The organism is Ruegeria sp. BC6, from assembly GCF_056539185.1.
In genome coordinates this window covers 55,248-99,258 of the sequence record NZ_JBQFUM010000008.1, presented here as the reverse complement: position 1 = coordinate 99,258, position 44,011 = coordinate 55,248, and the positions used below count along the sequence as shown (strand labels likewise).

The following is a 44,011-nucleotide window of genomic DNA, read 5'->3' as shown; positions in this document are numbered from 1 at the left end:
AGCCTTTAATTCAAGTGAGTAACACATGGGTTCAAAAAACGCGCACTCGTCGCTGCTTCACTAGAGTTTGCTAGCAATTTCTTGGCTCTGAGCGCAACGCTCCAAAGGCGCAATTCAATGCACAAAAGCATAAGTTTTTAACTTCCGCATTGTCCGCATACAAGACATCCAGACCTATCAACTCGAACGTCCCTGGCTTTGCGCCCTACAACCAATCCCGCAAAATCGGGATCAATGGAACATCCGCCGCCGGCATCGGATAGTTGCGCAGCTCGTTCGCCCGCACCCATTTCAGCGCCTGACCCTCTTTCGACTGCGGAATGCCCTGCCACTTGCGGCAGGCAAACAGCGGCATCAGTAGATGGAAATCGTCATAGCTGTGGCTGGCAAAGGTCAGCGGTGCAAGGCACGAGGCCCAGGTGTCGATGCCAAGTTCCTCGTGCAATTCGCGGATCAGGGCAGCCTCGGGGGTTTCGCCCGGCTCGATCTTGCCGCCGGGAAATTCCCACAAGCCAGCCATGGCCTTGCCCTCCGGGCGCTGCGCCAGCAGCACCCGCCCATCCACGTCGATCAAGGCGACGGCAGAGACGAGAACCGTTTTCATGGTCGCAATCCCGGACGCAAAATCGGGCTCCACTTCTGCTCGAATAGCTCTGATGTCACGACCGGTAATCCGCGTTGATCTCGATGTATCGGTGGGTCAGATCGCAGGTCCAGACAGTGGCCTTGCCCTCGCCCAGCCCCAGATCGACCGCGATCACCAGTTCCTGGCCCTTCATGTAGGCGGCGGCGTCTTCCTCGCGATAGGTCGGGCTGACCCAGCCTTTTTCGGCCACGAGGATATCGCCGAAGGAAATGCTGAGCGTGTCGCGATCGGCCGCCGCGCCGGATTTGCCGATAGCCATGACGACCCGGCCCCAGTTCGGATCCTCGCCCGCGATGGCGGTCTTGACCAGCGGTGAATTGGCGATGGCTATGCCGTGGACTTTGGCATCGGCGTCCGAGGCGGCGCCGGTCACGCGGATCTCGACGAATTTGGTGGCGCCTTCGCCGTCCTTCACCACCTGATGCGCCAGATCCAGCATCACCGATTCCAGCGCCCGCGCGAAATCGGCATTGCCGGTGGCATCCGCGCCCGACGCGCCGGTCGCGCACAGCAGCAGGCTGTCCGAGGTCGAGGTGTCGCTGTCCACGGTGATGCAGTTGAAGGTCCGGTCGGTCTGCTCGGACAGCATCCGTTGCAACGCCGATTGGTCGATCTTCGCGTCGGTGAAGATATAAACCAGCATCGTCGCCATGTCGGGCGCGATCATGCCCGACCCTTTGGCAATCCCCGCAATAGAGACTGTTTTGCCGTCAATCTCGACCTGCGCACTGGCGCCTTTGGGGAAGGTGTCGGTGGTCATGATCGCCCGCGCGGCCTCTTCCAAGGCGTCGGCGCGCAGGCCGGCGGTCAGTTCGTCCAGCCCGGCCACGATCCGGTCATGCGGCAGCGGCTCGCCGATCACCCCGGTGGACGAGGTGAACACGCGGTTCTGCGCCACACCGGTCGCCTGCGCCACGGCTGCAGTGATCTGCTCGACTGAGGCCTGCCCGTACTGCCCGGTAAAGGCATTGGCGTTGCCCGAGTTCACCAGGATCGCCGCCGGCCCGTCGCTGGGCCCACCGATCTTGTCCTGGCAATCCAGCACCGGCGCCGCACGTGTGGCCGAACGGGTGAACACACCGGCCACCGCGGTGCCCGGATCGAGCACCGCCAGCATCACGTCGGTGCGGCCCTGATACCGCACCCCGGCGGCGACGGTGGCGAACCGCACACCGTCGATGACCGGCAGATCAGGGAAGGCCGCAGGGGCCAGCGGAGACACCTTGGTGATCTTGGCCACTGGGGTTTACTCCTGAACCAGGTCCAGCTTGCGGACCACGTCCGGGGTCAGGCCCTCGACCTCGGGGCGCTCGACGCTGCCGGCCTGGGTCAGCTCGTCGATCTTGGCCTGAATGGCCTCCTGACGGACGGACTGGGCCAGTTCATCCCGCACCGCCGCAAACTCGGGCGCTTCGGATTTGCGTTTGTCGTTCAGGATCACGACATGCCACCCGAACTGGGTCTGTACCGGGTCCGAGACCTGACCTTTTTCCAGCCCGATCACGGCCTGTTCGAATTCGGGCACCATCTGGCCCTTGCCAAACCAGCCCAGCGCACCGCCATTGGGACCGGACGGGCCGGTGGATTTCTCTTTGGCCAGCTCGGCAAAATCGGCGCCGTCATCCAGTTGCGCCTTGATCTCCTTGGCCTCGTCCTCGGTCGCGACAAGGATGTGGCTGGCGTTGAACTCGTCTTCGCCCTGGAAGTCCGCGAACTGTGCGTCATAGGCGGCCTGGATCGCGTCGTCGGTCACCTGGGCATCGGTGATCTGGTTCACCGTCTGCACCGCCTTCAGCGAGCGCTCTTCGTTGGTCAGCATCAGCGCGTTCAGGCGGGTCAGCTCGTCCTGCTCCTGGCTGAGCAATTGTTGCTGGATCAGCTGCTCGACGATGAACTGGTACAGGACCTCGTCTTCCAACTGCTGATATTGCGGCGGCAGGCCAGCCGCAGTGGCAATCACGTGACCCAAAGTGATCTCGTCGCCGTTGACGCGCGCCACAACCGTATCGGCAGAGGGTTCGGTTTCAGCGGCGACAGGCAGGGCCATCATGGCCGCAAGAGCCAGCGATGGCAGAAAAGTGAGACCTTTGGGCATGAATTCATCCTATATTCTGGCCGCGACAGGGCGTGGCGTTGACACTCTGGAACCTGCCGCTTACATCGCTTGCAGCCTTTGACAGGACCATCTTTTCCTCCCAGCTATCTATGGGTTGCGCGCAAGGTGGGCAAGCCTGTCGCAACCAAGACAAGAAAAGATCCGCTGGAGTGAACATGCTGGGACTCGGTACGCTTGCCAAAAAGGTGTTCGGAACACCGAACGACCGCAAGATCAAGGCAACCCGCCCGCTGGTCGAAAAGATCAACGCGCTGGAGCCGGAGTTCGAAAAACTCTCGGATGACGATCTGAAAGCCAAGACCGAAGAGCTGCGCAAGCGGGCCAACGAGGGTGAGAGCCTGGACGACCTGCTGCCCGAGGCATTCGCCAACGTGCGCGAAGGCGCCAAGCGCGCGCTGGGTTTGCGGGCCTTTGACGTGCAGCTCATGGGCGGCATCTTCCTGCATCAGGGCAACATTGCCGAGATGAAGACCGGCGAAGGCAAGACCCTGGTCGCCACCTTCCCCGCCTATCTGAACGCACTGACCGGAAAGGGCGTGCATGTCGTCACAGTCAACGAATATCTGGCAAAGCGTGACGCCGAATGGATGAGCAACGTGTTCGGCGCGTTGGGTATGACCACCGGCGTGATCTGGTCGGGCCAGCCCGATGCCGAGAAAAAAGCGGCCTATGCCTGTGACATCACCTACGCCACCAACAATGAGCTGGGCTTCGACTATCTGCGCGACAACATGAAGGCGGATCTGAACGAGGTCTACCAGAAGCACCACAATTTCGCGATCGTGGACGAGGTCGACTCGATTCTGATCGACGAGGCACGGACCCCGCTGATCATCTCGGGTCCATCTCAGGACCGGTCCGATCTTTACACGGCCATCGACGGCCTGATTCCGTCCCTGCAGGACGATCACTATACGATCGACGAGAAGTCCCGCAGCGTGACCTTCACCGATGAAGGCAACGAGTTCCTTGAAGAGCAGCTGCACGCCAGTGGCCTGCTGCCCGAGGGCCAGTCGCTGTACGACCCCGAAAGCACCACGGTGGTGCACCACGTCAACCAGGGCCTGCGCGCGCACAAGCTGTTCCAGCGGGACAAGGACTACATTGTGCGCGACGGCAACGTGGTTCTGATTGACGAATTCACGGGCCGGATGATGCCGGGCCGCCGTCTGTCCGAAGGTCTGCACCAAGCCATCGAAGCCAAGGAAGGCGCGCCGATCCAGCCCGAAAACGTGACCTTGGCCAGCGTGACTTTCCAGAACTATTTCCGCCTCTATGACAAGCTGGCCGGCATGACCGGTACCGCCCTGACCGAGGCCGAGGAATTCGCCGAAATCTATGGCCTGGGCGTAGTCGAAGTGCCGACCAACAAGCCGATCGCCCGTGCCGACGAGGACGATCAGGTCTATCGCACCGCGGCCGAGAAATACGCGGCCATGATCGAGGAGATCAAGAAGGCCAACGCCAAGGGCCAGCCGGTTCTGGTGGGCACGACCTCGATCGAGAAGTCCGAAATGCTCAGCGAGATGCTGACCAAGGAAGGCATCAAGCACAACGTCCTGAACGCCCGCCAGCACGAGCAGGAGGCCCAGATCGTGGCCGAGGCCGGACGTCTGGGCGCGGTAACCATCGCCACCAACATGGCCGGCCGCGGCACCGACATCCAGCTGGGCGGTAACGTGGAAATGAGCGTCATGCAGGCGCTGGCCGAAAACCCCGACGCCGACCCGGCCGAACTGCGCGCCCGGGAAGAGGCGCGCCATGCGGAAGAAAAGCAAAAGGTGCTGGAGGCCGGCGGTCTGTTCGTTCTGGCCTCGGAGCGCCACGAAAGCCGCCGCATCGACAACCAGCTGCGCGGCCGTTCGGGCCGTCAGGGCGACCCGGGCCGCACCGTGTTTTTCCTCAGCCTGGAAGACGACCTGATGCGCATCTTCGGCTCGGAACGGCTGGACAAAGTTCTGACCACCCTGGGCATGAAAGAAGGCGAAGCGATCGTCCACCCCTGGGTGAACAAATCGCTGGAACGTGCGCAGGCAAAGGTCGAAGGCCGCAACTTCGACATGCGCAAGAACGTTCTCAAGTTCGACGACGTGATGAACGATCAGCGCAAGGTGATCTTCAACCAGCGACGCGAAATCATGTCGACCGACGATCTGTCCGAAATCGTTTCGGACATGCGCGAACAGGTCATCGACGATCTGATCGACCAGTACATGCCGCCCAAAACCTACGCCGACCAGTGGGACACCGACGGGCTGCACGCGGCCCTCAAAGAAAAGCTGAACATCGATGTTCCGGTTCAGGAGTGGGCGGCCGAGGATGGGGTCGATGACGACGTGGTTCGCGAGCGCCTGATCAAGGCGACCGACGAGATGATGGCCCAGAAGGCCGCCGCCTTCGGCCCCGAGAACATGCGCAACATCGAAAAGCAGGTGCTGCTGCAGACCATCGACAGCAAGTGGCGCGAGCACTTGCTGACCCTGGAACATCTGCGCTCGGTCGTGGGCTTCCGCGGTTACGCCCAGCGCGATCCGCTGAACGAATACAAGACCGAAAGCTTCCAGCTGTTCGAGAACATGCTCGACAGCCTGCGTGAAACGGTTACCCAGCAACTGGCCCGCGTCCGCCCGCTGACCGAAGAAGAGCAGCGCGAGATGCTGGCACAGATGCAGGCGCAGCAGGCACAGATCAAGAAAGCCGCCGAACAGGCCGAAGCGGAGGCCGAGGCGCAGGCGTCGGGCGATGCGCGGCCCGGCTTTGTCGAGGACGACCCGTCAACCTGGGGTAATCCGTCGCGCAACGATCCCTGCCCCTGCGGATCCGGCAAGAAATTCAAGCACTGCCATGGTCGGCTTGCCTGATCCGGTCAGATTCCCGACATAATGAGTCCGCGTCGCGGCCACATATTGGCCGCGATTGTTAAGCAGTCTCCGACTCGCTCCTTCAACTGGGGAGGGTGTCTTGTTTGTAATACGGAACTACGTGACCACAGGTGGCACGGTCGCATGCGCATTGGCCATCGGCTACCTGATGCAGAACGGACCGGCCTCGCAGCCGGACGTGCAGGAAACACGTCAAGCGATGATCCAGCCGTCTGGAGAAGGCACCGTGATTGCCGGGTTGGAAGGTATCGTTCTGACTTCGGCGACGCCGAATGCGTCCACGGCCCCCGAACCCTCGGCCAAGGTTCCGCCTCGGGCTGAGCCTGCCGTTCCTCAGGCGCAGGTCGACTGCGATCTCCGGGCCCGCGCAATGGCGGCCCCCAACGCGACAGCACGTTTGACCCTGAAAGCCCCCTGCAACCCCGATGAAACCGTCGAGCTGCACCACAGCGGCATGACGTTCAGCGCCCGAACCGACAAGGACGGCCGTCTGGACCTGTCCATTCCCGCCCTGTCGGAATATGCCATTTTCCTGATCTCGTTCAAAAACCAGCGCGGCACTGTCGCCACTACTCACATTCCTGATTTTTCAGACTATGACCGGGTTGCGCTGCAATGGATGGGGGACACCGAATTGCAACTGCACGCGTTGGAGTTCGGTGCATCCTATGGCGAGGCCGGGCATGTCTGGTCGAACGCCGGCAGCTCCGGTACCGGGCAGGTTGTCCACTTCGGCATGGCCGGCGAGCGCAATGCCGAGATCTATACGATCCCCCGCAACCTGGCCGACGCAAATGGCACCGTCGCCCTGAGCGTCGAGGCCGAAGTGACTCCCCGGAATTGTGGGCAGGACCTGGATCTGCAAGCGCTCGAGTTGCTGGACGATCAGGGGCTGCGGTCGCGAGAGCTGTCGATCACCCTGCCGGCCTGCGACAGCGGACAGGACTTTCTGGTGTTGAATAATCTGTTCCAAGACCTGACAATCGCCGCAAAGTAACGGCAGGCAGGTCTACAGGTCTTTATGAAGTATCTTCACGCGACGATGACGGTGTTGTCGTTGATGGCTGGCGCTTCAGGCGCCCTCGCTCAGGACATCACCCTGACCTCGCATGACGGCAAGGTCGAGATCACCGGGAACCTGTTGGGGTTTGATGGTGAGTTCTACCGTGTGGACACCCAGTTCGGCGAACTGACGGTGGATGGATCCGGCGTCACCTGCGACGGTCCGGCTTGCCCCAACCTGATCGACTTTGTGGCCGAAGTGAACTTCTCTGGCGCATCGGTGATGGCCGAATCCCTACTTCCGGCCTTGATCGAAGGCTTTGCGCAACGAGAAAACCTGAACGTGCTAAGCGAAGGCACGGACCCTGCGCAGCTTGTCTTTGCCCTGACGCAGCCGGATCGGACCGCCCCTTTGGCGCGGTTTTTCCTGCGCGTTTCGGACACCGACCGCGGTTTTGCCGATCTGACCGCCGATCAGGCAGACATCGCTTTGGCGATGCGCGAAATCCGCCCGCAGGAGGCCGCGGCGGCGCAGGAAAACGGTCTGGGCGACCTGTCCCGACCGCGCCGGTCGCGGGTGGTGGCTCTTGGCGCGCTGGTGCCGGTGGTCTCATTGGACAATCCGATCCAGCAGATCTCGGTTTCGGACCTGGCGCGGGTCATAAATGGCGAGGTCGCCAACTGGGCACAGCTCGGTGGCCCGGATGCCCCCATCGCCGTTCATCTGCCGGATGTGACAACCGGTGTTGGTCAGGCCGTGCAAGACCAGGTGATGCAGCCAGCCGGTGTGCAGGCGCATGAGGACGTGATCCGCCACACCCGCAGCGCGGAACTGGCAGCAGCGGTTGCGCGCGATCCGTTCGCACTCGGTATCGTCAGCCACGCTGACCCGCAAAACGTGCGCAGTCTGCCGCTGGCCGGCGGATGCGGTCACGCATTGCGCGCCACGCGCGCCGCCATCAAGACCGAGGACTATCCGCTGACCCTGCCGATGTTCCTGTATCTTCCACAGCGGCGCCTCCCGAAGATCGCCCGCCAGTTTCTGGCCTATGTCCAAAGCCCCGAGGCACAGATGGTCATTCGGCAAGCCGGTTTCGTCGACCAGTCCCACGAACTGGTACGTCTTGGGCTTCAGGGCGACCGGTTGGCCAACGCCATCACCTCGGGTGGGTCCGAGGTGGGTCTGGAAGAACTGCAACGGATGATCGAAACTCTGCGCCCGCTGTCGCGCCTGTCGGTGTCTTTCCGGTTCGAGCCGGGATCGTCGCGGCCAGACGCGCAGTCGCGGTCGAACATCCTGCAAATGGCGCAGGCGCTTGAATCGGGCCAGTATGACGGGCGCAAACTGGTCTTCGTCGGTTTCAGTGACGGGGACGGTGCTGCGGAAACCAATGCCCGCATCGCCTTGCGGCGCGCACAGACCGTGCGCAACGCGATTCTGGCCGCGATCGAGACCGCAGTCCCCGAAACCGTCGAGATCGCCGTCGAAGGTTTCGGTGAAGCCATGCCCATGGCCTGCGACGACACGGAATGGGGCCGCAAGGCCAACCGTCGTGTCGAAGTCTGGGTGCGCTAGCGGTCAGAGATAACCTTCCGAGCGGAAGCTCAGCTCGGTCGATTTGCCGATGATCAGGTGGTCGTGCAAGGTCAGCCCCAGTGCGGCGCAGGCATCGTTGATGCGGTTGGTCATGTCGATATCCGACTGCGACGGGGTTGGATCACCCGACGGATGATTGTGCACCAGGATCAGCGCCGAGGCGTTCAGTTCCAGCGCGCGTTTGGCGACCTCGCGCGGGTAGACGGGTACGTGATCGACGGTGCCCTTGGCCTGCTCCTCATCCGCGATGAGCACGTTCTTGCGGTCCAGGAAGAACACGCGGAACTGCTCGATCTCGCGATGCGCCATGGTGGTGTGGCAATAATCCAGCAACGCGTCCCAGCTGGAAATCACATGCCGCTGCATCACCCGGGCGCGGGCCATGCGATGGGCGCAGGCCTCGAGGATCTTGAGGTCGGTGATGACCGTATCGCCCACGTCCTTGATCTGACGCAGGCGTTCCACAGGGGCGGTCAGCACCCGGTTGAAATCGCCGAATGTATCCAGCAGCAGCCGCGCCAGCGGTTTCACGTCCTGCCGGGGGATCGAGCGGAACAGGACCAGTTCCAGCAACTCGTAATCCGGCATCGCCCCGGCGCCGCCCGACATGAACCGTTCACGCAGGCGCTTGCGGTGGTCCTTGATATACGAGGGCAGCCGACCCGTGGGCAGCGGCGTCACCGGCGCTTCGTCAGTTTCGAACAGCGATGGGGCTTCGGCAAAAGCGTCCTTGGTCATGCGCCCATGATTGCCCCAGAATCGGTTTCCGAATGGTTAACGCGCCTCACCGGCCATGCGGGCCGTGGCGCGGCGCACGGCCAGATGCAGCAGGATCGAGAACACCCCCAGCGTCAGCATCGCAGCGAACATCAGGTCGGTCTTGGCGCGACCATTGGCCAGCAGCATCAGGTATCCCAGCCCCTGCGACGAGCCGACCCATTCGCCGATCACCGCCCCGATCGGGGCATAGACCGCCGCCAGCCGCATCCCCGAAGCCAGCGAGGGTAGCGCCGCCGGGATGCGGATATGCCACAACACGCTGCGCGGGCTGGCCTGCATGGTGCGGGCCAAGTCCAGATAGCCGGACGGCGTGCGCATCAGCCCGTCGAAAAACGACGAGGTGATGGGGAAATAGATGATCAGCACCGCCATCGCGACCTTGGACCACAGCCCATAGCCCAGCCACAGGGTCAGCAACGGTGCCAACGCAAAGACCGGCAGCGCCTGGGTGAACACCAGCATCGGCTGCACCAGCACTCGCGCAGCGCGGGAATTAGCTAGCTGCAGCGCGGTGGCGACGCCCAGCACGGTGCCGCAGGCCAAACCGATCAGCACCTCGATGGCGGTGATCCAGGTGTGTTCGGCGATCAGCCAGCGGTTCTGCCACCAGGTCTCGGCCACCAATGCCGGGCCGGGCAGGATAAATTTCGGCAGGCCGGTCAGGGTGACGATCGCTTGCCAGAAGACCAGCGCAAACAGCGTTGCGGCAAGGACCGAGAGCGTCTTCATGCCACCTCCTCGCGCAGCATTTTCAGCAGCGCGCCCTGCGTCTCCAGCGTTTCCAGATCGTCCACCCGACGCGGCACCGGCGCGTGGGGCGGCTGACACGGGGTCAGGCCGTGGCGCGTCATCACCATGATCGACTGGCCCAGACGCGCGGCCTCCGCAGGGTCATGGGTGACCAGCAGAACGGTCCGGCCCTGCAGGGCCTCGGCGGCCAGGTCCTGCATGTCGGCGCGGGTGCGCGCATCCAGCGCCGAGAACGGCTCGTCCAGCAGGATGACCGGCTTGTCTTCCATCAGGGTCCGGGCCAATGCCACGCGCTGACGCTGCCCGCCGGACAGTTCCGAAGGCTTCTTGGTCATGTGGTCCTGCAGGCGCATCCGTTCGATCAGCCGGGCGCGGCGGTCCTGATCGACCCGTTCGCCGCGCAGCCGGGCGCCCAGCGCCACGTTCTGCGCGACCGTGGCCCAAGGCAGCAGCAGGTCGTCCTGCGCCATGTAGGCCACGCGCTCGGCCACCGGCAGCCCGTCGCTGGCGCGGATCTCGCCGGTGAACTCGGCCCCGGTCGCCAACCCGGCGATCAGGCGCAGAACCGTGGTCTTGCCGACCCCCGATCCGCCCAGCAGGCAGGTCCATTGCCCGGCCTTCAGCGACAGGGTCAGCGGCGCGAACAGAGGCGCGCCGTCGATGCTGGCCTGTCCGCTGATGGTCAGATCGGGAGGCGGGGTCATGGGGTCAGACCCATCTGCCAGAAATTGACCTCGAGCTCGGTCGCGGTGCGGAAGGTCTGGCACAGGCGATCCCAACGCGGTGTGGTACGGAAATCCGCCCCAAGTCGCCGTATCAGAGCCGAATCCAGTAATTCACCCACAGCCTGACAGGCTTCCTGATATTCACTGCTGGAATAGGCGTCGATCCAATCGCGATAGGTGTCCGAGGTGGCCTCGGCCGCCAGCCGGGTGCCGATTTCCCCGTATCCCATCACGCAGGGCGCCAGCGCCGCAAGCAGATCCAGCAGATCACCGCTGTAGCCGGCCTCGAGCACATAGCGGGTATAGGCCAGGTTCTCGGGGCGTTCGGGCGTGGCGAACAGCTCGCCCTGGCTGATGCCCTCGGCCTCGCAAATGCCGATATGCAACTTCATCTCTTCGCTGATCAGCCCATTCACAGTGCGCGACGCGGCCAGCATTTCGGCATGAGTTTCCGATTTCACCACCGCCAGCGCCCAGGCGCGCGAGAAATGGATCAGGAACACGTAATCCTGCCGCAAATAATGCAGAAACGCCGCGCGCGGCAGAGTTCCGTCCTTCAGCCCCTCGACAAAGGCGTGGCGGGTATAGTCCCGCCACGGTCCCTGCGCCGCATCGCGCATCAGTGCGAAGGCTTTGCCATAGTCGGTCATTGCGCGGTCACGTCGATGGTGATGTCGCTGACCGGGTTGATGCTGTCGATCATGCCGGAGTCTTTCAGAAAGGCCTCGAACCGGGCATAGCGGCCGGCATCAAAGCCCGCGGGGCGCAGCGCGAAACGCGGCAGGGTATCGACCCAGGCACGGGCGTTCAGTTCGTCCTGCAGCTCGGGCGAGGTGGCAGCGAAGATCTCCCAGCTATTTTCCGGGTTGTTCACGATATACTGAGTGGCCTTCTCGGTGGCGGCCAGGAAGCGGGCAATCATGTCCTTGTCCATCGTTTCGGGGTTGGCCACATAGATCAGCTCGTCATAGGGCGGCACGCCTTCTTCCTCGATGTAGAAGCAGCGGCCCGGAACGCCTTCGATATCCATCTGGTTCAGCTCGAAATTGCGGAAGGCGCCGATCACGGCATCCACTTGTCCCGTCATCAGCGACGGCGACAGCGAAAAGTTGACGTTGATCATCTCGATATCGTCCAGCGACACGCCATGCGCGTTCAGCATCGCGGTCAGGATGGCCTCTTCGACACCGGCGACCGAAAAGCCGATCTTCTTGCCCTTGAGGTCGGCCAGCGATTTGATCGGGCCATCCTCGAGCACCAGCAGGCAGTTCAGCGGCGTGGCGACCAGCGTCCCGACACGTTTCAGCGGCAGGCCCTCGTGGATCTGCAGGTGCAGCTGCGGCTGGTACGACACGGCCAGATCGGCCTGACCGGCGGCCACAAGGCGCGGCGGGGCCGACGGATCGGCGGGCGGCACGATTTCGACCTCAAGCCCCTGTTCGGCGAAATAGCCGTTCTCCTGCGCCACGATGATCGGCCCGTGGTCGGGGTTCACGAACCAGTCCAGCAGGACGGTCATCTTGTCCTGCGCCCAGGCAGGCGCTGCGGCCAGCAGGGCAATGGCGGTGATCAGCTTCTTCATGGTTTGCGTTTCCTTTTGCTTCACGACGTTGCGGCGGCGACCAGAACGATCCGGCCGCGCCAATGGGGGTGGAGTTCCTCGGCCGCGCGCCAGGCGCGCAGCCCGGTGGCACAGCAGAGAGCCAGCATTTTGTCCTTGTTAGGGTCTGTTTTCAGCGCGTCGACCGTCAGGCGGCGGACGTTAGGGTGGATCGGCTGGGGGGCTTCATCGACGCTGCGCAGATCGACGATCAGGTCGTCCGGGGCCAGCTGCGAAGGAGCGACAAAGGGAAAATGGCCGTCCGGCTCCGGCGCGGTGTCAAAGCGGAATCCGCTGCTGGAGCAGGTACGGCCATCCACCTGCACCATCTGGCCCAGGGGCGAGGGATCGAGGCCCAGGATCACGCCCAGCGCCATCTGCGCCTGCATCGCGCCGATCATCGCCACGATCGGGCCCAGAACGCCCGCGGTGGCGCAACTGGCCCCGCTGTCGGGCGCGTCGGGGAACACCGCGCGCAGGGACGGCGCGCCGCCGCAAAACCCGCCGACATACCCCGACAGGCCCAGGACCGAGGCGCTGATCAGCGGCGTGCCCTGCGCCATGCAGGTATCCGACAGCGTATAGCTGGCCGCGTAGCTGTCCGCGCAATCCAGAACCAGTTCAGCCTCGGCCACCAGATCGGCGGCATTCGCCGGTGTCAGAGGGTGTTTCTGCGGCTCAACAGTGATCTCACTGTTCAGGGCCCGGCAGCGTTCGGCGGCGGCATCGGCCTTGGGGCGGCCGCAATCGGATTCGGTGAACAGCGTCTGGCGGTGTAGGTTGGACAGGTCCACCGTATCGGGATCGACGATGGTCAGATACCCAACCCCGGCCCCGGCCAGCAGCGGCAGTGCGGGCGCGGCCAGCCCCCCGGCGCCCACCACCAGAACCCGCGCGCGGGCAAGGCGGTTCTGCCCTTCGGCCCCGACCTCTGGCAGGATCATCTGGCGGGCATAGCGGCTCATCGCGTGACCTCGATCCACTGCCGCACCCGCGCGTCGGGGTCAGGGTTAAGGGTGATGTCGGTCACGGCCGAGACGATGTCGGCCCCGGCCTGGAACACGCCCGGTGCGCGCTCGACGCTCATACCGCCGATGCCGACCAGGGGGATGTCACCCACGCGCCGTTTCCACTCGGTCACGCGCGGCAGGCCCTGTTGGTGCCATTTCATCTTTTTCAGGATGGTCGGATAGACCGGCCCCAGCGCCACATAGTCCGGGTCCATCGACAGCACGCGTTCAAGCTCGTCATCGTCATGGGTGGACACGCCCAGTTTCAGCCCGGCCTTGCGGATGGCGGGCAGATCGGCGTCGTCCAGATCCTCCTGCCCCAGGTGGATCCAGTCACATCCCGCGTCGATGGCGGCCTGCCAATAGTCGTTCACCACCAGCACCGCACCGTGGTCGCGGCACAGGGCCTGCGCGGCGGCGATTTCCGTGCGCACCACCGCGTCGGGCTGATCCTTGATGCGCAGCTGCACCAGTTTTACGCCCAGGGGCAGCATCCGCCGCAGCCAATCGGTATGATCGAAGATCGGATAGAAGCGTTCGAGCGTCATGACAGAAAGGCCTTTCCGATCACCGGGGTCGAGGGCTCGGCCATGTCGCGCGGCTCGATCGGGTCGGCCTGATGCGCCAGTTGCCCGGCCTGCACCGCAAGCGCCATGGCCCGTGCCATCGCCACCGGATCGCCTGCACGGGCGACGGCGGTGTTCAGCAGAACCGCGTCATAGCCCAGCTCCATCGCGTGGGCGGCGTGGCTGGGCAGGCCGATGCCCGCATCCACCACCAACGGCACATCGGGGAACTCGGCCCGCATCGCGCGCAGGGCGTATTCGTTGTTCAAGCCCCGCCCCGACCCGATCGGCGCGCCCCAGGGCATCAGCACCTGGCACCCGGCGGCCAGCAGGCGTTCGGCCACGATCAGGTCTTCGGTGGTGTAGGGGAACACCTGAAACCCTTCGTCGGTCAGAATGCGCGCGGCCTCGACCAGTTGGAACACGTCGGGCTGCAGGCTGTCGGTGTGGCCGATCAGTTCCAGCTTGATCCACGGCGTGTCGAACACCTCGCGCGCCATGTGGGCGGTGGTGACGGCCTCTTTGACGGTGTGACAGCCGGCAGTATTGGGCAGGATCAGCACGCCCAGATCGCGGATCATCGACCAGAAGGCCTGACCGGCCCCACCGGCGCCCTCGCGCCGCAGCGAGACGGTGGCGACACCCGCGCCGCTGGCTCGGAAGGCCTGTTCCAGGATCGCCGGGCTGGGATATTGCGCGGTGCCCAGCATCAGCGGGTTGGGCAGTTCGGTGCCGTAAAACGTCTTCATCTTCATCCCCCCTGCATCGGTGCGACGACCTCAACACGGTCGCCCTCGGCCAGATTGTGCGCGATGCGCAGGCTGGAGGGCACGAATTCTTCGTTCACCGCGGTGGCGACGCGGCCGGAAAAGCCGCATTCGGCCAGCAATTCGCCAAGGGTTTCGGCGCGCACCTCGCGCGGCTCGCCGTTAAGCACGATCTTCATCGACCATCTCCGAATGTGTGTTGTTCAGCGCCAGATCGGCCACGCCCCGGGCCAGTGCCGGGGCCAGCAGGTAGCCGTGGCGATACAACCCGTTGGCATAGATCGTCCGCCCCAGCCGGCGGATCCGCGGCAGGTTGTCGGGAAAGGCCGGGCGCAGATCGACCCCGATTTCCAGCACCTCGGCCTCGCCGAAGGCCGGGTTCAGCGCATAGGCCGCGCTGAGCAGTTCCAGCATCGAGCGCGCGGTGATCCGGCTGCTGTCCTCGGATTCGATCATCGTGGCGCCCAGCATGTAGATGCCCTCGCCCCGCGGTACGACATAGAGCGGCATCCGGGGATGCAACAGCCGCACGGGCCGGGTCAGCGTCACGTCGGGGCAGCGGATCACCAGCATTTCCCCCTTCACGCCGCGCAGGTCGTGCAGGATGTCGCGTGCGTGCAAGCCCCGGCAATCGATGGCGTTGTCCAGCCGCGACGGGGCCAGCTTGCGGTGGAATTCGACCCCTTTGTCCTGCAGGCCGCGATAGAGGTCCTGCAATGCCCGGCGAGGGTCCAGATGGGCCTCGTCGGCGAAGAACAGGCCTTGGGAAAACCCGTGCAAATCAGGCTCTAATTTGGCGATTTTCGCTTGATCGACCTGCGTGAATCCCTCGGTCCGGCGGGCAAAGCGGCGCAGGTCGGGCAGGTCGCGCGTGTTGGCCACGACCAGCGTTCCCTGCCGCGCGACCGGGGTGCGGGCCGCCCACCAGTCGATCGCCTGCTGGCCCAGCCTCAGCACCGGTTCCTCGGCATTTTCATATTCGCACCACGGCGCCAGCATGCCGCCGGCCCACCAGGAACACCCATGCGGACCGGGCGGCCCGCCCGGATCGAACACCTGTACCTGCGCGCCCCGCGCCACAAGTTCCGAGGCCACGGCCAAGCCGGCGACGCCGGCACCTATGACCGACCAAACCGTCACGCCGGCCATACCCGGTGGAAGTGATGTACCGGCCCGTGGCCCGAGCCGACCTGCAACTCATCCGCGCGGGTGATCGCGCCTTGCAGGTAGTCATGCGCCTGCGCCACCGCATCGACCAGAGGCAGCCCCTTGGCCAGACCGGCCGCGACGGCCGAGGACAGGGTGCATCCGGTGCCGTGGGTGTTGCGCGTGTCCTGACGGGGCGCGGTGAATTCACCGATGATGCCGTTCTGATCAATCAGCAGATCATGGCAGGTATCGCGCTTGCCGTGCCCGCCTTTCATCAGAACGGCCCCAGCCCCCAGGGTGCAAAGATCATGGCCCTGCGCGACCATCTCCTCGGGCGTTTCGGCGACCAGCCGGTCCAGCAGACAGGCGGCCTCGGGCAGGTTGGGGGTCAGGACGGTGGCGCGGGGCAGCAGCACCTCGCGCAACGTCTGCACCGCCTCGCGCGCCAGCAGGGCATCGCCCGATTTGGCGATCATCACCGGGTCCAGCACGATGGGCCCAGCAAAGCCGGACAGGCCGTCGGCGACGGTCTGGATGATCTCGGGCGTGGCCAGCATGCCGATCTTGACCGCGCGCACGTCCAGATCGGACAAAACCGCGTCGATCTGCGCGGCGATCACGTCCAGCGGGATACCGTGCACAGCGGTGACCGCCTGCGTGTTCTGGGCGGTGACCGCGGTGATGACACTGGCACCGAACACACCCAGCGCCGACATCGCCTTGAGATCGGCCTGAATACCGGCACCTCCGCCGCTGTCGGATCCTGCGATGGTCAAAGCGATATGCGCCATGTCGCTCCCTTCTTGCATGTGGGGCAACGCGGGCATGGAAAACGTCTGAGTGTTTTAGACCGTTCCCTCCGCCGGTATTGCCCGGATCAGGTTCGATGGGTTGGCTCGCGCCTCTCAGCCCCGGTTCCGGGGCACCCCAACGGTTGGCGCGGACATTCTCAAGGCTGAGGCCGAGAATCAAGGGCCAATTCCGCGCAGTTTCGGGCCAAACTGGACTTAGAAAACAAAAAAGCCGGCGATGATACGCCGGCCTTTCGGTCTCTGGAACGCTGGGATCAGCTTTGCATTCTCTCCCAGAAGGATTTGACGGATGAGAAAAAGCTTTTCGATTCCGGGTGGTTGTCCTCTCCCATATCGTCGAACTCCTGCAGCAGCTCTTTTTGCCGCGCGGTCAGGTTGACCGGAGTCTCGACCGCAAGCTCGATGAACATGTCACCGATACCGCCGCCCCGCAGCGCAGGCATACCCTTGCCGCGCAGGCGCATCTGCCGGCCCGACTGGCTGCCGGCCGGAATCTGCACCCGGCCGCGGCCACCGTCGATGGTGGGCACCTCGATCGAACCGCCCAGCGCCGCCTTCGCCATGCTGACAGGCACGCGGCAATACAGGTTCGGGCCATCCCGCTCGAACAGTTTGTGCGGCGTCACCTCGACAAAGATGTAAAGATCACCCGGAGGACCGCCGCGCATCCCGGCCTCGCCCTCGCCCGCCAAACGGATACGGGTGCCGGTTTCGACGCCCGCCGGAATGTTGACCGACAGCGCGCGCTCCTTCTCGACCCGGCCCGAGCCGTGGCAGGATTTGCAGGGGTTTTTGATGATTTGCCCCAGACCCGCACAGGTCGGGCAGCTGCGCTCGACAGTGAAAAAGCCCTGTTGTGCGCGCACCTTGCCCATGCCGGAACAGGTCGGGCAGGTGGTTGGTTCAACTCCGCCCTCGGCGCCGGTGCCCTCGCAGGACGAACAGGCCACGGCTGTCGGCACGTTGATGGTTTTCTGCAGCCCGGAATAGGCCTCTTCCAGTGAAACCCTCAGGTTGTAGCGAAGGTCCGAACCGCGAGCAGCCCGGCGTCCGCCGCCGCCACGCTGTCCACCCATGAAATCGCCGAACAGGTCATCGAACACATCGGAAAACGCGCTGGAGAAATCGCCCGATCCAAAGCCGCCACCACGCTGGCCTCCGCCCATGCCATTCTCGAACGCAGCATGGCCGAACCGGTCATAGGCGGCCTTTTTGTCAGCGTCGCGCAGAACGTCATAGGCCTCGTTGGCCTCTTTGAACAGGGCCTCGGCGTCCGGGTTGTCCTTGTTGCGATCGGGGTGCAGCTCTTTCGCCTTCCGGCGAAAAGCTTTCTTGATCTCATCCGCCGAAGCACCCTTGGACACGCCGAGCACTTCGTAATAGTCGCGTTTTGACATCGGTATTTCCTTCTGCCTCAACGTAAACGGGCCGGCCCGGCATCCGGACCGGCCCGAATTGGCCCGGTTACCCGTTAGTTGCGCTTGTCATCGTCCAGGTCTTCGAACTCGGCATCGACGATGTCGTCATCGCCGGGACCCGCATCCGCGGCTGCCGGTTCGTCGCTGGCCTCTTCGGACTGCGCCTTGTAGATCGCCTCGCCCAGTTTCATGGCCGCTTCGGTCACGTTCTGGATGCCGGCCTTGATCTTGTCGGCATTGTCCGACTCGACCTCGTCTTTGAGGGCCGCCAGCGCCAGTTCGATGGCCTCGATGGTCGACGGATCGACCTTGTCGCCATGCTCCTCGATCGATTTCTCGGTCGCGTGGATCAGGCTTTCGGCCTGGTTCTTGGCTTCGACCAGCTCCTTGCGCTTGCGGTCGGCTTCGGCGTTTTCCTCGGCGTCCTTGACCATCTTTTCGATGTCTTCTTCCGACAGTCCGCCCGAGGCCTGGATCGTGATCTTCTGTTCCTTGCCGGTGCCTTTGTCCTTGGCCGAAACCGAAACAATGCCGTTGGCGTCGATGTCGAAGGTCACCTCGATCTGAGGCATGCCGCGCGGGGCCGGCGGGATGTCTTCAAGGTTGAACTGGCCCAGGATCTTGTTGTCCGCAGCCATTTCACGCTCACCCTGGAACACCCGGATGGTCACGGCGTTCTGGTTGTCCTCGGCGGTCGAGAAGACCTGGGACTTCTTGGTCGGGATCGTGGTGTTGCGGTCGATCAGGCGGGTGAACACGCCGCCCAGAGTTTCGATGCCCAGCGACAGCGGGGTCACGTCCAGCAGAACCACGTCCTTGACGTCGCCTTGCAGAACACCGGCCTGGATCGCAGCACCCATGGCCACGACTTCGTCCGGGTTCACACCTTTGTGCGGCTCCTTGCCGAAGAACTTGGTCACCTCTTCGATGACTTTCGGCATCCGGGTCATACCACCGACCAGAACAACCTCATCCACATCGCTGGCCGAGATGCCGGCGTCTTTCAGAGCGGCCTGGCAGGGCTTCAGCGACTTCTTGATCAGGTCGCCGACCAGCGATTCCAGCTTGGCACGGGTCAGCTTCATGACCATGTGCAGCGGCTGACCGTTCGCGCCCATCGAGATGAACGGCTGGTTGATCTCGGTCTGGGTGGTCGAGCTGAGCTCGATCTTGGCCTTCTCTGCGGCTTCCTTCAGACGCTGCAGCGCCATCTTGTCCTGGCTCAGGTCGACTCCGTGTTCTTTTTTGAACTCGTCGGCCAGGTAGTTGACGATGCGCATGTCAAAGTCTTCACCACCCAGGAAGGTATCACCATTGGTCGACTTGACCTCGAACAGGCCGTCGTCGATTTCCAGGATGGTCACGTCGAAGGTACCACCGCCAAGGTCATAGACCGCGATGGTCTGGCTGTCCTGCTTGTCCAGGCCATAGGCCAGCGCGGCGGCAGTCGGTTCGTTGATGATCCGCAGCACTTCCAGACCGGCGATCTTGCCTGCGTCCTTGGTGGCCTGACGCTGAGCGTCGTTGAAATAGGCCGGAACGGTGATTACGGCCTGCGTGACTTCTTCACCCAGATAGCTTTCAGCGGTTTCTTTCATCTTGCCGAGGATGAAGGCCGAGATCTGGCTTGGAGAGTATTTCTGCCCGCGGGCCTCGACCCAAGCGTCGCCGTTGCCGCCATCGACGATGGCGTAGGGCACCATTTTCTTGTCCTTCTGGACTTCTGCGTCATCCACACGACGCCCGATCAGGCGCTTGACGCCAAAAATCGTGTTGTCGGGGTTGGTGACCGCCTGGCGTTTCGCCGGCTGCCCGACCAGTCGCTCGTCTTCGGTGAAGGCGACGATCGAGGGCGTGGTCCGCGCCCCTTCCGCGTTTTCGATGACCTTCGGCTGCGCGCCGTCCATGATGGCTACGCACGAGTTGGTGGTCCCGAGGTCAATCCCGATTACTTTTCCCATTTTTCGATCCCTTTCTTTTCAAGGCGATGTCCCGAGGCCGGAACCCGTTACGGCATCCCTGCCCCGATCTGCTGGGCGCGACAGGTCTACACCATCGCGCGTCCCGGCGTATATAAGGGCGAGGCCTGAGGCCTGCAAGCGTTGTGAAATGCAGGTTTTCGGGAATCTTGGGCCTTTTTTGGCAAGGATTTCGAAAGGAATGAGGTTTCTGTCATGACGCGCCTGAATTTACGGGGGTTCGACATCCGAAAAGGTCATCTGGGCGGCGCTGCTCAGCGGCAGATCATCGAGCTTTTGCGGCCGATTCTGAAAGCCGCTCCGCTGTTTCATCCCAGCACCGCTTCGGGGCGCAAGATGTCGGTTCGCATGACGTCTGCCGGAACGTTGGGCTGGGTGTCGGACGGGGCCGGATACCGGTACCAGGACGCGCACCCCAGGGGCATGTCGTGGCCCGCCATTCCGGATCCAATCCTGTCGATATGGCGCGACCTTGCCGGAACCGCTCGAGATCCCGATTGCTGTCTGATCAACTATTACGGCGAAGGCGCAAAGATGGGGATGCACCAGGACAAGGACGAGGCCGATTTCTCGTGGCCGGTCCTGTCGGTTTCGTTGGGCGATGACGCCTTGTTCCGGATCGGCAACACGACCCGCGGCGGCAAGACCGAGTCCGTCTGGCTGAATTCCGGCGACGTGGTCGTCATGGGCGGTCCCGCCCGGTTGGCCTATCACGGCGTCGACCGGATCCGGTTCGGGTCTTCGCGCCTGCTGCCCAAAGGGGGCCGGATCAACTTGACGCTGCGCGTGGCAACCTAGCGGCGGGCATCCCAGCTTTTCGAGATGTGCTTGCGGGTAAAGAACTCTCCGAGCAACCCGATCATCATCAGGGCGATACCGACCCACAGCGCATATTCCCAGCTAGAGTTGCGCGGAAAGTAGTTGCGAAACACGAAACCGCGGCACTGATCGATCACGTGAAACAACGGGTTCCAGGCGAACATGGCAAGCATCCAGCCGCCCAGCGCGTTGCCCACGAACATCTTGCCCGAGAAGATCATGTTCATCCGGCGATAGACATTGCTGAGAATGGTGGAGGTCTGCGGCATCCACGGCTTGAGCGCCATGAAGACCAAACCGACCGCGCAGCCGGTGTACCAAGCAAGGATCAGCATCGCGAACGCACCGCCCGGGTCCTGCATCTCGATCGGATTGACCGCGACGCTGTAGACGAACAGGATCACCAGGATTGAAACGACCTGCGTGTACAAGGTCCCGAAGGCGGCGGCCAAAAGCAGAACCATCATGTTCATCGGCGAATGCAGCATCATGGGATTGTTGGTGCCTCCAAGCCCCGCAATCGCACCGACGGACTTGATGTGCGTCATGAAAAGAAAAATGCCGGACAGGATGTACAGGATGAACTCACCCCGGATCTTGGCCACCCGTCCGCCCAGAAACGACATGATGAAATAGAACACGGTCGCCATCAAAACGACCTGGACGATGTTCATCATGATGGCGATTACGGCGTTGGAATGCTGCGAGCGGATGTTGCGGACCACGGCGTGAAACACCAGTTCCGCAAGGTTGAATGCCCCACCCACAAGGCTGCTGCTTCGCTTGTAATAGAACACTCGAACGCTCTTTCCCGGTTTTGTTCCGCCAGCGTGACACGAATTCCTTGCCGTTCCGTATCCGGCACAGCATAAGTTCGTCAGGTTTTCGGATCAACAAACCATGGAAACGGAGCATTTTTGTGACCTATGACGACCTCATCCCCGTGATCAGACGCCTGGCCCTGGAAGCGGGCGACAAGATCATGGAGATCTACGACGCCGATGATTTTGACGTGAAGGTCAAATCCGATTCCAGCCCCGTGACCGAAGCCGACGAAGCCGCCGATGCCCTGATCTCGGCCGGGCTGCGCGCCGCCTTTCCCGACATCCTGCTGGTGACCGAGGAACAGGCCGCGTCGCACAGCAAGCAGGGCGACACCTTTCTGATCGTCGATCCGCTGGACGGCACCAAGGAATTCATCAACCGACGTGGCGATTTCACCGTGAACATCGCGCTGGTCGAAAACGGCGTGCCCACCCGCGGCGTGGTCTTTGCCCCGGCCCGCGGGCGCATGTTCTATACCCTGGCCGATGGCAGCTCGGTCGAGGAAACCGGCGCCCTGGACAAGGACGAACCGGGCACACTGACCCCGATTTCAGTCTCTGATCCTGACAATTCGGCGCTTTTGGTGGTGGCTTCGAAATCGCATCGCGACCAGGCTACGGATGACTATATCAACAAATACCAGGTCAAAGACAGCAAGTCGGCGGGCTCGTCGTTGAAATTCTGCCTAGTGGCCACGGGCGAGGCCGACCTCTACCCGCGTGTCGGTCGCACGATGGAGTGGGACACCGCCGCTGGCCACGCGGTGCTGTCCGGTGCCGGGGGCCACGTGGTGCGTTTTGACGACCAGACGCCGCTGACCTACGGCAAAGAGGGCTATGCCAACCCGTTCTTCATCGCCTATGCCCCCGGCGTCGAACTCAAGGAGGCCTGATGTCGGTTCTGATCGCGATCCCCGCCCGCTATGCCTCGACCCGCTATCCGGGCAAACCGCTGGTGCCGCTGACCGGCGCGACGGGAAAGCCCATGACCCTGATCGAACGGTCCTGGCGCGCAGCCATGTCGGTCTCGGGCGTCGACCGGGTGGTGGTGGCCACCGATGACGACCGCATCCGCGCTGCGGCCGAGGGCTTTGGCGCCGAGGTGGTGATGACCTCGGAAAGCTGCGCCAACGGCACCGAACGCTGCGCCGAGGCGCATGACAGGCTGGGCGGCGGGTACGAGATCGTGGTCAACCTGCAGGGCGACGCCCCCCTGACCCCGCATTGGTTCATCGAGGATCTGGTCAATGGCCTGCGCGCCGCGCCTGAGGCCGGCGTGGCCACGCCGGTGCTGCGGTGCGACGGCGAGGCGCTGAACGGGCTGCTGAACGACCGCAGGCACGGCCGGGTGGGCGGCACCACCGCCGTCTTCGCGTCCGATCACAGCGCGCTCTATTTCTCGAAGGAAGTGATCCCCTTCACCGCCGACACCTATGCCGGGTCGGATCCGACGCCGGTGTTCCACCATGTGGGCGTCTATGCCTACCGCCCCGACGCGCTGGCCGCCTATCCGGGCTGGCCGGTGGGGCCGCTGGAACGGCTCGAGGGTCTGGAACAGCTGCGGTTCATGGAAAACGGGCGCAAGGTTCTGTGTGTCGAGGTCGAGGCCAAAGGCCGTCAGTTCTGGGAGTTGAACAATCCGCAGGACGTGGCCAAGATCGAAAGCATGATGGCCGCGATGGGGTTGGAATAGGCGCAATTTCCCCGTTCCTCACTGGCAGCCTGGCAGCTAACCCATGACGGGCAGACATTCGGCAGGACCACGGATGAAAAACATACTCGTGACCGGCGGCGCCGGATATATCGGATCTCATGCCTGCAAGGCGCTGGCGCAGGCGGGCTATGTGCCCGTGACCTATGACAACCTTGTCACCGGCTGGCGAGATGCGGTGAAATTCGGCCCGTTCGAACAGGGCGATCTGCTGGACCGCGCGCGGCTGGATCAGGTCTTTGCCAAGTACCAACCGGCGGCAGTGATGCATTTTGCCGCGCTCAGCCAGGTCGGCGAAGCCATGAGCGAGCCGGGCCGGTACTGGCGCAACAACGTCACCGGATCGCTGAACCTGATCGAGGCGGCCGTGGCCGCCGGTTGCATGGATTTCGTGTTTTCGTCCACCTGCGCGACCTATGGCGACCACGACAACGTGGTGCTGGACGAAACCACGCCGCAACACCCGCTGAACGCTTATGGCGCTTCGAAACGCGCGATCGAGGACATCCTGCGCGATTTCGAACAGGCGCACGGGCTGAACCACGTGATCTTTCGCTATTTCAACGTGGCCGGCGCCGACCCTGACGGCGACGTGGGCGAGTTTCACCGCCCCGAGACCCATCTGGTTCCGCTGTTGTTGGACGCGATCGACGGGAAGCGCGACGCGCTGACTGTCTTTGGCACCGATTACGATACGCCCGACGGCACCTGCATCCGCGACTATGTTCATGTCTGCGACCTGGTGGATGCGCATGTGCTGGGCCTGCGCTGGCTGGAACAGGGCAAGGGCAGCCGGGTGTTCAACCTGGGCACCGGCACCGGGTTTTCGGTCAAAGAGGTGATCGCGCAGTCGCACAGCGTGACCAACCGCGAAGTGCCCTTCAATGTCGGTCCGCGCCGAGCGGGCGATTGCACCAAGCTGGTGTCAGGCTCGACCCGGGCCGAGGCGGAACTGGGCTGGCGGCCCAAACGGTCGCGGCTGGAAGTGATGATCGCCGATGCCTGGCGCTGGCATCAAAATGGCCACTACGAAAAGTGATCATGCCATGGGCGCAACTTCGACAACCGACGGAAAAGCTCCGGGTTGGGTGCGCAGATACCGCCTGCGCCTGAAACGCAAACGCCTGTTGTGGCGGTCCTTCCGCAGCCGTCACGCTCTGACGCCGGTTTCGGACAAGACCCGTCTGATCGCGCCCACCGACATTCTGGCATTTATCACCCTGCGCAACGAGATCGAGCGCCTTCCCTGGTTTCTGCGCCACTATCGCCGGCTGGGGGTCGATCATTTCCTGATGGTCGACAACGGCAGTGATGACGGTTCGACCACCTATCTGCTGAACCAGCCGGACGTATCGCTGTGGCAGACCGGGGCCAGCTATCGCGAGGCGCGGTTCGGGCTGGACTGGCTGACCTGGTTGCAGATGCGGCATGGCCATGGTCACTGGACCCTGATGGTGGATGCGGACGAACTGCTGATCTATGCCCATCACGACTGCCGCGGCCTGCGCGATCTGACGGGATGGCTGGACCAAATCGGACGGCAGGCCTTTGGCGCGCTGATGCTTGATCTATACCCGAAAGGCCCGTTGGGCACGGCGCCCTATGACCCCGAGGCCGACCCCACCGAAACTTTGAGCTGGTTCGATCCCGGCCCTTACAGGGCGCGCCGGCAAGAGCCGTTGGGAAACCTGTGGGTGCAAGGCGGCGTTCGCGAACGCGCCTTCTTTGCCGATTGCCCGGACCGGTCTCCGACCCTGAACAAGATTCCGTTGGTGAAGTGGGACCGCCGCTATGCCTTCGTGAACTCCTGTCACTCGGCCCTGCCCCGACACCTGAATTTTGCCTATGGCGGGCCTTCCGGGCAAACCCCCTCGGGCGTCCTGTTGCACACGAAATTCCTGCCGCAAGTCGTCGAGAAGTCGCGCATCGAAAAACAAAGGCGCCAGCATTTTCATGATCCCGACCAATTCGGGCCATACTATGATGGCATCATTGCCGGGCCCGACCTTTGGACTCCACAATCAGAACGGTATTCAGGCTGGGCGCATCTGCAGAGCCTTGGACTGCTGTCAGCGGGCGGGTGGACGTGAACGGGGAATCCTGTGCCCCAAAAACCCATGCTTGGCTAACGGCTTTTAAATACATTGCTTCGCAAGGTGCGAAAATGTCATAAAACGTTAGTGTCCGGCTCCCGTCTGACCAAATGCGGACCCCGGACATGCTCGCGTATTACAAGAAGGTTGGGCGGCGCGTGAGCCTTTTGGATTCTTACCGGATGAGACTGCGGCGCAAGCGCCGTCTTGTGCGCTGCATCCGCCGAAGACGCGATCTGCGCACCGTCCGCAACAACACCCGGCAGATCCGGTCCGGTGATGTTCTGCTGATGAGCGTCGTGCGCAACGAAAAGATCCGCCTGCCCTATTTTCTGGACTATTACCGCAAGCTGGGCGTCCGGCATTTCCTGTTCGTCGACAATGACAGCACGGATGGCACGCTGGACTATCTCAAGGCGCAGCCCGATGTCTCGGTCTGGTATACGAATGCCAGCTATCGCCGTTCGACATTCGGGATCGACTGGTCCAACTACTTGCTGCGGAAATACGCCCATGGACACTGGGTCCTGACCGTAGATCCGGACGAGTTCCTGATCTATCCGTTCTGCGACACACGTCCTATCGACGCGCTGACCGACTGGCTGGACGGCACCGGGGTGCGCAGTTTCGGGACGATGCTGCTGGACATGTATCCCGAGGGGCCGATACAGGACGCCACCTATAACGAGGGGCAGGACCCGTTCGAGATTGCCGCATGGTTCGACTCGGGCAACTACATGATCACCAAGAACCCGGCCTATGGAAACCTGTGGATTCAGGGCGGGCCACGGGCACGGGTTTTCTTTCAGGACAAGCCCGCGAAAGCGCCCGCGCTGAACAAGATCCCTCTGGTCAAATGGGATCGGCGCTATGTCTATGTCAGCTCGACCCACGCGCTGCTGCCACGCGGCCTGAACCAGGTCTACGACGAGTGGGGCGGCGAGAAAACCAGCGGAGCATTGCTGCATGCCAAGCTGATCAACACGCTGGGTGACAAAGCCCGCGAAGAACTGCAGCGCGGTGAACACTACCGCGCGTCCGGCGAATACAGGGCCTATGTCGATCAGTTGGAGAGCAAACCGGTTTTCTGGTGCAAATGGTCCGAGAGATACATCAATTGGCGCCAACTTGAGATTCTGGGTCTGATGTCCAAAGGGAACTGGGCATGAGCGGGACCCTGGGCATCGTGATGCTGGTCCACACTGCGCTGGACCGGGCTGAGCAGGTTGCCCGGCACTGGACCGCGGCAGGTTGTCCGGTGGTCATCCACGTCGACCGCAAGGTCGACCCGGCCGTGTTCGAAGATTTTGTCGCGGCCTGTGGTGATGATCCGCTGATCCTGTTCTGCGACCGCCAGGCCTGCGAGTGGGGCGGCTGGGGTATCGTTGCGGCTTCGCAATCTGCCGCGACGCTGATGCTGGAGCGCTTTCCCGACGTACGCCATGTCTTTCTGTCATCGGGCTCTTGCCTGCCCTTGCGCCCGGTTCAGGACCTGATCGATTACCTGAGCGACCGGCCCCGCGTGGATTTCATTGAAAGCGCCACCACCGCCGATGTCAGTTGGACCGTGGGCGGGCTGGACCTTGAACGCTTTACCCTGAGGTTTCCCTTCTCGTGGCGCAAACACCGCAAGCTGTTTGACCGCTTCGTCAAGCTTCAGCGCGCGGTCGGATATCGGCGGACAATCCCCAACGGGCTGATCCCGCATATGGGCAGCCAGTGGTGGTGCCTGACGCGGCAGACCCTGACCGCGATCCTGCAGGACCCCAAGCGAGGTGTCTATGATCGATATTTCCGGCATGTATGGATCCCCGACGAAAGCTATTTCCAGACGCTGGCGCGGCTCTATTCCACCCAGATCGAAAGCCGATCGCTGACGCTGTCGAAATTCGACTATCAGGGCCGCCCGCACATCTTCTATGACGATCACCTGCAGTTGCTGCGCCGATCCGATTGTTTCGTCGCCCGCAAGATCTGGCCGCGCGCCGACCGGCTGTATCAGGCGTTTCTGAACGATCAGTCCCTCGCCGGAAAACCCGCCGAGCCCAATCCCGGCAAGATTGACCGCGTATTTTCCAAAGCGGTCGAGCGTCGTACCCGCGGCCGCGACGGCCTGTACATGCAAAGCCGTTTTCCCCGCCATGGCAGCGAAAACGGCCTGACCGCGTTTCCTTACTCCGTGTTTCAGGGTTTTTCCGAGTTGTTTGAGGGCTTTGAAAGCTGGCTGGGCAATGCGTCAGGCGCCTGCGTCCATGGGCATCTTTTCAACCCCAAGCGCGCCGAATTCGCCGAAGGAGAGACTATCCTGAACGGGTCCCTCAGCGACAACGCCATTTTGCGCGACTACAATCCGACGGCGTTTCTGTCGAACCTGATCTGGAACACCCGGGGCGAACGCCAGTGTTTTCAATTCGGCCCCGCTGACACCCAGAAGATCAATTGGTTTCTGGCGAGAGACAAGAACGCACAGGTCTGCGTGGTCACCGGTGCCTGGGCTGTTCCCCTGTTTCGGTCGAACATGAATTTCGCCGACATCCGCGCCGAAGCGGCCCGCCTGCAAAAGATTGAGACCGAACAGCTTGAGGTGCTCGATTCCGTGTGGACCAAAGCGCGCGTGCATGTTTGGTCAATGGCCGAATTCGTTGAATCTCCGATGGAACATCTGCAAACCGTTCTTGAGGAGATGGGCGCGACGCAGCCCAGCCATCTGATCGAGGCGCCGACGATGGTTGATCTGTCCGGGTTTGGAAAGTTCCTGCAAAACCTCAAGAACCAGGGAATGCACCCTCACCTGATGGGCGACTTTCCTGCCGACGATGTATTCGGCAATCAGACCCGCCCGTATCGCAAGCCCTACCTGGTGCAATGACCCCGCATGCCGACCGACTTTGACTATTTCATCATTCTTGCCGAAATGCGCACCGGGTCGAACCTGCTGGAGGCAAACCTGAATGCGTTGGACGGCGTGCAGTGTCATGGCGAGGCGTTCAATCCGCACTTCATCGGATACCCGAAAGCAACCGAAGTGCTGGGACTTTCACTGGAAGACAGGGATGCTGCGCCGGACCGACTGATCGAAGCAATGCGTTCCGCGCCGGAGGGTCTGCACGGGTTCCGGTTTTTTCACTCGCACGACCCGCGGGCCCTGGCGATGGCGCTGAACGATCCGCGCTGCGCAAAGATCATTCTCAACCGCAACCCGTTGGACAGCTACATCTCGCTCAAGATTGCGCGGGAGACCCAGCAGTGGATGCTGACCAACGTCAAACGCAGGCGCGCCACCAAGGTTGCGTTTGATGCGGACGAGTTCCGGGACTACGTGGAGGAGCAGCAGGCGTTTCAACTGAGTTTGGTCAACCAGCTGCAAAAAACGGGCCAGACCGCATTTTACATCGGTTACGAGGATCTGACCCAACTGGATGTTCTGAACGGACTGGCGGCATGGCTGGCGGTTGAGGCGCGTCTGGATCAACTGGCTCCGGATCTCAAACCTCAGAACCCGGAACCGGCCTTATCCAAGGTGACCAATCCCGAAGCCATGGATGCGGCCCTTGCGGCGCTGGACCGGTTCAACCTGCACCGAACGCCGAACTTTGAACCACGACGGGGCCCGGCCGTTTCGCGTCATATCGCGGCCGCGGAAACGCCGTTGATGTATCTGCCGATCCGTGGTGGACCGGAACAGATCGTGGTTCAATGGATGTCCGAACTTGATGGCGGCGAGCTAATCACCGACCGAAACCAGAAACAGGTGCGCCGCTGGATGAAGGCGCATCCGGGTCACCGGAAATTCACGGTCCTGCGACACCCGTTGGCGCGGGCGCATTCGGTGTTTTGCGAACGGATCCTCGACACCGGGCCCGGCGCATATGCCGGAATCCGAAACCGGCTGCGCAACGGGTTCAAGTTGCCGATCCCGGGCCAGGTGCGCGATGGAAACTATTCGCTCGAGCAGCACTATCAGGCGTTTTCGGCGTTTCTTGAGTTTCTGCAGCTGAATCTCTCTGGCCAGACCCCGATCCGGGTCGACGGGCTGTGGTGCACGCAGGCCCGCATGCTGGAGGGGATTGCGGGCTTTGCCCTGCCCGACCTCATACTGCGCGAGGAAGAGATGGCCACCGCGCTACCGGATCTGGCCCGCGGCCTGGGGCACAATGCCCCGCCGAAGCCCGGCGTGCCCGCGCCGGACCAGCCCTATTCTTTGGATCAGATCTACGATGGCAAACTCGAGGCGCTGGCCGAGGAAACCTATCAGCGCGATTATCTGCAGTTCGGATTCGGGAAATGGCGGCCTATCAGGGACGCACGGTGATCAACGTACCTTCGTTCACCATCGCATAGATCTCTTCGATCTCTTCGTTCTTGACGGCGATGCAGCCCGCTGTCCAATCCGGTGTCTTCTTCGCGCGCTTGAATTCCTTGCGCAGGTTCGGTTCGCCGTGAATGAAAATGTCTCCACCCGGGTCGAAGCCCATCGCCTTTGCCTTGGCGATATCCTGGCTGTTGGGATAGGAAATCCCCAGCGACAGGTGATATCGGCTGCGAGGGTTGCGGCGGTCGATCAGGTAGGTGCCCTCGGGTGTGCGACCGTCTCCGCGCTTGACCTTTGTGCCGCTTGGCGCGAACCCAAGCTCGACATCATATTCGCGCAAGATCTGCTCGTGATGCAGCAGGTACATCTTGCGCGCGCCCTTGTTCACCACGATGGATGTCACCTCGGGTCCGTTGTAGGTCAGAAACCGGGGGCCCGCACTTCCACAAGCCGAAAGGCTCAGTGTTGCCAGTGCACCCAATCCAAATGCTCGACGATCCATGATTTCACTGCCTGCTCGTTTTTTCGCATAATGCCAAAATCCGGCAGAAACGGAAATCACTTTTTGCTGTTCATATGCTCGGTCAGGCGGCGTTCGATCGATTCAAGACGGTCCAGCACCTCGTCCCGATAGGCATCCGTCTTGACTTCATCCTCGGCATGGTGGGCATCCTGCATCGAATTCACAATCAGACCGACCAGCAGGTTCACGACCGCAAAGGTCGTGACCATGATGAAGGGCACGAAGAACAGCCAGGCGTAGGGATAGACCTCCATCACCGGGCGGACGATGCCCATCGACCAGCTTTCCAGCGTCATGATCTGGAACAGGGTATAGGCCGACAGACCCAGATCACCGAACCACTCCGGAAAGCTGTCCGAGAACAGTTTAGTCGAGATCACCGCGCCGATATAGAACAGGATCGCCATCAACAGGAACACGCTTGCCATGCCCGGCAAGGCCGAGATGAAACCCTCGACCACCCGGCGCAGGCGTGGCGCAACCGAGATCACCCGCAGCACCCGCAGAATCCGCAGCGCACGCAACACCGAAAGACCCGCACCGCCGGGCACCAAGGCGATGCCGACGATCACGAAATCGAAGATGTTCCAGCCATTGAGGAAGAAACGGCGCCCGTTGGCCACCAGTTTCATCGCAATCTCGGCCACGAAGATGGTCAGGCAGATGGTGTCGAGCAGCACGATCGCCGGCCCGAATTTCGCCATCAGGCCGTCCGAGGTTTCCATGCCCAGCAGAACTGCGTTCACCAGGATGACGCCGGTGATGAATTGCGAAAACCGCGGGTTTTCGACAAAGGCCTGCAGGCGCTGCCGGATCGTCATGCGAAGGGTCTCCTGTCGAGTCATGGATTCTCTGCCAGTTTGAAACTGCCCACCAATTCGCTGTGGGATGACCATCGAAATTGGTCAACCACTTGGACCCATTCAAGGGCATAGCCCGCCTGAACCAGAATTTTTGCATCCCGCGCGAAGGTCACAGGGTTGCAGGACACATAGGCAATGACCGGACGGCGGGCCTGAGCCAACTCGGCCACCTGGGCCTCGGCGCCGGCGCGCGGCGGGTCCAGAACCACGGCGTCGAAGCGGCGCAGCTCGTCCGGCATCAAGGGGCGGCGGAACAGGTCGCGCGCCTCGGTCGTGACCTGTTTCAATCCCGTGGACTTGCGCCAGCCCTGATCCAGCGCGCGGGTCATGTCGGCCGCGCCTTCAACGGCATGAACCTCGGCCCGTTGCGCCAGCGGCAACGAGAACGTACCGCAGCCCGCGAACAGATCAACCACTCGTTTGGCCGGGCCGACGATCTCCAAAACTGCCTGTGTTAGAGCCTGTTCTCCATCTTTCGTGGCCTGAAGGAAGGCCCCCGGCGGCGGGACCACTGTCGCCGGACCGAACCGCTGTGCGGGTGGGTTGCGCATGGCGATCACCTCGCCATCCCAGGCCAGCCGCGCCAGCCCGTGCTGCTCGGTCGCCTGCGCAAGCGCCAGTTCCAGCGGGCCATCCAGCGGCTTGCCGCCCCGCACTGCCACGTCCAGCCCGGCTTCGGACAGGGTCAGGGTAACCGACAACACGCCCTTGCGGCTGCCACCCAGTTCGGCCAGCGCCTTGGCCACGGGGATGGCGGCGGTCAGCGCCGGGTCCAGCAGTTGACAATCGGGAATCTCGGTGATCACGTCCGAGGCGCGGCCGTGGAACCCCGCCAGCGCGCCCTTCTTGGTGCGGCGCACAGCGATGGTGGCGCGGCGACGCGACTGCGGTGGCGACGTCAAGATCGGGCGCATCTCGGCCTGCAGCCCCTGAGCGGCCAGCGCGGTGCGCACCACCTCGACCTTCCAATCCGCCACGAAGGCGTCCGAGGCATGCTGCAACTGGCAGCCGCCGCAGCTTTTGTAGTGGCGGCAGGGCGGCTTGACCCGATCGTCCGACGGCGTCAGCACCTTGATATCGGTCAGCACCGAGCCGTCCAGCGCGCCGCTGACCCGCTCGCCGGGCAGTGTTCGGGGGGCATAGACCGGGCCCTCGGCGATGCCGTCGCCCTGATGCCCGAGGCGGAGAATGGTGTATTCCTGCGTCATGGCCTGCCTGATAGCCGGGCTGATGCGCCAACAAAACCCTTATTCGGCGGCCTCGGTCTGGATGAACCCGCCCGACTGGCGGTGCCAGAACCGCGCATATAGCCCGCCCTGCGCCAGCAGAGTGTCATGCGGCCCGCTTTCCACGATGCGCCCGTGATCCAGAACGATGATCCTGTCCATCTCGCTGAGGGTGGACAGGCGGTGGGCGATGGCCAGAACGGTCTTGCCTTCCATCACCCGGTGCAGCGCGGTCTGGATCGCGGCCTCGACCTCGGAATCCAGCGCCGAGGTCGCCTCGTCCAGCACGAGGATCGGCGCGTCCTTCAGGATCGCGCGGGCCAAAGCAATGCGCTGACGCTGGCCGCCGCTCAGCTTGACGCCGCGCTCGCCCAGATGCGCGTCATAGCCCTTGCGCCCCTGCCCGTCCTGCAGATCGAGGATGAAATCATGCGCCTCGGCTTTTTTGGCGGCGGCGATCATCTGGTCTTCGCTGGCATCGGGCCGGCCGTACAGGATGTTGTCGCGGGCCGAGCGGTTGAACATCGCGGTTTCCTGCGTTACCATGCCGATCTGGCGGCGCAGGCTGTCCTGCGTGACACCGGCGACGTCCTGCCCGTCGATCAGAATTTGCCCATTTTCCCTGTCATAGAGCCTGAGAAGCAGCGAAACCAAGGTGGACTTCCCCGCCCCCGAGGCACCGACGATCCCCAGTTTTTCGCCCGGCTGCACCGTCAGCGTCATGTCCGAGACCCCGCCCACGTCGCGACCATAGGCAAAGCTGACATCACGAAACTCGATCCGGCCCTCGGGCACCGTCAGCTCGGCGGCGTCCGGCGCATCCTCGACCCGGTCGGGCCGCGCCAGGGTTTTCATGCCGTTCTCGATCTCGCCCACATGGGCGTAGATCCCCATCAGGGTAAAGCTGACCCAGCCCGTCATCTGCGCGATGCGGATCGAAATGGCGCCCGCCGCCACGATATCCCCGGTGGTCGCCGACCCGGCCTGCCACAGCCACAGCGTCGCGCCCAACAGCAGAACCGGCAGAACGCCCGCCAAGGTCATCAAAATGAACCGAAAACTGGCCGACAGTTTGCCAAAGGCCAGCGACTTGTCGCGCAGCGCAACCATCGAGTCGCGCGCGGCCTGATCCTCGAACTCGGAATGGGCAAACAGCTTGACGGTCTTGATGTTGGTGATCGTGTCCACCACCTGCCCCGACACCATCGCCCGTGCCCCGGCCCGTGCGGCCGAGCGTGTGCGGATGCGCGGCAGGTACCAGCGCACCAGCAGGAAATACACAGCCAGCCAAGCCACGAAGGGCAGCATGACGAGGGGATGAATAGACCCTAACAAAAGCAAAGATCCCACGAGCGAGGCCAAGGCAAAGACGATGGCGCTGATGGTTTCCGATACGACCGAGGTCAGGGCATTGGCCGTCTGCATCTGTTTCTGGGCGATGCGGCCGGCAAAATCGTCGTCGAAATAGGTGACCGACTGCCCCAACGTCCAGCGGTTCAGCTTGGCCAGGACCAGCGGCGGGATGTTGGGCATGACGATATAATTGTTCGACACCGAGGACAGCCCGAACAGCAGCGGCCGGATCAGCATGAAGAACGCCACGGCGCCCAGGATCATCCACAGGTTTCGCGGTGTCAGAAAGTTCTCGGGGCCGCTGGCGGTCGCGATGTCGATCACCCAGCCCAGAATCCAGGCGGTTCCGGCCTCCATCGCGCCTGCCATGGCCGAAAACAGCGCAGCGGCGAACAACATGGGCCAGGCCCCTGTCAGGCACCAGCGAATGAACGCCCCCAGCCTTTGCGGCGGGGGCGTCAGGGTGGGTTCAAATGGTTTGATCAGGTCTGCGACCGTCATTCTGCTGCCTCGTCCGCGGCCTCGGGGTTCATGAAGCCGCCAGATTGGCGCGCCCAGAACTGGGCGTAAAGACCGCCCTGCTCCAGAAGATCGGCATGGGTGCCTTCCTCGACGATCCGGCCTCCGTCCAACACCAGGATCCGGTCCATCTGGGCGATGGTGCTGAGCCGGTGCGCGATGGCGATCACGGTCTTGCCCTGCATCATGCCGTACAGCGTCTCCTGGATTGCGGCTTCGACCTCGGAATCTAGGGCGGATGTGGCCTCGTCCAACAACAAGATCGGCGCGTCCTTCAGGATCACCCGCGCCAGCGTCACCCGCTGCCGCTGTCCACCGCTCAGCTTGACGCCGCGCTCGCCCACATGGGCGTCATAGCCGGTGCGGCCCTGCGGGTCCTGCAGGTCGAGGATGAAGTCATGCGCCTCTGCCTGTTTGGCGGCGGCGATCATCTGGTCTTCTGTCGCATCGGGGCGGCCATACAGGATGTTGTCGCGCACCGAGCGGTGCAGCAGCGCGCTGTCCTGCTGAACCATGCCGATATTGCGGCGCAGGCTGTCCTGAGTGACGGTGCGGATGTCCTGCCCGTCGATCAGGATCGCGCCGCTTTCCACGTCGTAGAACCGCAGTAACAGCTTGACCAAGGTCGACTTCCCGGCCCCCGACCGCCCGATCAACCCAACCTTTTCGCCCGGCTGGATGGTCAGATTGACGTGATCCAGCCCGCCGGTCTCGCGGCCATAATGGTGCGACAGGTCGCGGATCTCGATCCGGCCATCGGTCAGTTGCAGCGGCTTGGCGCCCGGTGCATCCAGCAGGTCGACGGGCTGGGCGATGGTCTCCATCCCCTCGGCCACGACGCCCAGCTGGCGGAAGAAGCTGGTCAGCGCCCACATGATCCAGCCGGTCATGGCATTCAGCCGCAGCGTCAGCGCAGTGGCCGCCGCCACCACCCCGACCGTGGCACTGCCCTGCATCCACAGGTAAATGGCCCAGCCGACCACACCGATGATCAGCACGCCGTTCAGCGCGACCAGAACGGCATCCATGATGGTGAAGATACGCATTTCGGTCTGGAAGGTGCGCCGGGTCTCTTCGATCGCTTCGCGCGCATAATCGAGTTCCTGCCGGGCATGGGCGAACATCTTCACCGAATGGATGTTGGTATAGCTGTCGACCACCCGGCCCGTCACCGTAGACCGCGCATCAGACGCGGCCTGCGACGCCGGCCCCACCCGCTGCACCGTCCAGCGCACCAGCAGCGCATAGAGCGCGAACCAGATCAGCAACGGCAGCAGCAGGCGCGGATCGGCAGCCATCAGCAGGATCGCCGCACCGATCAGATAGGCCAGCGAGAACGAAATTGCATCGAACACCTGGAACACCACCTCGCCCGCGGCGGGCGGGGTTTGCATGATGCGGTTTGCGATACGCCCGGCAAAGTCATTCTCGAACCAGCCGACCGACTGGCGCAGAACGTGCTTGTGCGCCCGCCAGCGGATCAGCGTGCCGAAATTGGGCAGGATCGCATTGTTCAGCAGCAACACGTCCAGCACATGCAGGATGGGTCGCAGGAACAGGATGAACAGCGCGACCAGGACCAGCTCGGTCCCGTGGGCCTGCCAGACCTCGGACGGCGATCCGCCCAGCAGGTCGACGACCCGGCCCATGTAGTAGATCAGCCCAACCTCGACCGCGGCCACGATGATCGACATCAGCGCGGCCCAGAAGAAGACGCGCCGAAAAGGGCGGGAATAATCCAGCATGAAGGGCCACAGCCGTGTCGGCGGCCGGTCGACCTCTTCATAGGCAACAAAAGGGTCTACAAGGTTTTCGAAAAAGCGAAACATGGAGGTGCTCCGATTGAGCAGGAAAATTGAAAATGCGAAAGCAGATGGCGCCAAAACACCACCCGTACGGGTCAGGTGTTCTGGCTTTAGCCGAACCAGATCCCGTAGTACATTCGCAGTCCTCCATCCATGTGACAGGCGCACCCTAGCCGGAAACCCGAAGGCTTGTCATCCCCTTTTGAGACTTCCCGTCAAACTTGCAGCAGCGCGTCCCGGTCCAGCGTGAAGTCCGAGGCAATCCAGCGGCTTTCCAGTTCGGCCAGTTTCGCGCCCAGCGCAGGGCCGGAGTAACGCCCGAGCAGATCGGCGGCCTTGACCGGGAATGACTCCGCGGCCCCTTTTTCAACGGCCGCGCCCGTCTCAGCCGTCCAGGGCTGTTCCAGAAAGGCGCAGCGCAGCAGGGCCGCGTCCTGTCCGTCCGGCTGGCCCAGCCGATACCCCAATTCGGCCGCCCCGGCACCGCCCTGCGCGCCGTCCCGGATCCGGGTCAGGCGGGCCAGTTGCGCCTTGCTGAGGCGCAGAGTCCCGGCAACCTCGGGCCCCGCGATGGCTGCCAGACGGCGCAGCGCGTCGGGGGCAAGCCCGGCCTGCGATTCAAGATGGATCAGGATCGGCAGCGCCCGATCGTCGGCGCCAGGCAGCAGATGCGCCAGAACGCCGATGCTGCGCATGGCGGCCACCGATGGGGCCGGATCGGGCGCGGCCAGCAGTTTCAGCATCTCGGCCCCGACCCGTTCGCGCGACAGCCGGTCGAGCCCGTCCAGATCGGCCGCAATCGCCGCCAGCGCATCCGGGTCCATCCCGGCCTGCGCATCGCCATACCAGGCGTGAAACCGGAAATACCGCAACGAGCGCAGATAGTCCTCGCGGATGCGATCTTGGGCCGCACCGATGAACCGCACGCGCCGCGCCTGCAGGTCGGGCAGGCCGCCCAGCGGATCCAGAATGGTGCCGTCGGGGCGGGAATAGAGCGCGTTCATCGTAAAATCGCGGCGGGCGGCGTCCTCTTCCACCTGGTCGGAAAAGGCAACGACCGCGCGCCGCCCGTCGGTTTCGACGTCGCGGCGAAAGGTTGTGATCTCATGTGGTTTGCCCTCGCTGACCACGGTCACGGTGCCATGATCAATCCCCGTCGGAATCGCCTTCAGCCCGGCCCGTTCAGCCAGGTCCATCACCTGTTGCGGGCGGGCATCGGTGGCGATGTCGAGATCCGAGACCGGGGCTCCCAGCAGCGCATTGCGGACGCAACCCCCAACGAACAGCGCCAGCGCGCCGCCCTCGGTCAGCGCCGCACACACGTTCTGCGTGGCCGGGTTCGTGATCCAGTCTTCGGTGATCCGCATCATTCGTTCATCCGTGCCGCCAACCCGCGCAACATGCGGGCCGTGGCGCCCCAGATGTAGTAGGGGCCAAAGGGCACCGCGAAGTAATACCGCCGTGTTCCGCGCCAGATGCGCGATTCAACCACATAATTCGCAGGGTTCAGCACATGCGCAACAGGAACCGAAAATACTTCGTCAACCTCGCCCGGTTCGGCCACCGGGTCAAAGCCGCGCTCCAGAACCGCCACCACCGGTGTCACGGCGAATGACGTGACGGTTTCATGCACCGGCAAGGTACCCAGAATGCGTGGCAGGTCCGGCGGCAGGCCGATCTCCTCCTGCGCCTCGCGCAGGGCGGTTGCGGTCACATCCGCATCGGTGTCATCCTGCTTGCCACCCGGAAAGGCGATCTGCCCCGGATGGTGTTTCAGGGCCGAAGACCGCTTGGTCAGGATCAGGCGCGGATCGTCGCGGGCCAGGTCCACGGCGATCAGAACACCCGCGGGGCGCAGCTTGCGCCCCGCAGGCAGAACCGTCCCGGGATTGAGGTCGAAGTCGCTGGACCCGTCACCGGGACGGGCCAGCGCCGCGCTCAGACGCGGGATCAGGTCAGGCGCCATCCGGATCTTCTGCCTCGAACCCGACGGATTTCGGATCCAGCACGTAATGCGCGCCGCAGAACTGGCAGTCGGCGGTCACGGTGCCGTCGTCCGTGGTCATCTTCTCGATGTCCTGGGCCGAGTAGATCGACAGGCTTTGACGCACGCGGTCCTCGGAGCAGGTGCAGCCGAACTGCACCGACTGGGCCTCGTACACGCGGGGCTGTTCCTCGTGGAACAGGCGCACCAGCAGATCGGTCGGCGCCACGGATGGTCCGATCATTTCCAGATCCTCGACCGTGTCCAGAAGTATGTTGACCCGACCCCAGTTCTCTTCTTCCTGACCATCGACCAGATCGGCGGCTGTCAGAACTTCGCCCGTACCCTCGCCGCTGGCGACAAACGGAGACGCCTTTGGCATGTGCTGCAGCATGATGCCGCCGGCGCGCCAGCGTTCGCCCACACCCGGCTCGGTCGACCGGCCAAAGCTGAGCGAGAAGCGGGTCGGCAGCTGTTCGGACTGCGCGAAATACGCCTCGGCACAGGCGCTGAGCGATCCTCCGGCCAGCGGCGTGATCCCCTGATAGGGTTGCGTTCCCTTGCCCTGGTCGATCAGGATCGCAAAGTATCCCTCGCCCACCTGATCATAGGGCGCACCTTCGGTCAGACGGTCGCGGTCAAAGCTGGCATAGGCCCTGATCTGCGCGGGCTGGCCCTCTTCTCGCGGGGCGTAATAGTCGGTTGCGATCATCCGCACGGGCCCCTTGGACTGAACCTGCAGCGACAGCTTCCAGCGCAGCGCGACGGTCTGGCCGATCAGCGCGGTCAGCAAGGCCATCTCGGCCACCAGCGCCTCGACCTGCGCGGGGTAGTTGTGCTGCTTCAGGATGCCGTCCAGCACCCCGTCCAGCCGGGCCACGCGGCCACGAATATCCGATACATCAAGTTGAAAGGGCAGGACGGTATCGTCCCACGCGATTTTCGTTCCAAGAGACATGGGGTTTCCTTAAGCGCCGCAAGTTGGCATATCGCCACCATATAGGTCGTACATTCGGGGTTGAAAGGGTCCTTACATGATCAGACGGTTCGGCGAAACCCCGGAACCGGGACGGAAATACACGCGCCGGGTCGGCGTCTATGCGCTGCTGCCGTGCGGGGCCAGCCTGCTGCTGACCTGCCAGACCGAACCCGGACCCGACTTGCAGCTGCCCGGAGGCGGGATCGATCCCGGCGAGTCGCCGATAGTCGCCCTGCATCGCGAGGTGTTCGAAGAAACCGGTTGGTCGATCGCGGATCCGCGGCGGGTTGGTGCGTTCCGGCGGTTCACCTACATGCCCGAATATGATTTGTGGGCCGAGAAGGTCTGCCTGATCTATCGGGCCCGCCCGGTTCAACGCAAAGGACCACCGACCGAACCCTTTCACGAGGCGGTTTGGATGAACACCGGCGATGCGGTTCACATGTTGGGCAATGCGGGCGACCGGCACTTCGCGCGGCTGCATCTATCCGGGCTTTAGTTTCCGTTGTACTCGAAAAACACGGCTGAAACGTCATCCTCCATCCCCGTTCCCGGCGGCATACCCTGAGTCAATCGCCAGAACATGTCGTCCAGAAACTCGGGCCCGCTGTTCGCTCCTAGGCATTCCAGCGCCATCCGTTGCAGCCCGTCCTCATCCAGAAGATCACCGTTTTTGACACGGCATTCGGTGAAGCCGTCCGAGTACAACAGCAGCTTGTCACCGCGCTGCAGATAGGTTTCGGTCTGCTGGAACGCCACATCGGGCAGCAATCCGATGGGAAGGCCGCCATCCCCAAGGAACTCTGCCCGGCCGGTCCGGCGCAACAGCAGTGGATGGGGGTGCCCAGCCTGAACCATCCTCAGGTGGCCGTTGCGCAGATCCACGATGGCGTAGACCATGGTGAAATATTCCTCGATCCCCGAGTCGGCCATCAGGCGGGCATTCAGGATAACGGCTACCTGCTCAGGTGGCAGCAAGGCGTAGAACTTGTTGAACCGCTTCTCCATTGCGACGTTCTGATCGAAATGCTGGCTGGTCAGATACCCGCCCAACCGCGCTGTCATCATTGCTGACGTGATACCGTGGCCGGAGACGTCGATGCTGTAGAACCCGATCCGGTTCGCGCCCGGCGAAAACATCCCCACCAGGTCACCCCCGATGTGGCCGCAGGGTTTGAGCAGCAGGCTGACCCGGGACCTGCCAAATTTCCGATAGAGTTCCGGCACCAGTGATTCTTGAATCTTGCGCGCCTGGATCAGATCCTTGTCGATGGCGTCATGCGCAAGGCGCAGTTCGGACAAAGCGGTTTCGATCAACCGGTTCTTGTCCGAAAGCTCGCGCTGCATATCAAGAATGCGGGCCCCTGCCGAAATGCGGGCCCGCAACTCGTCTGCTTCAAGCGGTTTGATCAGGAAATCATCCGCGCCGGCATCCAGACCGCGCGCGACTTCCTGCTTCTCACTTTTTGAGGTCAGAAGGATGAAATAAGTGTACTGGTCGTTCTCCAACGCGCGGAACGCCCGGCAGAATTCCAGCCCGCCCATGCCCGGCATCACCCAGTCACTGAGCACCAGATCGGGCAGGCCCTTTTTGCAGATCTCGATTGCTTCTTCACCGCTGTCGGCCTCGACAACCGTGAATCCCCATTTCTTCAGCGACGCCACCAGAATAAGGCGTTGCAGGCGGCTGTCATCGACCACCAGCACAGTCCGGATGGCTCCAAAATCCAGGTCAGCCTTGGCCTCAATTTGGCTGGACACTCGCACGCGAAACCTCTGCGCATTTTCCAACGGGGGTGGGGCAAAGCTACGGCGCTCGGCTTAACAACCGATGAAAGCTGTTCACCGCAGCGGCTTAACCCGGATTTTACCCCGGACCGGTAATCAGAGACGGTACCGGTCAAGGTGGAGGACGGTGATGATACACTGGCCAAGGGTGCGCCAGCTGCGTGACGAAGTCGGGCCCGAGGAGTTCGACGAGGTCGTCCGGATCTTTCTGGATGAAGTCGGAGAGGTCATGGGCCGCTTGACGTCGGACACCGACCGGTCCGCGCTTGAGCAGAACCTGCATTTCCTCAAGGGCAGTGCATTGAGCCTTGGTTTTGAGAGTCTGTCCAAACTCTGTCAGGATGGCGAACGGCGCGCTGCTGCGGGCCATGGGGCGGAAGTCGATCTGGACGCGGTCATCGCGGCTTTTGACCGCTCGCGCGCAGAATTCATGTCCGGCCTAAAGGACAACCTGTAATCGGTCAGATCACGAACTGCGCCAACGTCTCGTCCTCGGTGATGTCGGTATAGACGAACCCGGCATCGTCCAGATGCGCAAACAGGCGCAGGAAATTGTCCGGCTTGCTGGTCTCGATCCCGATCAGGACCGAACCGAAATTGCGCGCCGATTTCTTCATGTATTCAAACCGGGCGATGTCATCTTCGGGGCCGAGGATGTTCAGAAATTCCTTCAGTGCTCCGGGGCGCTGCGGCAGGCGCAGGATGAAGTATTTCTTGACGCCCGAATAGCGCTGCGCCCGCTCTTTGACCTCGGGAAGACGCTCGAAATCGAAATTCCCGCCCGAGGTGACGCAGACGACCGTCTTGCCGCGCACAAAGCTTTGGACGTCGCCCACCGCCTCGATCGCCAAGGCCCCGGCGGGTTCCAGCACGATGCCTTCCACATTCAGCATCTCGATCATGGTGGTGCAAATGCGGTCCTCGGACAGAACGATCACGTCCGACAAGTGCCGGTCACGCAACAGCTGGAACGGCTTGTCTCCGATCCGGCCCACCGCCGCGCCGTCGACGAAATTGTCCACCTTGTCCAGCGCCACCGGATGGCCCGCCGCCAGCGCCGCGCGCAGACAGGCCCCGCCCGCGGGCTCGACGAACAGGCAATGGGTGCGGTCGCCGAACCATGTCGCCACACCCGAGGACATGCCGCCGCCACCCACCGGCAGCACCACGTGATCGGGCAGGCGGCCCAGCTGTTCTTCGATCTCCACGGCCAGTGAGGCCTGCCCTTCGATCACGTCGTCATCGTCGAAGGGCGACAGGAAATACCCACCCTGCTGCGCGCACCACTCCTGAGCCGCGGCGAGCGTGTGGTCGAAATAGTCGCCGGTCAGGTGGATCTCGACGTTGTCGCCTCCAAAGATTCGGGTCTTCTGGATCTTCTGCTGAGGTGTGGTCACCGGCATGAAAATCACGCCTTTGACCCCCATGTGCTTGCACATATAGGCCACGCCCTGCGCGTGGTTGCCCGCACTGGCGCAAACGAACAGGTCCTGCCCCTGCTGCTTGCGCATGGCGTTGAACGCGCCGCGGATCTTGTAGGACCGCACCGGGCTGAGGTCTTCGCGTTTCAGCCAGATGTCGGCATCATATTTCTCGGACAGATGGGCATTGCGCTGCAACGGTGTTGCAGGAAACACGGTGCGCATCGCCTGTTCGGCGGCGCGGGCGCGGGTCATGAAATCACTCATGCCGCATTCCCTGCCCCATCAGGCCGACAAGGGCAAGGAATACATCGGTGTACGGGCGATCAGCCCAGTTCGCGCTTTTCGATGAACACGCCGTACATCGTGGTCAGGATGCTGACGTTGATCATCGGCAGGATCAGGATCCCGAAAAACAGGGCGATCAATACACCCAGTACCGGAATGATCGACAAAACTCCGATCGCCATCTGAACCAGGAACTGAAACAGGAACGAGATCACGATAATAACGACGATTGTACCTCCGGTACCCAGAGTGTTGTTCCAAGCCTCGCTCAACGTGATCGGCTGGCCGATTGCCGCAGCCGGCAGGATGATGGACAGCCGATAGAAGCAAATAGCCAGGAAAACCAGGTAGCCGATGGTCAGGATGATCGAAATGGCGATCAGTCCTTCGCCCAGCAAGCCTGTCAGGATCCCCATCGGCAGGAACGCAATTGCCATCAGGATCCCCAGCATCAGCCCGCGTCCGAAATAGGCCAGAATGCGATCGAACCGAAAGGTGGGCAGCACGCCGGAAGGATACTCTTCCAGAAGAATGTATCTGTGCCAGGCCACCGCGATCCAGCCCATGATGAGGACCATCACGACGAACAGGAGCAACGCAAACAGAATAAGGGCCCCCGGATTCACCCCCGGCGGTAACCCATTCGGATTGTCATCAAATACTTCGAGTGGAATTCCGGACACCATGAACAGGCCGATGATTGCAACCGTTCCGATTACGGCCGGACCGATAACGATTTGCGCCACCTGCTTGAGATTGCCAAAAACCATCCGAAGCGAGTGCGCAAAAATATTCCATCCGAGCATTCCGAATTTTCCTTAATCAATCCATGGTTGATACCGTTTGACTGCAATTCCGCCGCCCGGTCAATCCACAGCTTCTTGCCCCCACGTCGAAAACCCGCTAGGGGCCAATCGTCTTACGCATAAGGGGAAGTCAGATGTCCGCGCCCAAGAAAGTTGTTCTGGCCTATTCCGGTGGCCTTGATACCTCGATCATCCTGAAATGGCTGCAGACCGAGTATGGCTGCGAGGTGGTGACCTTCACCGCCGACCTGGGTCAGGGCGAAGAGCTTGAGCCCGCCCGCCAGAAGGCCGAGCTGCTGGGGATCAAGCCCGAGAACATCTATATCGAGGACATCCGCGAGGAGTTCGTCCGCGATTTCGTCTTCCCCATGTTCCGCGCCAATGCGCAGTACGAAGGGCTGTACCTGCTGGGCACCTCGATCGCGCGTCCGCTGATCTCGAAGCGCCTGATCGAGATCGCCAAGGAAACCGGCGCTGACGCAGTGGCGCATGGCGCCACCGGCAAGGGCAATGACCAGGTGCGGTTCGAACTGGCGGCCTATGCGCTGAACCCTGACATCAAGGTGATCGCGCCCTGGCGCGAGTGGGACCTGAGCAGCCGCACCAAGCTGCTGGAATTTGCCGAGGCGCACCAGATCCCGATCGCCAAAGACAAGCGGGGCGAGGCACCCTTCTCGGTGGATGCGAACCTCCTGCATACCTCGTCCGAGGGCAAGGTTCTGGAAGACCCCGCTGTACAGGCGCCCGACTATGTCTATCAGCGTACCGTCCACCCCGAGGACGCCCCGAACGAGCCCGAATATATCGAGATCGGCTTTGAAAAAGGCGACCCGGTCAGCATCAATGGCGAGGCGATGAGCCCAGCGACCATCCTGACCAAGCTGAACGAATACGGCGG

42 protein-coding genes and 1 riboswitch (1 of these 43 running past the window's edge) are annotated in these 44,011 nt (G+C 62.7%); of the genes, 14 read left to right on the top strand and 28 right to left on the bottom strand.

Going from position 1 to position 44,011, the window contains the following annotated elements; genetic code table 11:
• Positions 1-205 precede the first annotated feature (205 nt).
• From mutT to ACR0MM_RS18250, 3 genes are read right to left on the bottom strand one after another with little or no spacing between them, the layout of a single operon-like run.
• Positions 206-604, bottom strand: coding sequence for an 8-oxo-dGTP diphosphatase MutT (gene mutT / locus ACR0MM_RS18260; RefSeq protein WP_170340762.1), 399 nt, complete (start codon positions 602-604; stop codon positions 206-208).
• A 55-nt stretch (positions 605-659) separates the two neighbouring features.
• Positions 660-1,886, bottom strand: coding sequence for a bifunctional glutamate N-acetyltransferase/amino-acid acetyltransferase ArgJ (argJ, locus tag ACR0MM_RS18255; protein ID WP_480697788.1), 1,227 nt, complete (start codon positions 1,884-1,886; stop codon positions 660-662).
• A gap of 6 nt (positions 1,887-1,892) precedes the next feature.
• Entirely contained in the window at positions 1,893-2,741 is an 849-nt protein-coding gene (locus ACR0MM_RS18250) for a peptidylprolyl isomerase (protein WP_170342723.1), read from the bottom strand.
• A gap of 176 nt (positions 2,742-2,917) precedes the next feature.
• On the opposite strand from ACR0MM_RS18250, the gene secA reads away from it, so the two are divergent.
• The 3 genes from secA to ACR0MM_RS18235 all read left to right on the top strand — a co-directional run bounded on the left by secA (position 2,918) and on the right by ACR0MM_RS18235 (position 8,222).
• The gene (gene secA, locus ACR0MM_RS18245; protein ID WP_480697786.1) at positions 2,918-5,623 is read left to right on the top strand and encodes a preprotein translocase subunit SecA; all 2,706 of its coding nucleotides are present in this window, start codon (positions 2,918-2,920) and stop codon (positions 5,621-5,623) included.
• Positions 5,624-5,723: 100 nt separating this feature from the next.
• Positions 5,724-6,641: a hypothetical protein gene (locus tag ACR0MM_RS18240; protein WP_480697784.1), complete on the top strand. Its 918-nt coding sequence runs from the start codon at positions 5,724-5,726 to the stop codon at positions 6,639-6,641.
• 24 nt (positions 6,642-6,665) lie between these two features.
• Entirely contained in the window at positions 6,666-8,222 is a 1,557-nt protein-coding gene (locus ACR0MM_RS18235; RefSeq protein WP_480697782.1) for a phosphate ABC transporter substrate-binding/OmpA family protein, read from the top strand.
• A 3-nt stretch (positions 8,223-8,225) separates the two neighbouring features.
• On the opposite strand, the gene radC is transcribed toward ACR0MM_RS18235, so the two are convergent.
• From radC to dnaK, 13 genes are all read right to left on the bottom strand, one after another.
• Positions 8,226-8,981 (bottom strand): RadC family protein, encoded by a 756-nt coding sequence (gene radC / locus ACR0MM_RS18230; protein WP_480697780.1) that lies wholly within the window; start codon positions 8,979-8,981, stop codon positions 8,226-8,228.
• A 36-nt stretch (positions 8,982-9,017) separates the two neighbouring features.
• Positions 9,018-9,752 carry an ABC transporter permease gene (locus tag ACR0MM_RS18225; RefSeq protein ID WP_480697778.1) on the bottom strand — a complete coding sequence of 245 codons (735 nt, stop codon included), beginning with the start codon at positions 9,750-9,752 and terminating at the stop codon, positions 9,018-9,020.
• Positions 9,749-10,477: an ABC transporter ATP-binding protein gene (locus tag ACR0MM_RS18220; RefSeq protein ID WP_480697776.1), complete on the bottom strand. Its 729-nt coding sequence runs from the start codon at positions 10,475-10,477 to the stop codon at positions 9,749-9,751. Before ACR0MM_RS18220 ends, ACR0MM_RS18225 begins: the two co-directional genes overlap by 4 nt.
• Entirely contained in the window at positions 10,474-11,148 is a 675-nt protein-coding gene (tenA, locus tag ACR0MM_RS18215; RefSeq protein ID WP_480697774.1) for a thiaminase II, read from the bottom strand. The genes ACR0MM_RS18220 and tenA overlap by 4 nt, the downstream gene beginning before the upstream one ends.
• Positions 11,145-12,080, bottom strand: a complete 936-nt coding sequence (locus ACR0MM_RS18210; RefSeq protein WP_480697772.1) for an ABC transporter substrate-binding protein — start codon at positions 12,078-12,080, stop codon at positions 11,145-11,147. Before ACR0MM_RS18210 ends, tenA begins: the two co-directional genes overlap by 4 nt.
• Positions 12,081-12,100: 20 nt before the next feature.
• The gene (locus tag ACR0MM_RS18205) at positions 12,101-13,063 is read right to left on the bottom strand and encodes a ThiF family adenylyltransferase (protein ID WP_480697770.1); all 963 of its coding nucleotides are present in this window, start codon (positions 13,061-13,063) and stop codon (positions 12,101-12,103) included.
• Positions 13,060-13,656, bottom strand: coding sequence for a thiamine phosphate synthase (locus tag ACR0MM_RS18200; protein ID WP_480697768.1), 597 nt, complete (start codon positions 13,654-13,656; stop codon positions 13,060-13,062). Before ACR0MM_RS18200 ends, ACR0MM_RS18205 begins: the two co-directional genes overlap by 4 nt.
• The gene (locus ACR0MM_RS18195) at positions 13,653-14,423 is read right to left on the bottom strand and encodes a thiazole synthase (protein WP_170440075.1); all 771 of its coding nucleotides are present in this window, start codon (positions 14,421-14,423) and stop codon (positions 13,653-13,655) included. The genes ACR0MM_RS18200 and ACR0MM_RS18195 overlap by 4 nt, the downstream gene beginning before the upstream one ends.
• Before the next feature lie 2 nt (positions 14,424-14,425).
• The gene (gene thiS, locus ACR0MM_RS18190) at positions 14,426-14,620 is read right to left on the bottom strand and encodes a sulfur carrier protein ThiS (protein WP_170459510.1); all 195 of its coding nucleotides are present in this window, start codon (positions 14,618-14,620) and stop codon (positions 14,426-14,428) included.
• The gene (locus ACR0MM_RS18185; RefSeq protein ID WP_480697766.1) at positions 14,604-15,581 is read right to left on the bottom strand and encodes an FAD-dependent oxidoreductase; all 978 of its coding nucleotides are present in this window, start codon (positions 15,579-15,581) and stop codon (positions 14,604-14,606) included. The genes thiS and ACR0MM_RS18185 overlap by 17 nt, the downstream gene beginning before the upstream one ends.
• Positions 15,578-16,381 carry a bifunctional hydroxymethylpyrimidine kinase/phosphomethylpyrimidine kinase gene (gene thiD, locus ACR0MM_RS18180; protein ID WP_480697764.1) on the bottom strand — a complete coding sequence of 268 codons (804 nt, stop codon included), beginning with the start codon at positions 16,379-16,381 and terminating at the stop codon, positions 15,578-15,580. The genes ACR0MM_RS18185 and thiD overlap by 4 nt, the downstream gene beginning before the upstream one ends.
• A gap of 46 nt (positions 16,382-16,427) precedes the next feature.
• Positions 16,428-16,530: riboswitch (TPP riboswitch) on the bottom strand.
• Positions 16,531-16,656: 126 nt separating this feature from the next.
• Positions 16,657-17,799 (bottom strand): molecular chaperone DnaJ, encoded by a 1,143-nt coding sequence (dnaJ, locus tag ACR0MM_RS18175; protein WP_480697762.1) that lies wholly within the window; start codon positions 17,797-17,799, stop codon positions 16,657-16,659.
• Positions 17,800-17,873: 74 nt separating this feature from the next.
• On the bottom strand, positions 17,874-19,781 hold the full coding sequence (gene dnaK, locus ACR0MM_RS18170; protein WP_170342692.1) for a molecular chaperone DnaK: 1,908 nt from the start codon (positions 19,779-19,781) through the stop codon (positions 17,874-17,876).
• Positions 19,782-19,994: 213 nt separating this feature from the next.
• Between dnaK and ACR0MM_RS18165 the strand changes: the two genes are divergently transcribed.
• On the top strand, positions 19,995-20,597 hold the full coding sequence (locus ACR0MM_RS18165) for an alpha-ketoglutarate-dependent dioxygenase AlkB family protein (RefSeq protein WP_480697760.1): 603 nt from the start codon (positions 19,995-19,997) through the stop codon (positions 20,595-20,597).
• Here the strand turns inward: ACR0MM_RS18165 and ACR0MM_RS18160 are convergent.
• Complete coding sequence (locus tag ACR0MM_RS18160; RefSeq protein WP_093963926.1) at positions 20,594-21,415, bottom strand: ABC transporter permease; 822 nt, start codon at positions 21,413-21,415, stop codon at positions 20,594-20,596. The genes ACR0MM_RS18165 and ACR0MM_RS18160 overlap by 4 nt on opposite strands.
• Before the next feature lie 122 nt (positions 21,416-21,537).
• Here ACR0MM_RS18160 and cysQ point away from each other — a divergent pair, with 122 nt between their 5' ends.
• From cysQ to ACR0MM_RS18125, 7 genes are all read left to right on the top strand, one after another.
• Positions 21,538-22,335 (top strand): 3'(2'),5'-bisphosphate nucleotidase CysQ, encoded by a 798-nt coding sequence (gene cysQ, locus ACR0MM_RS18155; protein ID WP_480697758.1) that lies wholly within the window; start codon positions 21,538-21,540, stop codon positions 22,333-22,335.
• Complete coding sequence (locus tag ACR0MM_RS18150; RefSeq protein ID WP_480697756.1) at positions 22,335-23,135, top strand: 3-deoxy-manno-octulosonate cytidylyltransferase family protein; 801 nt, start codon at positions 22,335-22,337, stop codon at positions 23,133-23,135. The genes cysQ and ACR0MM_RS18150 overlap by 1 nt, the downstream gene beginning before the upstream one ends.
• Before the next feature lie 73 nt (positions 23,136-23,208).
• Complete coding sequence (galE, locus tag ACR0MM_RS18145; RefSeq protein ID WP_480697754.1) at positions 23,209-24,192, top strand: UDP-glucose 4-epimerase GalE; 984 nt, start codon at positions 23,209-23,211, stop codon at positions 24,190-24,192.
• A 7-nt stretch (positions 24,193-24,199) separates the two neighbouring features.
• Positions 24,200-25,243 (top strand): glycosyltransferase family 2 protein, encoded by a 1,044-nt coding sequence (locus ACR0MM_RS18140; protein ID WP_480697794.1) that lies wholly within the window; start codon positions 24,200-24,202, stop codon positions 25,241-25,243.
• 185 nt (positions 25,244-25,428) lie between these two features.
• Positions 25,429-26,415, top strand: coding sequence for a glycosyltransferase family 2 protein (locus ACR0MM_RS18135; protein WP_480697752.1), 987 nt, complete (start codon positions 25,429-25,431; stop codon positions 26,413-26,415).
• A complete protein-coding gene (locus tag ACR0MM_RS18130) occupies positions 26,412-28,115 on the top strand; it encodes a DUF5927 domain-containing protein (RefSeq protein WP_480697750.1) in 1,704 nt (567 codons plus the stop codon). The genes ACR0MM_RS18135 and ACR0MM_RS18130 overlap by 4 nt, the downstream gene beginning before the upstream one ends.
• A 6-nt stretch (positions 28,116-28,121) precedes the next feature.
• Entirely contained in the window at positions 28,122-29,558 is a 1,437-nt protein-coding gene (locus ACR0MM_RS18125; protein ID WP_170451801.1) for a nodulation protein NodH, read from the top strand.
• On the opposite strand, the gene ACR0MM_RS18120 is transcribed toward ACR0MM_RS18125, so the two are convergent.
• From ACR0MM_RS18120 to hslO, 8 genes are all read right to left on the bottom strand, one after another.
• Positions 29,542-30,060 (bottom strand): L,D-transpeptidase family protein, encoded by a 519-nt coding sequence (locus tag ACR0MM_RS18120; protein WP_170363974.1) that lies wholly within the window; start codon positions 30,058-30,060, stop codon positions 29,542-29,544. The genes ACR0MM_RS18125 and ACR0MM_RS18120 overlap by 17 nt on opposite strands.
• 56 nt (positions 30,061-30,116) lie before the next feature.
• Positions 30,117-30,902 carry an ion transporter gene (locus ACR0MM_RS18115; protein ID WP_170370378.1) on the bottom strand — a complete coding sequence of 262 codons (786 nt, stop codon included), beginning with the start codon at positions 30,900-30,902 and terminating at the stop codon, positions 30,117-30,119.
• A 20-nt stretch (positions 30,903-30,922) separates the two neighbouring features.
• Entirely contained in the window at positions 30,923-32,152 is a 1,230-nt protein-coding gene (locus tag ACR0MM_RS18110) for a class I SAM-dependent RNA methyltransferase (protein WP_480697748.1), read from the bottom strand.
• Between the two features lie 39 nt (positions 32,153-32,191).
• The gene (locus ACR0MM_RS18105; RefSeq protein WP_480697746.1) at positions 32,192-34,024 is read right to left on the bottom strand and encodes an ABC transporter ATP-binding protein; all 1,833 of its coding nucleotides are present in this window, start codon (positions 34,022-34,024) and stop codon (positions 32,192-32,194) included.
• A complete protein-coding gene (locus ACR0MM_RS18100; protein ID WP_480697744.1) occupies positions 34,021-35,871 on the bottom strand; it encodes an ABC transporter ATP-binding protein in 1,851 nt (616 codons plus the stop codon). Before ACR0MM_RS18100 ends, ACR0MM_RS18105 begins: the two co-directional genes overlap by 4 nt.
• A 191-nt stretch (positions 35,872-36,062) precedes the next feature.
• Positions 36,063-37,217 (bottom strand): CCA tRNA nucleotidyltransferase, encoded by a 1,155-nt coding sequence (locus ACR0MM_RS18095; protein WP_480697742.1) that lies wholly within the window; start codon positions 37,215-37,217, stop codon positions 36,063-36,065.
• On the bottom strand, positions 37,214-37,813 hold the full coding sequence (locus ACR0MM_RS18090) for a CoA pyrophosphatase (RefSeq protein WP_480697740.1): 600 nt from the start codon (positions 37,811-37,813) through the stop codon (positions 37,214-37,216). Before ACR0MM_RS18090 ends, ACR0MM_RS18095 begins: the two co-directional genes overlap by 4 nt.
• Positions 37,803-38,789: an Hsp33 family molecular chaperone HslO gene (gene hslO / locus ACR0MM_RS18085; protein WP_480697738.1), complete on the bottom strand. Its 987-nt coding sequence runs from the start codon at positions 38,787-38,789 to the stop codon at positions 37,803-37,805. The genes ACR0MM_RS18090 and hslO overlap by 11 nt, the downstream gene beginning before the upstream one ends.
• 76 nt (positions 38,790-38,865) lie before the next feature.
• Here hslO and ACR0MM_RS18080 point away from each other — a divergent pair, with 76 nt between their 5' ends.
• Positions 38,866-39,309: an NUDIX hydrolase gene (locus ACR0MM_RS18080; RefSeq protein ID WP_480697736.1), complete on the top strand. Its 444-nt coding sequence runs from the start codon at positions 38,866-38,868 to the stop codon at positions 39,307-39,309.
• Here ACR0MM_RS18080 and ACR0MM_RS18075 read toward each other — a convergent pair.
• Positions 39,306-40,571: a PP2C family protein-serine/threonine phosphatase gene (locus tag ACR0MM_RS18075; RefSeq protein ID WP_480697734.1), complete on the bottom strand. Its 1,266-nt coding sequence runs from the start codon at positions 40,569-40,571 to the stop codon at positions 39,306-39,308. The genes ACR0MM_RS18080 and ACR0MM_RS18075 overlap by 4 nt on opposite strands.
• A 157-nt stretch (positions 40,572-40,728) precedes the next feature.
• Between ACR0MM_RS18075 and ACR0MM_RS18070 the strand changes: the two genes are divergently transcribed.
• Positions 40,729-41,055 (top strand): Hpt domain-containing protein, encoded by a 327-nt coding sequence (locus ACR0MM_RS18070; RefSeq protein ID WP_170373155.1) that lies wholly within the window; start codon positions 40,729-40,731, stop codon positions 41,053-41,055.
• A gap of 4 nt (positions 41,056-41,059) precedes the next feature.
• Here ACR0MM_RS18070 and ilvA read toward each other — a convergent pair whose 3' ends face one another.
• Together ilvA and ACR0MM_RS18060 are read right to left on the bottom strand one after the other, a co-directional pair.
• Positions 41,060-42,286 (bottom strand): threonine ammonia-lyase IlvA, encoded by a 1,227-nt coding sequence (ilvA, locus tag ACR0MM_RS18065; RefSeq protein ID WP_480697732.1) that lies wholly within the window; start codon positions 42,284-42,286, stop codon positions 41,060-41,062.
• A gap of 59 nt (positions 42,287-42,345) precedes the next feature.
• Positions 42,346-43,113 (bottom strand): hypothetical protein, encoded by a 768-nt coding sequence (locus ACR0MM_RS18060; protein ID WP_480697730.1) that lies wholly within the window; start codon positions 43,111-43,113, stop codon positions 42,346-42,348.
• Positions 43,114-43,247: 134 nt separating this feature from the next.
• Between ACR0MM_RS18060 and ACR0MM_RS18055 the strand changes: the two genes are divergently transcribed.
• On the top strand, positions 43,248-44,011 hold the 5' portion of the coding sequence (locus ACR0MM_RS18055; RefSeq protein WP_170363962.1) for an argininosuccinate synthase. 463 nt of this gene lie beyond the right edge of the window; only the first 764 of its 1,227 coding nucleotides appear in the window; its start codon is at positions 43,248-43,250; its stop codon lies beyond the right edge, outside the window.

Coding starts and splice junctions, on each gene's coding strand:
- dnaJ (WP_480697762.1), bottom strand. CDS start 17,799: ATGTCAAAACGCGACTATTACGAAGTGCTCGGCGTGTCCAAGGGTGCT.
- ACR0MM_RS18235 (WP_480697782.1), top strand. CDS start 6,666: ATGAAGTATCTTCACGCGACGATGACGGTGTTGTCGTTGATGGCTGGC.
- ACR0MM_RS18110 (WP_480697748.1), bottom strand. CDS start 32,152: ATGACGCAGGAATACACCATTCTCCGCCTCGGGCATCAGGGCGACGGC.
- ACR0MM_RS18250 (WP_170342723.1), bottom strand. CDS start 2,741: ATGCCCAAAGGTCTCACTTTTCTGCCATCGCTGGCTCTTGCGGCCATG.
- ACR0MM_RS18070 (WP_170373155.1), top strand. CDS start 40,729: ATGATACACTGGCCAAGGGTGCGCCAGCTGCGTGACGAAGTCGGGCCC.
- mutT (WP_170340762.1), bottom strand. CDS start 604: ATGAAAACGGTTCTCGTCTCTGCCGTCGCCTTGATCGACGTGGATGGG.
- ACR0MM_RS18165 (WP_480697760.1), top strand. CDS start 19,995: ATGACGCGCCTGAATTTACGGGGGTTCGACATCCGAAAAGGTCATCTG.
- ACR0MM_RS18140 (WP_480697794.1), top strand. CDS start 24,200: ATGGGCGCAACTTCGACAACCGACGGAAAAGCTCCGGGTTGGGTGCGC.
- ACR0MM_RS18130 (WP_480697750.1), top strand. CDS start 26,412: ATGAGCGGGACCCTGGGCATCGTGATGCTGGTCCACACTGCGCTGGAC.
- ACR0MM_RS18105 (WP_480697746.1), bottom strand. CDS start 34,024: ATGACGGTCGCAGACCTGATCAAACCATTTGAACCCACCCTGACGCCC.
- dnaK (WP_170342692.1), bottom strand. CDS start 19,781: ATGGGAAAAGTAATCGGGATTGACCTCGGGACCACCAACTCGTGCGTA.
- ACR0MM_RS18210 (WP_480697772.1), bottom strand. CDS start 12,080: ATGAAGAAGCTGATCACCGCCATTGCCCTGCTGGCCGCAGCGCCTGCC.
- ACR0MM_RS18135 (WP_480697752.1), top strand. CDS start 25,429: ATGAGACTGCGGCGCAAGCGCCGTCTTGTGCGCTGCATCCGCCGAAGA.
- thiD (WP_480697764.1), bottom strand. CDS start 16,381: ATGGCGCATATCGCTTTGACCATCGCAGGATCCGACAGCGGCGGAGGT.
- ACR0MM_RS18080 (WP_480697736.1), top strand. CDS start 38,866: ATGATCAGACGGTTCGGCGAAACCCCGGAACCGGGACGGAAATACACG.
- ACR0MM_RS18205 (WP_480697770.1), bottom strand. CDS start 13,063: ATGAGCCGCTATGCCCGCCAGATGATCCTGCCAGAGGTCGGGGCCGAA.
- ACR0MM_RS18120 (WP_170363974.1), bottom strand. CDS start 30,060: ATGGATCGTCGAGCATTTGGATTGGGTGCACTGGCAACACTGAGCCTT.
- ACR0MM_RS18090 (WP_480697740.1), bottom strand. CDS start 37,813: ATGGCGCCTGACCTGATCCCGCGTCTGAGCGCGGCGCTGGCCCGTCCC.
- ACR0MM_RS18100 (WP_480697744.1), bottom strand. CDS start 35,871: ATGTTTCGCTTTTTCGAAAACCTTGTAGACCCTTTTGTTGCCTATGAA.
- hslO (WP_480697738.1), bottom strand. CDS start 38,789: ATGTCTCTTGGAACGAAAATCGCGTGGGACGATACCGTCCTGCCCTTT.
- secA (WP_480697786.1), top strand. CDS start 2,918: ATGCTGGGACTCGGTACGCTTGCCAAAAAGGTGTTCGGAACACCGAAC.
- ACR0MM_RS18225 (WP_480697778.1), bottom strand. CDS start 9,752: ATGAAGACGCTCTCGGTCCTTGCCGCAACGCTGTTTGCGCTGGTCTTC.
- ACR0MM_RS18060 (WP_480697730.1), bottom strand. CDS start 43,113: ATGCTCGGATGGAATATTTTTGCGCACTCGCTTCGGATGGTTTTTGGC.
- ACR0MM_RS18095 (WP_480697742.1), bottom strand. CDS start 37,217: ATGATGCGGATCACCGAAGACTGGATCACGAACCCGGCCACGCAGAAC.
- galE (WP_480697754.1), top strand. CDS start 23,209: ATGAAAAACATACTCGTGACCGGCGGCGCCGGATATATCGGATCTCAT.
- ACR0MM_RS18150 (WP_480697756.1), top strand. CDS start 22,335: ATGTCGGTTCTGATCGCGATCCCCGCCCGCTATGCCTCGACCCGCTAT.
- tenA (WP_480697774.1), bottom strand. CDS start 11,148: ATGACCGACTATGGCAAAGCCTTCGCACTGATGCGCGATGCGGCGCAG.
- ACR0MM_RS18115 (WP_170370378.1), bottom strand. CDS start 30,902: ATGACGATCCGGCAGCGCCTGCAGGCCTTTGTCGAAAACCCGCGGTTT.
- ilvA (WP_480697732.1), bottom strand. CDS start 42,286: ATGAGTGATTTCATGACCCGCGCCCGCGCCGCCGAACAGGCGATGCGC.
- ACR0MM_RS18195 (WP_170440075.1), bottom strand. CDS start 14,423: ATGAAGACGTTTTACGGCACCGAACTGCCCAACCCGCTGATGCTGGGC.
- ACR0MM_RS18200 (WP_480697768.1), bottom strand. CDS start 13,656: ATGACGCTCGAACGCTTCTATCCGATCTTCGATCATACCGATTGGCTG.
- ACR0MM_RS18125 (WP_170451801.1), top strand. CDS start 28,122: ATGCCGACCGACTTTGACTATTTCATCATTCTTGCCGAAATGCGCACC.
- thiS (WP_170459510.1), bottom strand. CDS start 14,620: ATGAAGATCGTGCTTAACGGCGAGCCGCGCGAGGTGCGCGCCGAAACC.
- radC (WP_480697780.1), bottom strand. CDS start 8,981: ATGACCAAGGACGCTTTTGCCGAAGCCCCATCGCTGTTCGAAACTGAC.
- ACR0MM_RS18220 (WP_480697776.1), bottom strand. CDS start 10,477: ATGACCCCGCCTCCCGATCTGACCATCAGCGGACAGGCCAGCATCGAC.